Annotated in this window: 44 protein-coding genes; 17 read left to right on the forward strand and 27 right to left on the reverse strand. The window is 38.9% G+C overall.

Annotated elements, in window-relative coordinates:
• Positions 1–865: tRNA 2-selenouridine(34) synthase MnmH (gene mnmH / locus JF53_RS05190; protein ID WP_157052464.1), on the forward strand; the 865-nt coding region annotated here is incomplete at its 5' end.
• A 223-nt stretch (positions 866–1,088) separates the two neighbouring features.
• Here the strand turns inward: mnmH and JF53_RS05195 are convergent.
• Positions 1,089–2,030 (reverse strand): MBL fold metallo-hydrolase, encoded by a 942-nt coding sequence (locus JF53_RS05195; protein ID WP_047981525.1) that lies wholly within the window; start codon positions 2,028–2,030, stop codon positions 1,089–1,091.
• Positions 2,031–2,263: 233 nt separating this feature from the next.
• Here JF53_RS05195 and JF53_RS05200 point away from each other — a divergent pair, with 233 nt between their 5' ends.
• Positions 2,264–2,881: a spore coat protein gene (locus JF53_RS05200; protein WP_047981524.1), complete on the forward strand. Its 618-nt coding sequence runs from the start codon at positions 2,264–2,266 to the stop codon at positions 2,879–2,881.
• Between the two features lie 51 nt (positions 2,882–2,932).
• Here the strand turns inward: JF53_RS05200 and JF53_RS17680 are convergent, their stop codons facing one another.
• Both JF53_RS17680 and JF53_RS05205 read right to left on the reverse strand, forming a co-directional pair.
• Positions 2,933–3,097: a hypothetical protein gene (locus JF53_RS17680; protein ID WP_169750781.1), complete on the reverse strand. Its 165-nt coding sequence runs from the start codon at positions 3,095–3,097 to the stop codon at positions 2,933–2,935.
• A gap of 26 nt (positions 3,098–3,123) precedes the next feature.
• Positions 3,124–5,076 (reverse strand): aconitate hydratase, encoded by a 1,953-nt coding sequence (locus tag JF53_RS05205; protein ID WP_047981523.1) that lies wholly within the window; start codon positions 5,074–5,076, stop codon positions 3,124–3,126.
• Between the two features lie 157 nt (positions 5,077–5,233).
• Between JF53_RS05205 and JF53_RS05210 the strand changes: the two genes are divergently transcribed.
• The gene (locus tag JF53_RS05210) at positions 5,234–6,028 is read left to right on the forward strand and encodes a TIGR00266 family protein (RefSeq protein ID WP_047981522.1); all 795 of its coding nucleotides are present in this window, start codon (positions 5,234–5,236) and stop codon (positions 6,026–6,028) included.
• A 42-nt stretch (positions 6,029–6,070) separates the two neighbouring features.
• Here JF53_RS05210 and JF53_RS05215 read toward each other — a convergent pair whose 3' ends face one another.
• Positions 6,071–6,934, reverse strand: a complete 864-nt coding sequence (locus JF53_RS05215) for a YitT family protein (RefSeq protein WP_047981521.1) — start codon at positions 6,932–6,934, stop codon at positions 6,071–6,073.
• A gap of 243 nt (positions 6,935–7,177) precedes the next feature.
• On the opposite strand from JF53_RS05215, the gene JF53_RS05220 reads away from it, so the two are divergent.
• Positions 7,178–9,208 carry an LTA synthase family protein gene (locus JF53_RS05220; RefSeq protein WP_047981520.1) on the forward strand — a complete coding sequence of 677 codons (2,031 nt, stop codon included), beginning with the start codon at positions 7,178–7,180 and terminating at the stop codon, positions 9,206–9,208.
• Between the two features lie 113 nt (positions 9,209–9,321).
• Positions 9,322–9,495 carry a YfhD family protein gene (locus tag JF53_RS17060; RefSeq protein ID WP_064965377.1) on the forward strand — a complete coding sequence of 58 codons (174 nt, stop codon included), beginning with the start codon at positions 9,322–9,324 and terminating at the stop codon, positions 9,493–9,495.
• A 35-nt stretch (positions 9,496–9,530) separates the two neighbouring features.
• Here JF53_RS17060 and JF53_RS05225 read toward each other — a convergent pair whose 3' ends face one another.
• On the reverse strand, positions 9,531–10,172 hold the full coding sequence (locus JF53_RS05225; protein WP_083443552.1) for a lysoplasmalogenase: 642 nt from the start codon (positions 10,170–10,172) through the stop codon (positions 9,531–9,533).
• A 119-nt stretch (positions 10,173–10,291) separates the two neighbouring features.
• Here JF53_RS05225 and JF53_RS05230 point away from each other — a divergent pair, with 119 nt between their 5' ends.
• The 4 genes from JF53_RS05230 to JF53_RS05245 all read left to right on the forward strand — a co-directional run bounded on the left by JF53_RS05230 (position 10,292) and on the right by JF53_RS05245 (position 13,955).
• Positions 10,292–10,741 carry a YueI family protein gene (locus JF53_RS05230; RefSeq protein WP_047981518.1) on the forward strand — a complete coding sequence of 150 codons (450 nt, stop codon included), beginning with the start codon at positions 10,292–10,294 and terminating at the stop codon, positions 10,739–10,741.
• A 92-nt stretch (positions 10,742–10,833) separates the two neighbouring features.
• Complete coding sequence (locus JF53_RS05235; RefSeq protein WP_047981517.1) at positions 10,834–11,079, forward strand: hypothetical protein; 246 nt, start codon at positions 10,834–10,836, stop codon at positions 11,077–11,079.
• Positions 11,080–11,211: 132 nt separating this feature from the next.
• Positions 11,212–11,736 (forward strand): type 1 glutamine amidotransferase domain-containing protein, encoded by a 525-nt coding sequence (locus JF53_RS05240; protein ID WP_047981516.1) that lies wholly within the window; start codon positions 11,212–11,214, stop codon positions 11,734–11,736.
• Positions 11,737–11,966: 230 nt separating this feature from the next.
• Complete coding sequence (locus JF53_RS05245; protein WP_047981515.1) at positions 11,967–13,955, forward strand: acetoacetate--CoA ligase; 1,989 nt, start codon at positions 11,967–11,969, stop codon at positions 13,953–13,955.
• Positions 13,956–14,012: 57 nt separating this feature from the next.
• Here JF53_RS05245 and JF53_RS05250 read toward each other — a convergent pair whose 3' ends face one another.
• The 4 genes from JF53_RS05250 to JF53_RS05265 all read right to left on the reverse strand — a co-directional run bounded on the left by JF53_RS05250 (position 14,013) and on the right by JF53_RS05265 (position 17,414).
• The gene (locus JF53_RS05250; protein WP_047981514.1) at positions 14,013–15,083 is read right to left on the reverse strand and encodes a DUF4097 family beta strand repeat-containing protein; all 1,071 of its coding nucleotides are present in this window, start codon (positions 15,081–15,083) and stop codon (positions 14,013–14,015) included.
• 107 nt (positions 15,084–15,190) lie between these two features.
• Positions 15,191–15,583 carry a thiol-disulfide oxidoreductase DCC family protein gene (locus JF53_RS05255; RefSeq protein ID WP_047981513.1) on the reverse strand — a complete coding sequence of 131 codons (393 nt, stop codon included), beginning with the start codon at positions 15,581–15,583 and terminating at the stop codon, positions 15,191–15,193.
• A gap of 101 nt (positions 15,584–15,684) precedes the next feature.
• Entirely contained in the window at positions 15,685–17,136 is a 1,452-nt protein-coding gene (gene panF, locus JF53_RS05260; protein WP_047981512.1) for a sodium/pantothenate symporter, read from the reverse strand.
• A complete protein-coding gene (locus JF53_RS05265) occupies positions 17,133–17,414 on the reverse strand; it encodes a YhdT family protein (RefSeq protein ID WP_047981511.1) in 282 nt (93 codons plus the stop codon). Before JF53_RS05265 ends, panF begins: the two co-directional genes overlap by 4 nt.
• A 244-nt stretch (positions 17,415–17,658) precedes the next feature.
• Here JF53_RS05265 and JF53_RS05270 point away from each other — a divergent pair, with 244 nt between their 5' ends.
• Entirely contained in the window at positions 17,659–18,531 is an 873-nt protein-coding gene (locus tag JF53_RS05270; protein WP_047981510.1) for a YitT family protein, read from the forward strand.
• A 166-nt stretch (positions 18,532–18,697) separates the two neighbouring features.
• On the opposite strand, the gene JF53_RS05275 is transcribed toward JF53_RS05270, so the two are convergent.
• The 7 genes from JF53_RS05275 to JF53_RS05305 form a co-directional block, all read right to left on the reverse strand.
• Entirely contained in the window at positions 18,698–22,399 is a 3,702-nt protein-coding gene (locus tag JF53_RS05275; RefSeq protein ID WP_047981509.1) for a 5'-nucleotidase C-terminal domain-containing protein, read from the reverse strand.
• A 354-nt stretch (positions 22,400–22,753) separates the two neighbouring features.
• A complete protein-coding gene (nagZ, locus tag JF53_RS05280) occupies positions 22,754–24,442 on the reverse strand; it encodes a beta-N-acetylhexosaminidase (RefSeq protein WP_236686913.1) in 1,689 nt (562 codons plus the stop codon).
• A 155-nt stretch (positions 24,443–24,597) separates the two neighbouring features.
• Complete coding sequence (locus JF53_RS05285) at positions 24,598–25,530, reverse strand: DUF2268 domain-containing putative Zn-dependent protease (protein ID WP_236686914.1); 933 nt, start codon at positions 25,528–25,530, stop codon at positions 24,598–24,600.
• Between the two features lie 87 nt (positions 25,531–25,617).
• Complete coding sequence (locus tag JF53_RS05290; protein WP_047981507.1) at positions 25,618–26,790, reverse strand: hypothetical protein; 1,173 nt, start codon at positions 26,788–26,790, stop codon at positions 25,618–25,620.
• A gap of 560 nt (positions 26,791–27,350) precedes the next feature.
• Positions 27,351–27,743 carry a hypothetical protein gene (locus tag JF53_RS05295; RefSeq protein ID WP_047981506.1) on the reverse strand — a complete coding sequence of 131 codons (393 nt, stop codon included), beginning with the start codon at positions 27,741–27,743 and terminating at the stop codon, positions 27,351–27,353.
• Positions 27,744–27,824: 81 nt separating this feature from the next.
• Positions 27,825–28,154 (reverse strand): DUF4870 domain-containing protein, encoded by a 330-nt coding sequence (locus JF53_RS05300; RefSeq protein ID WP_047981505.1) that lies wholly within the window; start codon positions 28,152–28,154, stop codon positions 27,825–27,827.
• 57 nt (positions 28,155–28,211) lie between these two features.
• On the reverse strand, positions 28,212–28,655 hold the full coding sequence (locus JF53_RS05305; protein ID WP_047981504.1) for a DUF4064 domain-containing protein: 444 nt from the start codon (positions 28,653–28,655) through the stop codon (positions 28,212–28,214).
• Positions 28,656–28,858: 203 nt separating this feature from the next.
• On the opposite strand from JF53_RS05305, the gene JF53_RS05310 reads away from it, so the two are divergent.
• Positions 28,859–30,880, forward strand: coding sequence for a prolyl oligopeptidase family serine peptidase (locus tag JF53_RS05310; protein WP_047981503.1), 2,022 nt, complete (start codon positions 28,859–28,861; stop codon positions 30,878–30,880).
• A 52-nt stretch (positions 30,881–30,932) separates the two neighbouring features.
• On the opposite strand, the gene JF53_RS05315 is transcribed toward JF53_RS05310, so the two are convergent.
• The 3 genes from JF53_RS05315 to JF53_RS05325 all read right to left on the reverse strand — a co-directional run bounded on the left by JF53_RS05315 (position 30,933) and on the right by JF53_RS05325 (position 33,641).
• The gene (locus tag JF53_RS05315) at positions 30,933–31,643 is read right to left on the reverse strand and encodes an ABC transporter permease (RefSeq protein ID WP_047981502.1); all 711 of its coding nucleotides are present in this window, start codon (positions 31,641–31,643) and stop codon (positions 30,933–30,935) included.
• Positions 31,640–32,488 (reverse strand): ABC transporter ATP-binding protein, encoded by an 849-nt coding sequence (locus tag JF53_RS05320; protein WP_047981501.1) that lies wholly within the window; start codon positions 32,486–32,488, stop codon positions 31,640–31,642. The genes JF53_RS05315 and JF53_RS05320 overlap by 4 nt, the downstream gene beginning before the upstream one ends.
• Positions 32,489–32,600: 112 nt before the next feature.
• Positions 32,601–33,641, reverse strand: a complete 1,041-nt coding sequence (locus tag JF53_RS05325; RefSeq protein ID WP_047981500.1) for a LytTR family transcriptional regulator DNA-binding domain-containing protein — start codon at positions 33,639–33,641, stop codon at positions 32,601–32,603.
• A gap of 357 nt (positions 33,642–33,998) precedes the next feature.
• Between JF53_RS05325 and JF53_RS05330 the strand changes: the two genes are divergently transcribed.
• The 3 genes from JF53_RS05330 to JF53_RS05340 all read left to right on the forward strand — a co-directional run bounded on the left by JF53_RS05330 (position 33,999) and on the right by JF53_RS05340 (position 35,156).
• A complete protein-coding gene (locus JF53_RS05330) occupies positions 33,999–34,523 on the forward strand; it encodes a hypothetical protein (protein ID WP_053071925.1) in 525 nt (174 codons plus the stop codon).
• A 104-nt stretch (positions 34,524–34,627) separates the two neighbouring features.
• Entirely contained in the window at positions 34,628–34,828 is a 201-nt protein-coding gene (locus tag JF53_RS05335) for a hypothetical protein (RefSeq protein ID WP_047981499.1), read from the forward strand.
• A 112-nt stretch (positions 34,829–34,940) separates the two neighbouring features.
• On the forward strand, positions 34,941–35,156 hold the full coding sequence (locus JF53_RS05340; RefSeq protein WP_047981498.1) for a DUF6199 family natural product biosynthesis protein: 216 nt from the start codon (positions 34,941–34,943) through the stop codon (positions 35,154–35,156).
• 118 nt (positions 35,157–35,274) lie between these two features.
• Here JF53_RS05340 and JF53_RS05345 read toward each other — a convergent pair whose 3' ends face one another.
• Complete coding sequence (locus tag JF53_RS05345) at positions 35,275–36,096, reverse strand: squalene/phytoene synthase family protein (protein ID WP_047981497.1); 822 nt, start codon at positions 36,094–36,096, stop codon at positions 35,275–35,277.
• Between the two features lie 578 nt (positions 36,097–36,674).
• Here JF53_RS05345 and JF53_RS05355 point away from each other — a divergent pair.
• Positions 36,675–37,829: an AI-2E family transporter gene (locus tag JF53_RS05355; protein ID WP_047981495.1), complete on the forward strand. Its 1,155-nt coding sequence runs from the start codon at positions 36,675–36,677 to the stop codon at positions 37,827–37,829.
• 73 nt (positions 37,830–37,902) lie between these two features.
• Here the strand turns inward: JF53_RS05355 and JF53_RS17420 are convergent, their stop codons facing one another.
• The 6 genes from JF53_RS17420 to JF53_RS05380 form a co-directional block, all read right to left on the reverse strand.
• The gene (locus JF53_RS17420) at positions 37,903–38,052 is read right to left on the reverse strand and encodes a hypothetical protein (protein WP_157052465.1); all 150 of its coding nucleotides are present in this window, start codon (positions 38,050–38,052) and stop codon (positions 37,903–37,905) included.
• Between the two features lie 111 nt (positions 38,053–38,163).
• Positions 38,164–38,667, reverse strand: coding sequence for a GNAT family N-acetyltransferase (locus JF53_RS05360; RefSeq protein WP_047981494.1), 504 nt, complete (start codon positions 38,665–38,667; stop codon positions 38,164–38,166).
• 18 nt (positions 38,668–38,685) lie between these two features.
• Positions 38,686–39,147 (reverse strand): GNAT family N-acetyltransferase, encoded by a 462-nt coding sequence (locus JF53_RS05365; RefSeq protein WP_047981493.1) that lies wholly within the window; start codon positions 39,145–39,147, stop codon positions 38,686–38,688.
• Complete coding sequence (locus JF53_RS05370; protein WP_047981492.1) at positions 39,134–39,664, reverse strand: GNAT family N-acetyltransferase; 531 nt, start codon at positions 39,662–39,664, stop codon at positions 39,134–39,136. The genes JF53_RS05365 and JF53_RS05370 overlap by 14 nt, the downstream gene beginning before the upstream one ends.
• A gap of 83 nt (positions 39,665–39,747) precedes the next feature.
• Positions 39,748–40,755 (reverse strand): HAAS signaling domain-containing protein, encoded by a 1,008-nt coding sequence (locus tag JF53_RS05375; RefSeq protein WP_047981491.1) that lies wholly within the window; start codon positions 40,753–40,755, stop codon positions 39,748–39,750.
• Positions 40,742–41,101, reverse strand: coding sequence for a PadR family transcriptional regulator (locus JF53_RS05380; protein WP_047981490.1), 360 nt, complete (start codon positions 41,099–41,101; stop codon positions 40,742–40,744). The genes JF53_RS05375 and JF53_RS05380 overlap by 14 nt, the downstream gene beginning before the upstream one ends.
• Before the next feature lie 178 nt (positions 41,102–41,279).
• On the opposite strand from JF53_RS05380, the gene JF53_RS05385 reads away from it, so the two are divergent.
• Both JF53_RS05385 and JF53_RS05390 read left to right on the forward strand, forming a co-directional pair.
• A complete protein-coding gene (locus JF53_RS05385) occupies positions 41,280–41,792 on the forward strand; it encodes a hypothetical protein (RefSeq protein ID WP_047981489.1) in 513 nt (170 codons plus the stop codon).
• A gap of 79 nt (positions 41,793–41,871) precedes the next feature.
• A complete protein-coding gene (locus JF53_RS05390) occupies positions 41,872–42,318 on the forward strand; it encodes a YaiI/YqxD family protein (RefSeq protein ID WP_047981488.1) in 447 nt (148 codons plus the stop codon).
• Positions 42,319–42,374: 56 nt separating this feature from the next.
• Here JF53_RS05390 and JF53_RS05395 read toward each other — a convergent pair whose 3' ends face one another.
• Entirely contained in the window at positions 42,375–43,703 is a 1,329-nt protein-coding gene (locus tag JF53_RS05395) for an IS3 family transposase (RefSeq protein WP_047982140.1), read from the reverse strand.
• Positions 43,704–43,803: the final 100 nt, after the last annotated feature.

Here is a 43,803-nt window from a genome sequence, read left to right on the forward strand (position 1 = left end):
ACCTGGGGATGAATTCGATTTAAGTGCGTTAAAAAATATTAGCTCAACTGGTTCACCGCTCCCGCCAGAAGGCGCCATATCGGTATTTTGCTGGCGTGGCGGGATGCGTAGCCGAACAGCCGCAACCGTTCTTGATCTAATGGGAATCCATGCAACAAGACTTGCAGGTGGTATTCGGACTTACCGCCATTTTGTCGTGGACGTATTAGAGAAGAAGCAATTCAAACCAGAATTCATAGTGTTGAATGGCTTTACCGGAACCGGAAAAACCGCTATTTTAAAGAAACTCGCAGACAACGGGTTTCCGGTTATCGACTTTGAACAAATGGCTAACCATCGTGGGTCCATTTTCGGCCACATTGGATTAAACCCAAGTAACCAAAAACGGTTTGAATCACTATTAGTAGAAAAAATGCTGAAATACGAGCAAGAAAACTTTGTTTTTGTAGAAGGTGAAAGCAAACGGATCGGAAAGGTTACGATTCCTGACTTTCTATACCAAAAGAAGGAAAACGGGCTACAGCTAGTCATTCAACTACCAGTAGAAGAACGAGTACGGACGATTTTGGACGATTACCAACCCTGGAATAATCCCGAGAAGTTCAAGGAGGCATTTCAAATTATCCAAAAGCGAATTCATACTCCCGTTGCCAAGGATATCGATGACGCACTACAAGCCGGCGACTTCGCCGAAGCAACAAAGCTTTTATTAACACATTATTATGACCCTAAATATCAATATACCGCTAGCGATTCTCAAGGGGAGCGAATTGTGATAGAGGCAGATAATGTGGAAGATGCTTATTTGAAGGTGCTTGGTGTGGTGAAATCGAAGGGATTATTTAAACAGCTTGTTGGATTGTAGATATAAGACAGGTATACAGCTTAGTTTATGAGCTGTATACCTGTTTTTTGATTAATGTTGTGTGGATCTATGACGTCACGTCTATGCTTTCGTTTCTCTGAGTAACTTTTGACTGAAATCCTCGCAGTACTTCCTTAGAGACCGCTTCTCTGAGTAACTTCTGCACGAAATCCGCTCACTTTAGTACCAGAGCCTGCTGTAGCCACACCAACAACTCCACCCATCACTGCTTCAACTTCTGCAAATAATCAATAATCCCTAGCGAACTCACCTGCATATCCAAATTAATCAACACGTAGACAGGATGTTCATCGGGAAAGTGTAGTTGTCTTAGATGATCTTTGACACGATTAAACAAGCGGTCTGCTAGGACATCGTAGCTTTTTCCTTCTGAGAAGACTTGTTGACCCTCTTCTACGAAAATTTCCAGCCATTCCAAAACATGATGTAAAGCGATGGTTGTTTTTTCGGTCATTCCGAAATGCCCGTAATAGATATAATCTAAATTCATTTCAAGCATTCGTTCAATGGACTCCTGCATAGCAGTTGGGTCAAAATGGTTTGGTGATGTTGTTGGCAAAAACAAATCGATGCCTTCTCGCGTTAGCTGTTCATAACGAATTCCAACTGTATCACCCGTAAACATTCCATTAGTTACTGGATCATAAATACTAAAATGGTGCTTCGCATGTCCTGGTGTATTCAAAAAACGAAGCACACAGTCAGGACCAATCGCAAGGGTATCTCCTTCGCTCTTTTCAACTAACCTATCTTCCGGGATAGGAACAATCGGATCGAAAAAATCGGAAAAGCTCTCGCCATAGATTGCTCTTGCTCCGGCAGCTAGTTTTCTTGGCTCAATCAGATGCCGCTTTCCTCTTGGATGGACGATAATAGTTGCATTCGGGCAATCTTTTAGTAAAAAGCCTGCTCCTCCAGCATGGTCGAGATGAATGTGGGTAACAATGATGTATTTTACTTGATCTAATGTATAGCCTAATTCCTCTAGTCCAGCTTTCACATATTGAATCGATGGACTTGGTCCAGTCTCAATAATTGTTAATTCCTTTTCCGCTAAGACATAGGTTCCTGTACGTACTGGAATTCCCATATCAAAACCATCTATTACGTATCTGCGATCATGTAGTTGGATTGGTTCTTTCATGGCACGATTCTCCCTCCACCTCTTTTACATTCATCGTAGCACTTCTCAGTCCATTTTTCATCGGTAAAAAGGGATATTTGCCATTATTTTATCCTTTGCACAGGTGAAATAAGCACACCAAAGATTGGCAACTCACACGATCCAACAACATTCAAATTAACTATTTTCTGGGTGGGATATTCATTTCAAAACGGTGGATAATAATCACGATTCTTTCATAAGGAGGCAATAAAATGAATTTGAATCAACAACCGAATCAACAATTAAAGGGTACCTCACAAATGCCTGCAACTATAAGCCATGGTGGCCATGAGATAATGGATGCTCATGAAGCTATTGATGGTTTAGTTGGTGGTATGGAACAATATGTTATTTATGAGCAATATGTTCAAGATCCGCAGCTAAAAACCATCATGCAGCAGCATAAAGCATTTTTAACACAAACGTATAATACCGTTATTGAAACACTGAAAACGGGTAATGAACCTAGTGTTAAAACGCAAACGTATAATATGTCCACTGGTAATGATGTTATTTATGGGATGACACCATCACAGCCGAAGCAACCTGCGCAATCAGTATCTGAAATCAATGATAAATGTATCACTGGTTTTATGATGGGTGTGCTAAAATCGAATGCGTCTGCTTTTACGCTAGCAGCATTAGAAGCAACAAACCCGGTGATGCGCAGAGTGTTTGCTGATAGCATTCCAAACATCATTGAAATGGCTTATGAAGTCTTCTTGTATCAAAATAAACATCAATATTACCAAGTACCGCAGTTAAAGCAAGAAGATATGCAGATTTATATGAATGGTCATGCACCAATTCAAGGTACAATGCCTCACTAATGAAGAAGAGAATCAAGGAGGGTGTTCGAAAAACTCGAATACCCTCCTTTCCTAATCCAACAATCGATTATTTTCATCAACAGACATGACCTTTGCCTCTGTCTGTGAATAGATGCCATCGCCATTACATACTGGACATCGATATTGCCAGCCTTCATCATCAGCTAACATTCCTACACCTTCACAAGCCTTACATTGTTGATTGCGATCCACCATAAAAAAACTCCGCTCCTTCCTGAATGTTATGCCGTTACATTACGTGCCTTCACCCAATTGATAATACCGCCTTTAAGCATAATTTCAATCTGACGTTCTGACAGTGTATGTCTTACTTTAATTTCTTGATTCTTACCTTTAACCTGCAAACTAAATTCGTTCCCTTGCTTAATTTTTGCTCGCAACCCGCTCCCTACCAATACATCGCCCTGTTCTAATTTGTCATAATCCGCTTCATCCACGAAGGTTAACGGTAGCACACCAAAATTCACTAAGTTTTGCCAATGAATTCTAGCAAAGTCCTTTACTAAGGCAATGCGTAAACCTAAATATCTTGGAGCCAATGCCGCATGCTCACGAGATGAGCCCTGCCCATAGTTAAAGCCTCCAACAACTGCATGACCACCTTTGCCAACCGTCTCTTTTCCACGCTTATAGTATGTTTCATCAATAATTTCAAAGGTGAATTTACTGATTTCTGGTAAATTACTACGGAATGGTAGGACACGTGCTCCACCAGCAAGGATTTCATCGGTGGAAATGTTATCCCCCATTTTCAGTAAAATAGGAATCGCCACTTCATCCGGCATTTCATCCATGTCTGGAATAGAGGCAATGTTTGGCCCCTTTTGTAGCTCCACCTTTTTCGCCTCTTCTAATGGCAATGGCGTATCCAATAAATTCACATCGATAGTCGGTTTCTTTGGCCCAGTTACTTTTGGATAATCCATGTCTAATGTCCTTGGATCCGTAATCTCACCCTTTAATGCAGATGCTGCTGCGGTTTCCGGACTGCAAAGGAACACACTATCCTCTCGTGTTCCAGATCTACCAGGGAAATTTCTTGGGGTTGTACGCAAGCTATTTCGCCCAGTTGCTGGTGCTTGTCCCATCCCAATACAGCCATTGCAGCCTGCTTGATGAAGCCTTGCACCTGCTTGCAAGAGACTAGCAATATGACTTTCTTTTACGAGATCGGTTAGCATTTGTCTGGAGGTTGGATTAATATCAAAAGACACGCCATCTGCGATATGGTTTCCTTTGACAATTTCCGCTGCTATCGCAAAGTCTCGGAACCCTGGATTAGCAGATGAGCCCACATACGATTGATAAATCGGAGTTCCAGCTACTTCTTTAACGGCAACTACATTTCCAGGACTAGATGGTTTAGCAATCAATGGCTCCATTTCCGACAGATTGATTTCCTCATTAATATCGTAGGTTGCTCCTTTATCGGCAACTAATTCAATCCAATCTTCTTCCCTTCCCTGTTCCTTTAAAAATCGTTTAATTTCCTTATCCGACGGGAATACCGTTCCTGTTGCACCGAGCTCTGCTCCCATATTGGCAATGACATGTCTGTCCATTGCACTTAGCGACTCTAATCCCGGTCCATAATATTCAATAACCTTTCCTACTCCCCCTTTTACATCATGCCGGCGAAGAAGTTCGAGAATAACATCTTTAGCACTTACCCAATCGGGTAGCTCTCCTGTTAATTTTATTCCCCACACTTGTGGCATCTTCACATAAAAAGGCTCACCTGCAATAGCTAACGCAACATCAATTCCTCCTGCTCCCATCGCAAGCATCCCCATACACCCATTGGCACAGGTATGGCTGTCTGATCCTAATAATGTTTTACCCGGCTTTGCTAACCGTTGCATATGGACAGGATGGCTTACCCCATTACCAGGTCTACTGTAATAAAGACCAAAGCGTCTCGTTGCACTATGTAAAAATAAATGGTCGTCCGGGTTCTTGCTATCGACTTGGATAAGATTATGATCCACATACTGGGCTGAAGCCTCTGTTTTCGCTCGTTCTAATTTCATCGCTTCTAGCTCTAACATGACAAGCGTACCTGTCGCATCTTGGGTTAGTGTTTGATCAATTTTTAACCCGATTTCTGTTCCAGGTACCATTTCACCAGATACAAGATGATCCTGAATTAACTTTTGTGTAATCGTTAATGGCATCTAACGTTCTTCCTCCTACATTTTCCATTTATTCTCTCATTGATAGTTTATGGAAATTGGTAAAGAATTATTTATATAGACGATTAAATAATGAATCTAATCCGATTTTCATACGTATTATGGACTAAAAGTGCTATTACGAGAGAGGATGTCTTACATGAATAACCATGATGTTGATTACAAATTATATGGTGATGACATGCAATTTGTTGAGGTAGAATTAGACCCACAGGAAACGGTAATTGCAGAAGCAGGAAGTTTAATGATGATGGATGACCAAATCCGCATGGAAACAATTTTTGGCGATGGAGGTTCTAGTCAAAGTGGCTTAATGGGAAAATTACTTGGAGCTGGAAAGCGTGTCTTAACAGGTGAAAGCTTATTTATGACCGCATTTACCAATGAAGGTATTGGCAAGAAGCATGTTTCATTCGCCTCCCCATATCCTGGAAAAATCATTCCAATGGACCTAAGTGAAGTGAGTGGGAAATTAATATGCCAAAAGGATGCTTTTTTAGCTGCTGCCAAAGGGGTCGCGGTTGGCATTGAATTTCAACGTAAAATTGGAACAGGCTTCTTCGGTGGAGAAGGATTCATCATGCAAAAACTAGAAGGAGATGGCATGGCATTTGTACATGCCGGCGGGACTATCCATAAACGCGAATTACAACCGGGGGAATCAATTCGGGTAGATACAGGCTGTTTAGTAGCGATGACTGGTGACGTTGATTACAATATTGAATTTGTAGGTGGGATTAAAACCGCCTTATTTGGTGGTGAAGGATTGTTCTTCGCTACGTTAAGAGGACCTGGAACCGTTTGGATTCAATCCCTACCATTTTCTAGACTAGCAAGTAGAATATTTGCTGCCGCACCACAGCGTGGAGGATCAAAAGGCGAGGGAAGTATCGCCGGAGGATTGTTTGATATTCTAGGTGGAGATAGAAAATAACAGAAAGCGCACCCTTCCATCGAAAGGTGCGCTTTCTATTTTTTATAACTTTTGCCCATAATACTTATCTAATGAAAAACCCCGTCCGAGAATTTCGGAAGCATTTAGGAAAATAACAAAGGCAGTTGGTATCTCTTGCAAAAGCAATCCTTTTAACTTAACAGCTTCTTGCTGTTCCGCAACACAGAAGATTAGTGTCTTATCCGTATTCGAATAACCTCCGACCGATTTTACCTTGGTTAAGCCGCGATCAATGCCATCACGAATTAACCCCTGTACCTTCTCTTCCTCTTCTGTAATAATAACTATTAATTTGGAAGCTGATGTACGAAGCTGAACAAAGTCAATCGTCTTACTCGAAATATAAATCGCGATTAAAGCAAATAATGTTAGTTCTAGACTAAACACAATAATAGAAGAAATAACAACGATTCCATCGACAATTAATTGCGAATAACCACTTGATATCCCGGTAAACTTTTTAACAATCTGAGCAATCGAAGCCGTACCACCAGTTGATCCTTTACCCTTATAGACAATCCCGAGGCCAATTCCGAGCACGATCCCACCGTATAATGCCCCTAACAGTGGATTCGTTACAGTAATTGGCGTATGAGCTGTTAACCCAATCATCAGCGGCACCCAAAACGTTCCTACTAATGTCTTCCCACCAAAGTCCTTGCCTAGCGTAAGCCAACCAATAATAAATATTGGAATGTTAATGACCAGCTGTGTGAGCGCCGGGCTAAGTCCAAACATTTCAAATAAAACTGTACTTACCCCAGAAATACCACCTGCAGCTAATTTTGATGGAAGTAAAAATATATTATAAGAAGCCGCTACTAATGTTGCGCCAATGATAACTAGCAAATATTCTTTCAATAGTACTCTACGTTGTGAAGTCATCTTCTATGTTCCTTTCTATATCCAAACAAGCAAATATTATTCTATCATAGCTTTGTATTTTAATGAATACACTCATGTTACGGCATCAAAATAGTAGGACTGGCCGTTAACCAGACTTTCCCAATAGAAATTTTTTACAATTTACTTGATTACTAGAAAGATTTGCGTTAAAATCAAACCTTGACGACTTTCTTGTTTAAGAGAGGAATCATGTTGTAACAGAAAAAAGATGGGGTGAATACGATGAAAAATATTTTTCGTTCAAAAATGTCCTTCTTTTTTGTAGCCGTAATTTTACTCTGGTTAAAATCGTATCTGATATATGTAAATGAATTTAATTTAGACGTCCAAAATGACACCCAAGCATTTTTACTTTTCTTTAATTCACTTAGCTCTGCACTAATTTTTCTAGGTATTGGGCTATTTGCTAAAGGAAAACGAGCTGGGATTTGGGTAATTATTATTGATTCTCTAATGAGCATACTTTTATACGCGAATGTTGTTTATTATCGTTTCAATAATGACTACATTACACTACCAACAATGACTCAAACCGATAACTTTGGTAGCTTAGGCGGAAGTATTGCTAGTCTTACACAATGGACAGATATTTTCTATGCATTAGACATCATTGTTCTAATTGCACTATATATCTGGTTTAAAAAAGACTGGAGTACAGAAAGAATTAGCCGCAGAAAACCAATTCTTGTGTTCATTATTGGTTTAATTGCATTTTCATTGAACTTGAGCTTAGCAGAAGCGGATAGACCAGAGCTACTCAAAAGGACATTTGACCGTAATTATATTGTGAAGTATTTAGGAATATATAATTTCGCAATATATGATGCCATACAAAACGTTAAATCATCATCACAACGTGTACTAGCTGACAGTGATGATATTACAGAAGTAGAGAACTATACGAAGAACAAATTCGCAGAACCAAATCCAGAATTATTTGGGATTGCAGAAGGTAAGAATATTATTAAAATCCATTTAGAGTCATTCCAATCGTTCTTGATTAATTATGAATTACATGGCGAAGAGGTAACTCCTTTCCTAAATTCATTAGTCAATGACCCGAACCAGGATTTTACGTACTATGATAATTTCTTCCATCAAACCGAACAAGGTAAAACTGCTGATGCAGAATTGATTATGGATAATTCCTTATACGGATTACCACAAGGATCTGCGTTTGTGACACGAGGTACAAATACGTACCAAGCACTACCAGCTATTTTACATCAACATCAGAATTATCATACCGCTGTATTCCACGGTGATTACAAATCATTCTGGAACCGTGATGAGATTTACAAGCAATTCGGTGTTGATACGTATTTCGATGCAAGTTATTATGACATGAGCGAAGAAAATGTTATCAACTATGGCTTAAAAGACAAGCCATTCTTTGAAGAATCCATGCCGTTACTTGAATCATTAGATCAACCATTCTATGCGCACTTAATGACGCTTACCCACCACCATCCTTATTTAGTTGGTGAGGAAGATGCAACAATTGCTCCTGCTGAAACTGGCGATAAATCTGTTGACACGTACTTCCAAACAGCACGTTATTTAGATGAAGCACTAGAACAATTCTTTAATGATTTAAAAGAAGCTGGATTATATGAGGATTCTGTTATCCTGCTATATGGTGACCACTATGGTATATCTGAAAACCATAACCGAGCAATGAAAGAAATCATTGGTGAAGAAATTACACCATTTATGAATGCACAGCTACAACGTGTTCCATTATTAATCAAAGTACCTGGCATGGAAGGAAAAGGTACTGTCCATGAGTATTCCGGTCAAATGGATGTTATGCCTACACTACTTCACTTGTTAGGTATAAATGCACAGGATTATATCCAATTCGGAACGGATCTATTCTCAGAAGGACATAAAGAGTTTGTACCTTTCCGTAGAGGGGATTACGTTACACCTGAATATACAGTTGTATCAGGTATCTACTACGATAATGCAACAGGTGAAGAAATCGAGCCGACGGAAGAAATGCTTAAATTAAAAGATGAAGTTCTACATGAGCTTGAGCTTTCTGATAAGCTTCTAAACGGTGATTTACTTCGTTTCTATTCACCAAATGACGATTGGACTCCAGTAGATCCATCTATATACCGTTATGGTAATGAATCTGGTGTAGTACCTTCTAAACAAGAGGAAGAAGAGTCTGTAACCGAAGAAAACGAAGATGGCGAAGTGGAAGAAGAACAACCAGAAGCCACTAACCCTGAAATACAAGAATAACCATTACGTAATCCAGAGGAAAATTTTCCTTTGGATTACTTTTTTTTATACTAATGAAATTGCTTACTTGGCCTATACTAAATGTTGAATACTCCAGAAATGAGGTGGAAGTTATGGGACGCGGAGACCATAATCGTTCAAAAGGAACCAATTTTCTTGCTCAAACTCCTAAGCATCAGGTAAGTGATGGAATTGATGTAGAGTATTCAGAGGAACTAGCTGATCACGATGATGTGGTAGCTAGAGAACGCAGTAAAGCCGCAGATAGACGAGCAAAACAGAAATAACTGTTTCGTATAGGTGCCTTTCTCAATAAGTGCACCTATACACTTATACTTAACGCAAATAATAGCTGCGCTGCAAAATACGTACTCATCACAAGATGCTCTGCCCATTTAAACGGTTGTTTAAATCGATCTAGAGCCAAAATAGCATCCGAGATAAAAAATAATAAGGCAGCTAGGATCAGTATTGTTACATTTGTTAAGACAGCAAGCCACACCATAGTAGCAATGACGATAATATAGACCGCAACAGCCAATACAAGTATATGCCCACCCGTTTGCTTCACAGAAGGATAAAGTACATAGAAAAAAAGTACCGATACGAGCAAAAGCAAGACACCAGCAACACGTTCCTCTCCCCCAATGGTTAGCGTAAACGATGCCATAATTCCTATACTATACAAGAGATGTGCTAATAAAAAACTAACTAAACCTGCTAAAAACCACTTTTCATGAAACATCAGAAATACATCACCAACGCAAGAAAAAATTAAGGCAATCACTACCCAGTGGCTGAAGGTTGATTCAAATTCTGAACCAAAGATAGCAAGTAAGATGATAAGTAGTATCGTACCTGGTTTCAACAGGTATCGAATGAATCGATTATTTTGTTGGATAGCCCAGCGATGATAAATAATTGCCGATAGGATAATCACACTAGTAAGAACGATCATCATCATTTTCCCCCCCTCTTTCCATACGTATTCGATAAGCTTTTCATAAAAACCTCTTTCTTTGCTTAAAATAGACCAACTCCTATACAATAAAAATACATAAACGACTAAAGCGAGGAATTCAGATGAGCAAGAAAAACGTGGAAGACTATCTTACAGAAGGCATATATGGAACCCGTTTACCGAAACAAGAGGAACGGGATTATTTTCTTGGTACATTGCGGGAACGAATTGTAATCGCCTTAACCATTGGGCAGGTTATGACGGATAAAGGACTGCAAAAATTAGAAGAAACCATGAAAGAGCACCGAAAGGCAACATTGCTTTTTAATGGAAAAATTGCTTCTAAATTCCTTACTGCTGAAAAAGAATTAGCGAAGAAATACAATATCCCCTACACAGTAATTAGTAACGAAGAGGTGGACACTGACATAGGCGCTGTATTGACCTATAACTACGCAATCGACAAAGAAACTATATTCGTAGAAGATGAAAAGCAAGAGCCGGACACCCCAGCTAAAGAGGAAAATAATTCACCAGGCATACTTTCTAAACTTAAAAAGTTCTTCCGATAAAGGGTGAGGTATTAATACGAGCATAGGTAATATACGTAGACTACTGCATAAACAAAGAAAACAAACGAATACTACTAGCGGAGGTGTTTATCATGCCGCAAAAATACCGATGCCCAAATTGTAAAACAAATCGTTCACGCTTTAATATTATTGAACAAACCGCAAAACCAGTTAAATTAGATCCACAAACTGGTGACGTTTTAAACGATTATTCCAATAGTGAATTAGAGCCTTTCCACACAGCGTATAATGGTCCAAAATATCGCGTGCAATGTGGCTCATGCGGACTAGTCGAGGACGAAAACACATTTATTAAATTTGCAGAGCTTCCATCTTAAACCACAGGGACACTGTGGTTTTTACTATTCATTCAAGTGATATTAATTCATATTGTATCTCATTTTCTGATACACTTAGTAAAAGGAAAACACTATTAAGTGAGTCCCATAGCAAGATTAATGGAGGTTATTATGCGATTAAAAGATAAAAAAGTAATTGCCCTTGTAGAACATGATTTCGAAGATCTTGAGCTTTGGTACCCTATCTTACGTTTACAAGAAGAAGGTGCTACCGTTCATTTAGTAGGAAAAGAAGCGAAGAAAAAATATATCGGGAAATACGGCGTGCCCGCTGAGTCAGATTATGCCTTTGACGCTATTAAGACGGAAGACTATGATGCCATATTAGTGCCTGGTGGATGGGCACCGGATAAATTAAGACGCTATCCAGAGGTATTACAGTTCATTAAAGAAATGGATGCAGCGAAAAAGCCAATCGGACAAATTTGCCATGCTGGCTGGGTATTAATTTCAGCCAATATACTCCAAGGTAAAAAAGTTACCAGCACACCTGGGATTAAGGATGACATGACCAATGCTGGTGCAACTTGGTATGATGAGCCTGTAACCGTTGATGGGCATATTATTTCGAGCCGCCGCCCACCAGATTTACCTCCATATGTGAAAGCATTCGCGGACATATTGGCAGAAAACTAAATTAAACATCACTCGAGGCTGGGTCATAGGTACTTTTGACAAGATAAAATCCGAATTTGCGCGTAATACCCGCTTCGGGATTAGTGCATTGTTCATAATTTTATCTTTTCATTTTACTTATTTCCTAGCCTCTTTCTTATAATACGATGGGAATGCTTGACCATTCTTTACACATAGAAACCGTTTTCATATAATAAGAATAATGATACGGATGGGGGGAGGAATAAATAATGAAACCAATAAAAGAGGGCGCCTTACTTTGGAAACCAAGTCCTGATCGAATTGAAAAATCCAATCTAGTTGCCTATATGAATTGGCTTGCGGAAACAAAAGGCATTCAATTTACCGACTATCCCGCTCTTTGGGAATGGTCTGTTACCGATTTGGAGGACTTTTGGGAAAGCATTTGGGAATACTTTAACATACAGTCATCTCAGCCCTATCAAACCGTTCTATCTTCCCATCAAATGCCTGGAGCTAAATGGTTTGAAGGGGCAAAAATAAATTATACGGAGCATATTTTTAAACATTATATATCGGATAAGACTGCAATAATCCACTCCTCCGAGCTTCGTTCTACTACCGAGGTTACTTGGAAACAGCTGTATAACGATACTTCTGCACTACAACATACATTAAAAAACCTAGGTGTTACCAAAGGCGATCGGGTTGTTGCTTATATCCCAAACATTTATGAAGCTATCGTTGCTTTTCTGGCTACTGCCAGTCTAGGAGCTATTTGGTCCAGCGCCTCACCAGATTTCGGGAAACAAAGTGTGATAGACCGCTTCAAGCAAATTGAACCAAAGGTCCTAATTACTGTGGATGGCTATCGGTACGGTGGTAAGGCATTTAATCGAACGGACGTTGTCAAGGATATTCAAGCTTCCTTACCGACACTAGAGGCGACCATTGGAATTCCATACTTGGATACCACATACACATTTACCGAGCTTAATCATGTCACACTATGGTCACATGCCCTAACAAACCAACATGCAGCGCTTACCTATGAACAGGTAGATTTTAATGATCCACTTTGGGTTCTATTTTCATCTGGCACAACTGGGAAACCAAAGCCTATTGTACAGAGTCAAGGTGGCATACTTCTTGAGCATTTGAAGGCGTTAACCTTCCATACTGATTTACAAGCGGATGATCGATTCTTTTGGTTTACGACAACAGGCTGGATGATGTGGAATTTTCTTGTTAGTGGATTACTTACCGGAAGTGCTATTATCTTATATGATGGAAATCCTGCATATCCAACCAAGCAGAAGCTATGGAAGCTTGCAGAAAGCACGAAGATGACCGTACTTGGAACATCCGCAAGCTATATAACTGCTTGCATGAAAGATACCATTTCACCTGGGGATGAATTCGATTTAAGTGCGTTAAAAAATATTAGCTCAACTGGTTCACCGCTACCGCCAGAAGGCTTTAAATGGTGCTATGACAATGTTAAGCGTGATCTGTGGATTGCTTCTGTAAGTGGTGGGACCGATGTCTGTACTGCCTTTATCTTAGGTTCACCAGTACTTCCTGTCTATGCTGGTGAGCTACAATGCAGAGGTCTAGGTGCTAAAATCGAAAGCTTTGATGTGCACGGAAAACCACTGGTAGAAGAAGTCGGTGAGCTTGTATTAACAGAGCCCTTCCCGTCGATGCCAATTTATTTTTGGAACGATTCAGATGGCAGTCGGATGCATGAGAGCTACTTCGATATGTACCGTGGTGTTTGGCGTCATGGCGATTATTTAAAAGTCACCAATCGTAGTACCTGTGTTATCTACGGCAGATCTGATGCTACCATTAATCGCGGAGGAATTCGAATTGGCACCAGTGAAATCTATCGCGCAGTTGATCAGATAAAGGAAATTAATGATAGTTTAATAGTTGATATTCCGTTAGAAAATGGCGATTCCTTTGTACCACTCTTTGTCGTGATGAATGACGACAAGGAATTGACCGAAGACGTGAAGCAGGCTATTCATACACAAATAAAAACACAATGTTCACCAAGACATGTACCGAGCGAAATCATTCCCGTCCAAGACTTACCGAGGACTTTAAATGGGAAAAAATTAGAAGTACCTGTAAAAAAAATACTTATGGGGCAATCCGTAGAGAAGGTCGTCAACAGAGGATCCTTAAGTAATCCAAGTTCACTGCACTACTTTGAGACATTTGCCAAAGAAGTGATTCGAACAAAATCTTAATAGAACAACATTAAAAGCAGGAAGAGTTTTCGGCTCTCTCCTGCTTTATTATTTTCATTAATTAACGATCGCAGACTTTGTAGTATCCATCACTACTTTTCCAGAGGTGGTCCTTAGTCTAATTAGATGATCACCCTCACCAGCTTTTCCGCGAAGACTTCCCTTTTGCCTGTCTTCTATCTGCATTGGTATATTCGTAACAATATTGCCTGAACTTGTTTGAATATCAAATGCTGTATTTAATTCGTATTCTTTAAATTCTACATAAATATTGCCACTACCAGTACTTAGGTCTACCGTTGTATTGTCTTCCAAGTTAAGCGTAATATTTCCAGAGGACGCTCGCCCCTTAAGAGCGCCGTGTACATCAGTAAGTTTTATATTACCAGACGAAACGATGGTCCGTACTGCATCTGCGTGGAGCCGTTGTAAATCAATACGACCTGAGCTCGAACTTACTTCCACATTTTCCATGTAACTGTCTTGCAAATAAATTTTTCCAGAGCCGGTTTTTAGTTCTAAGTTCTGCCCTTTTACATTCGCAATATTTATCTTACCTGAGAGCACTTCTCCTTCGATATCTCCGTATACGGAAGCGATATCCACGTTCCCAGATGTAACGTCGAAGTTGAGCTGTTCAACCTTCACATCTCTAATTTTCAGCTTGCCAGAAGTGGCATGTATCGTAAGCCTTCCTGCACTAGACTCGGATAAGGCAATGCTGCCTGATACGGCACGTAATCGTATGGTTTGTGCAAGTATCTGTGCAGTAGTTATTTTTCCAGATGTCGTCGAAACATCCCAATGTTCCGCAATCTCTTTCGGTACATTGATTACCAAATGACATTTTGGCATATTGCCAAACATGACTATGGTCATCTTCCCTTCTTTTTTAGCGTTAATGATTAACGAATCTTCCGTTTGCTCGGTCTTTAATTCTGGTCCACCTTCATAGGTTTTGAATAAAATATCAACTCTAGGGTGCTCATGAACAACTATTTCTAATTCTACACTGGTTGCTGATACAATCAGATGTTTTAATTTCTCAACTTCAATAGATTTTTCCTGGACGATTGTTTCTCGTGAACGATTGATAAAGCGCGCTAGGATTCCTTGCTTGCTTCCCATATGACCAACTCCCCTGTATTCTTTAACTATCTCTAGTTTACAATATTAAGAATCTATCACAACATACTACTGAAGGAGGAGCTCTCCGTCTATAGACTGAATTTTAATTAATCAAGGAAGCGACTACGTAATTCCGGAGATGGTAGCATACAACTATCTCGCTTCCCAAACCACTTATAACGATTTCGAGCAACCCATTCATATACCAAATCTCTTACCGGTCTAGGGATGATAATACACACATACGCTAGTTTCCATAGGCCACCAAGCCGCCTGCAAACCTTTAGTGCCGCAGTCGACTTACTATAAACCTTCTCGTTCTCTATATAAATAAAACTATCCAATGTTGGCGGAATACGATTTTCTTGCAATAGCTGTTGACCAATTTCGCTTTGCAATGATGTAAATTTATACCGTGCTGTCGGATCCCGTTTAATAATGAATTGGACACTTGCATTGCAGAGGTTGCATTCTCCATCAAATATGATAATTCGTTGCATCATGATTCCCTCTTTTCCATACCGTTTCTCTATCTTTATTGTATCGTATTTAGTTATTGCTGAATACAGGAAAAGCGCTCATCCAAGAGCGCTTTTTCCGATTAGTATATTGGTTTTAATTCATTTGGGATTAATTTTTTTGTTGCATAGCTTATCACTACATATGCAATTAACGAAGCAACAACCGGCAAGACAACCGCATGCATGCCAAATGGTTGCGGGAATAAGTTAAAGTCAGATAATACATATAACCCAACCCCAACAATCATGGACGCTAACGCACCGTATTTGTTTCCATTTCGCCAATATAGCCCTAGAACAACTGGCCAGATAAACGCGGCTTCAAGTCCACCGAACGCAAACAAATTCAACCAGATAATTAGGTCCGGCGGATTCAGCGCGAGTACAAAGACAATCGCACCTAGAACGGCTGTAATCGTAATACTTAACTTCTTAATTTGGTTATGAGAAGCTTCTGGTCGCACGTAGTTGATGTACACATCCTTAATAATAGTTGAGCTCACTAAAATTAGTAATGAATCAACCGTGGACATAATTGCTGCCATCGGTGCAGCCAGAACGATTCCAGCTAGCCAATTAGGCATTACCTCAAGGGCTAATAGTGGCATCACCTTATCGCCAACTTCAATACCTGGTAAAATCGGTCTTGCAAACACACCAATTAAATGCATATTTAACATAATAAAGCCAACCACGATTGTACCGATGATCAAGGCACGATGCATTGACCTAGCATTTTTATAACTCATGGCACGTACGGCAATTTGCGGCAGCGCAACAACCCCGACCCCAACCAGAATCCAAAATGAGGATACATAGGCAGGTGTTAATGTGCCCTCCGCTCCAAATGGCGTGATTAAGTTCGGATTCTCCGCACTTAAGTCAGCAATAATATTAGAGATACCGCCACCAGCAATAATCGTAGCGATAAGAAGGATTAGTGTCCCAAGTAACATAACACTACCTTGAATGGCATCTGTTAATGCTACCGCACGGAATCCACCAACCGTAACATAGACAAGTACGGAAAGCGCAAAGATAAACAATGCGGTTGTATATTCCATTCCTGTCAAGGATTCAATAAGTCGAGCGCCACCAATCCACTGAGCAGCCATCGCTGAAAATAAAAAGACAATAATACTAATGGCAGAAAGCACAACTACTGGTGTGGATTTATAACGTTCCTTCAAAAAATCAACCATTGTAATTGCCTTATACTTCCGTGTCACAATGGCGAACTTTTTACCTAATATCATCAATACAAAATACCCAGTAGCTACTTGTGACATCGCAAGCAGTACCCAACCAAGCCCTTGGGTATAGGCCGTTCCAGGACCACCTAGAAAGCTACTGGCACTGCCATAGGTTGCCGTCATCGTCATAGCAAGTACGAATCCACCTAGGCTTCGTTCGCCTAAAAAGTATTCCTGTATAAATGATTTAGAGGTCTGAACATACCGACCTGCATACAACCCGACGATAAATATAATAATAAGGAAAATAATTAATGGAATTAGTGCTGTTATATTCACGATTGTTCCTCCCCTTCTTCGTCATCATCAAAGGGAACTTCAACGAAAAACACTTTTACAACAAAAGCAACCAATATCACCATGACAATAAACCCAAGTACACAGCTATAGAAAAACCAATCTGGTAAGCCAAAAATAGATTTATATTCTTCTGGATCCTTGCTTCCTAACCCATAGGCAAAAGCATACCACCAAATAAAATTAATAATCACTAATCCAACACCGATTAATGCTTCACGGTTAGCTATTTTATTTCGGAAATCTTTATTGTCTTGCATTGTAGACCCCCTCCTTTATATGTACAAACACAATAATACTATATTGTAACGATATGACAAAAGAAATGATTACATACGCGAATTTATAACTCTGAAGCTTATTATAACAGTAATATAATTATTGTGTAAAAATTTAAACAATTATCAAAGATCCTTTACGCTCCTGCAAAATAAAGGATAGTATACCAAGGCTAATGTTATAATAAATGTAAAGATGTAAATTAGTAAGAATTGAGGAATGTTGATGGGAACAACCAAGAGCAAGAATTCTAGTAAATTGAAATGGTTTTTACGAGCAATATTAATTATTATTGGGGGCTTTATTACCGCATATGGATTAGAAACCGTGTTGATTCCAAACAATGTATCAGATGGTGGAATAACTGGTCTAAGTATTACAGCCTCCCAATTAACCAATCTACCTCTAGGTATCCTAATTGCTATCTTAAATATACCTTTTATATTTTTAGGTTATAAACAAATTGGTAAAAGCTTTGCTATCTATTCTGTTATCGGTATCGTATCGTTATCAGCGGGTACAGTACTCATGCACCACATACCAGCGATTTTAGAAGGAGATACGTTACTAATAACTGTCGTAGGTGGTATTATTATCGGGTTTGGAATGGGACTAGCCTTACGTAATGGTGGTGCTTTAGATGGTATTGATATGCTTGCAGTATTACTAGCACGCAAGTTACCATTTGGGACTAGTGATTTAATCCTTTTCTTAAATATTTTCGTATTTATTATTGTTTCAACCGTATTCGGTCTAAAGGGAGCGATTCTTTCAGGTATTGCTTATTATATTGCTTCGAAGGTGATATACATCGTGGAAACTGGTTTTAGTGGTTCTAAATCCTATACTATAATCACGAGTGAACCGGACGAAATGGTGGATACAATCCGTGATCGTTTAGGGAGAAGTGCAACCTATAAACTTGTTCAAGGTGCTTATTCAAATGAGAAATTTAAGGAGATTACTTGTGTTATTAACCGATTAGAGGAAACGAAAATGAAAGAAATTATATATGAGATTGATAAGAGTGCGTTTGTTATTGTATACGATGTGTCAGAGGTTAAAGGCGGTAATTTTAAAAAGCATGATATTCATTAGTATTACTGCTTTTTAAAATAATAAAGGTTTTGGTGGTATAATCCGCTCTGGGAATAGTGCATTGCTTATTTTATTTTATTTTGTCCCCCCTCACTTTAAAAAAGAAAAAATAATGGGCAAAATCATCTTTGGATGACTTCGCCCACTATTTTTATTGTTAATATAGTTAATCCTCTAAGTTTACCTTCAGTACTTTATCCTTCACCTCTACCATTTCAAATGTTTTGGATGTTGTTCCGTTGGTAACGACTAGGGTCACTTCTTTTGCTTTTAATAGGTCAACTTGTTGTTTGTTTAATAGTAGCTGTCTAGGCTTTTTCTCGTTGTAAATATTGATAACTACTTGTACACCATGTTCCAGTGCTTCTAGATCCTTCGTATGGACTGTTGCTGTACCATTGTTTTTCTTCGGTTTTATTTCGACAACTGGACGCTCTTCCTCTTCACCTGGAACTTCATCTGTCACCGCTATTCTTCCATCTGGTTCATACACAATAGGGGCTGCTTCTGTGCTATTAAGGCTTCTTACATAGTCAACCGTTGCCTCAATATCCTCTGGTCCCATAATAGGATTTTTCCCTAATTCTTTAATCGGACCATCTGATGTACCCATATAATTGTTTACAGTTAATGTATAAACAGCTTCCTCATCAATCGGAGTTCCATCTGGCAAGGTAACATCTACTACCTGTTGCAATTCCGGATTATACGTGTAATGGAAGCCAGCTATACTATAATCTGAGCCATAACTAGAAAGCTGTTCCTCCAAAATCGGATACAGATCTGCACCAGTTATTTCAACCGTCATGAGTGTATTACCAAATGGCTGGATGTTATAAAGATTCCCCCATGTAATTGGCCCTGCAAGCAAGCTATCACGGATTCCGCCACCATTCATCATGGCAAAATCACTATCCATTGCCCAGTTCATCCCATCGGCTATTAGATTACCAAGACCATGGTCACTACCATTCGTATAGCTACCTGTTAGATCCTCCGCATTATAGCCAACCACTTCATTTACAATCGGACCAATGACATCCGCATAGTAAGCCAATGTTTCTGCAACTTCTGCATCTGGCGTATAATCACTTTGTTTTACAAAAACGATCTCCGCTTCTTTGGCCACAATATCACCAGTAGTTCGATCGATTTGTAAATCAACATCGGCAAATGCTTTTCCATATTCATTCGCTTGTACGATTAACTTATTATCAACTACCGCATTATTAACCACATGATTATGTGCAGCAAAGATAATGTCAACCTCATCATTTACTGTATTCGCTAAATCAGCTGCGGCACCTGTTGCACTTGCGCCAGATTGATCAGCTGGCATATGAGCTAATACTACAATTGCTTTGACACCTTGTTCGGTTAACTCCGCTACAGCATGATCAACCGCTTCTGCTTCATCGGTAAATGCTATTCCTTCTAGAGAAGAAGGCATTACCATATTGACCGTTTCCGTAGTATTAACACCGATAAACCCAATCTTTTCCCCATCTACTTCTGACACATAATATGGATCAAGGAAGGTCTCACCAGTGTCCTCCAATACACAGTTTGCACAAAGCACAGGGAAGTTCATACCATCATAGCCAGCTGTTCCTTTGCCTTCAGGGTGCTCGCCACCATTTACCATTCGTAGTAGCTCCGCTAATCCTTCATCAAACTCATGATTTCCAACTGTCCCGACATCAAAGCCGATTTCTTCCATAATTTCCACTGCTGGTTCATCTTGCAAGAGACCAGAAACCGGTGAACTGCCACCAATCATATCCCCTGCATGAACAATTAATGTATTTGGACTTTCAGCCTCGCGTTCTTTAATGGCTGCTGCTGTATAATCCATCCGTCCATACATATCTTCTGTTCCATCACCATCTGGATCAAGTAGATATTCCTGGTCAATTTTCCCATGAAGGTCATTCATACTTAATAGTTGTACGTTTAATAGATTCGGATTTTCACTGCCACCGTCCTCAGCAGGAGAATACCCATAGGCTTCCGCTTCTTCAGGACTTGTGAAGAATACACGCTTATCTACTGGAACCGATGCCCACTCATCAGGGACTACATACTGCATCGAATCCGAGTTACCAACATAGCGTAATAATCCTTTTTGATCATCGAATGCACGAAATACAAATGGTAGTTCTAACAATGGATTTTCTGGATTCCAAATTCCAAGCTCGGCATCCTTCGCTTCTCTTACTGCCGCTTGATAAACTGGATATGCCTCTTCATCAAATGGAGCAATAAAATAAGTAGATGCATAGCCCGCTTCTACCATTTCTAAGTTAATATTGACATTATCTTCTTTCCGGATAACTTCTGCCAAAATTCTTCCATAATCATCTGTTGGCTCATCACCTATTTTTAAGTATATTTCATCACCTGGCTGCAATAATTCATTCATATAGGATTTCGCTAATTCCCCGTAATAATTTTGATTTTCATTGATCTCCGCTCTCGCCGGATCATCATTATGGGCAGCATAGGTCTCTGCTGTATCCATATTTATGAACCGAACCCTCGTCTCTCCGAAAACAGGTGTCTCCACTCGAATCGTATCGCCATCGGTAATACTTGCAACCGTAGTTTCATAGAGTCCCGCTGCTGACGGTGGTTCTGGCTGTTCTGCTGCCACTTGTAAATCAGCTTGCTCCGTAGCCATTAACTGATAATCATTATATTGGCTAACAATTGCCGTAATATCGTACCACATTCCCGGCTCAACCATCGTGATATCCAAGGCATTTTCCATTACACGTAAAGTCGTTCCATTAAAATCTGCATCCACCAGTGGGACATTATATCCCCCACCAGCAGGACTATCAGGCACCGTACTAATATAGCCGTTCACCTGTACCAATTGTCCTTCATAAGACTCTGCAACAGCAGGATCCTGTAATTGTTCAAGCGTAAGGCTTTTCGGTTCTGGTAATGCTTGATTTTGTTCGATAACTTCAATGGAGGTAGGAACAATTTCCTTTAGCCCATTATAGCTGTCCAGTTCTCCAACAACTTGAATACGATCACCCTTTACTACTGCTGGAAGCGCTCCTTGTTCATAGGCAAATAAGTTAATACCAGCGGATTCATCTTGAATATAAGTAGTAAACTGGGTTCCATTGCTAAGTGCTGAACTATCAGCAATTACTACTCCTTCTACTTTAACAACTGTTCCGTCCGCTAATCCGCGCACATCACCTATTGGCGTTAGTTCTGTTCCTGGATCAGGTTCCCCCGGCTCACCTGGTTCACCTGGTTCCACACCATCCATGACATGGTATCCTAAATAAGCAAACGTGTTTTGCCCATATTCAGTCCATTGATCTGGAATATAGCTGGAACTAGGTGCTGTCACCGAAGCATTTCTGACCAATGTTACATCCTTCGCAAAATCGCTATCTGTACCAATCTCTCCAAGCACATCTATTAAACTACCATTATGACTTAATGCAACAACATCATCACCATTAAAATTAACAACGGCTCCATTCGTTACATCTGCCACAGCTACTATTTCCGCAGCTGCACTAGGATGTGCTACTACCAATACATCCCCATGCTCTAATGTTCCAGATAGTGCTAGTGATTGGCTTGCCGATTGGGAGCCATTACTATAGAGCTCAACTTCATAGTTTGCTAGATTTACAGGCTCCCCTGTTCCATTAAAAATCTCAATAGCCTTATTATACGAGCTACCTTCCATGTATTCGGAGAGAAATAAATCCTCCGCTAACAACTCTTCGTCATTCGGTTCTACTAAACTACTTGCAAAGACATTTGTGGTATTCATCAATACTAGTGCAAAAACAAGAACTACATGTAGCAACTTTTTGATGGATGCTTTTTTCATTTGTACCCTCCGTTATATTACTAGATTTCAGATGCAATATAGCATCTAACAATCCATTAATACCACATCCACCGAACCGTTTCTATTAACTATTTGTAAAGATATAGAATATTCCATACCATTTACCTATAAAATCGAAAAAACGATTCCTTCTTCCTACTCGAGTTTGCATCTAGCAGATCTAATGAACTAGAAACAAAAAGCAAGCCCTCTTAAATTCTAACGAGCTATGGAAATCATCGAGACAACCGGGGCCATCCGAGGCGATACCGATTGCCATTGAGGTTCCACTATTACTATTGGTTTTTGAGTCTCCTACACTAAATAAACAGGACTGCATAGCAACCCTGTTTATTATTCGCCTATATTTTTAATGGTTTCATTTAACTTCTGTAAATCTTGATACGAAGTCTCTTCATCAGTTAGCTGATATTTCTGCTTTAACTTTAGAATTCTACTCACGCTCTCATTGAGTCTATCTTCGGTTATCTCTCCAGTTTCAACCGCTTGCTTCAAAGCATCAAAACCACTAACAATATCAGCATATTCTTTACTGATTAGCACAATATCACTTCCAGCCTTAATCGACTGAACTGCAGCATTCCCCACTTCATAATGGCTCTTAATCGCGTCCATATATATATCATCCGTTATCACAACACCATCAAAATTCAATTCATCCCGAAGTAAATCGGTAATGATCGGCTTTGACATGGAAGAAGGGTACTCGGTATCTAGCTGTGGAAATAAGATATGTGCAACCATCACCACATCTACGCCTTCTTGAATGGCATTGGTAAAGGGAATTAACTCCAACTCCCGAAGTTCTTGTAAGCTTTTATCAATTCTTGGTAGCTCTAAATGGGAATCAACTGCCGTATCCCCATGCCCCGGAAAATGCTTAATCACAGGAATGATATTTTCCGCTTCCATTCCTTTCATCGTTTGAATCCCAAGTTCACTGACAAGAGCTGGGTTATCACCAAAGGACCGGTCGCCAATCACGGGATTGTCTGGATTACTATTCACATCCATCACCGGTACATAATTAAGGTTCATACCAAATGCCTTTAATTCCTGCCCGAGAATTCCACCTATTTGATAGGAAAGGTCCGGATCATTTCGTAAGCCGATTTCTTTATTAGTCGGGAGGTCCTGTACCCCAGGCAATCGCTGTACAAGTCCGCCTTCTTGGTCAACCGATAAAAACAATGGAACTTTATTCGAGGCGTTTGCCCTTTTTATCCCATTTACCAAATCAAGCGATTGTCCAACATCGATAAGATTTTTACTGAAGAAAATAATACCACCAAGCTTATAATCCTCAATTAGGTTGATAGTCTCTGGTGTAGGTGTCGTACCATCTATTCCACCCATTATCATTTGCCCGATTTTCTCATTAAGACTCATCGAATCAACTAGACTCGGAATATCCATATCTAGCTTTGTAATATCGGTATAAACCGAGATATGATGGACCGTTGGATTTGGCACAGCATCTGTTGGTCGTGGTAGAATCCACTTCAGCTGGTAGTTCTCATTCATTTGGTAAACAAGGATAATTTGATCTACTTGTTCATCTTTATAATAGCGTTGCTCATCCGGTTCTCCCTTTGCATCAATGATGTCCTGATAATGTATTTCCTTTAGAGCATCTGTAAATGAGCGTACGTCAAATACGTTATTTCCGGAATAGCCAACCGTTAGCTGACTAGTTGAATAGTCAATATAAGTCCCCGCCTCTGTCGTGGTCTCGCTTGTAGGCTCTCCCCACTCCGTCATTACCTCATCAAGCTCTGAATGTCCAGCAACAATCGATACATCTGGGACTTTTCCCTCTGCCGCCAGTTGGAATACCTCGTCAATAAGCGCTCCTGTGGAGTCAATTATTGGTTCATCTTTATCATCTGGATTATGTTCTATATCATGAGCTTCATTAGCATCATTCGTTTCTGAGTTGTCCTGCCTATCCCATATTAGAAAAACTCCTATAATTACGAGAAGGACTAACAAGATTCCAGAAATCATTAGTGACTTTTTCAAATGTGTTCGCCTCTCTCCTCTAATATTCCCGTAGTTAGTTAGACGATATGATTGCGAAGTATGTTTCATTGATTTTGATGGTTGAATAGATTAAGTAAAAATTACCATTCTTATTAAATAATAAGTAAGTGGGTCTATATATTTATTATATAAAGTTAGAATGATGGTGGAAATTCTATCTCATCATAAATCTCTTCAGCATCAATTCCAATCCATTCAGCAGGAGTTAAATCAGGATGTAAATCAAGATAGGATTTTACCATTTTGTAACCAACCTGGTAACCGTAATTCAGTGGCAATTCTCCACCACCATTTAATATTTCCACGGATAGTTCCAGGTCCTGTTTATGTAATAACGGTTTAAATTTTTCCCATTGGCTAGAACTATAATATGGAAGGATAGAAATAATCGATTTTCCAGGATAAACTAGATTTTCAAACATCACAGCTTTTCCTTCAAAAATCAAATTATCTAGCAACGTAACTCCATTTTGTCTTTGCAAAAACTTCTCGGTCCAAACACTATGATGGTACTCATGAGCAATAGTTGTTTTAATAATATCCTCTGTATATCCTTCTTGATAAAGTGCAATAATTTTGCCCGCCCCAACAGTGACCATGCTGTTTCCTTCTTCTAATGTCGGGAATACACATACTGTCGTCTCGCCCTTACTAGGTAACAGATTAGAAGATTTTATTAATGAATCTTTAATAAATTTATTTACACTGTCTATATCTATATTCTCGATTAATTTGCTTAGTTCCGATTCATTAGTAGGTGCATGATTTAATAAATCATTTACCATGTATAAATATTTGCCTTCCGCAAAACATTGATCATATACACGATCAATAATTTTAGTTTTATATAACTCATTTATGTCTTTTGGCTGATTTTCTTTTGAAGATTCATCAAAGAAGTCCTTATAAAGTTTATATACATTAACGATTTCGAAGAGTTGTCCAGTTTCAGGGTTTTCAAAAGAAACAACTATACTGTCTTCCTTTTGGCTTTCACACCCACTCATAATTAAAATTGTAATAAGGAGTATTAGTAAAAGTTTTATCGGTTTTTTTAAAAGGATCACAACTTTCCCCCTTTTTGTTACGAATCCATTATTGCTCTCTTTTCTAGCTTCGGAATACTACACTTATATTCAAGAAATATATCCATACTAAAGTCTATAAGATCTCAGTATCAGATTTAATTCTTTTCTAAGGTCTTCTACTTCTTCAGCACTTACATCGATGTTGCCATACCTAATTTTTTGATATGCCTCAAAACTTTTATGTATTCCAATTCTCGGCAACCATTCCTCTAGCGTTTCAAATTGCTTTCTACCATAATTATTCTTTTTGGCAGCTTTTTCAAAATCGTAAACTATCTTCCTTACTGGATGCCTTTTTAATTTCAAAAATCGTTTTAATCTATTTTTTACCGAGTTATTACTATTCAGTCCATTAATCACAAGATTAGATTCATTTTTCAACTGGGCATTAAATTCATCTGGTGGACTGTCGTCTTTTTTGAGCACGAAATACACCGTTACTATTCCCAACATAATAAGGACAACACTTATGAAAAGATAAATCCCAGCGAACATTGCAATCGTATCAAAAACAACGTTTGATTTTTCCATATCTTCTGCTCTATTACTTAATGATAGATTTTGTTGCCCTCTTTGAAATTCAAATTCATCAATAGATTGGAAAACATTCAGTACTCTTCCAACAATTGAGAAGGTTGTATAGATAATCTTGTCCCATAGATTAAACAGGAATGGGTGTGTAACAATCCCATAACTTACGAAACCTCCTAATGATACTAACATTATAAAATAGACAACTAGCTTATAATTTAATAGTGATTTACTACCTTTCTCTATTACAGCAATATGACTAAGGATAGATCCAAAATCAAGTACAATCAATTGAAATAATAGATAAAGTAATGTTACAGGCTCTCTTGTAATTAAATACATAATAAATGAGACAAGGACTGTTGCTAATAGGTATTTTATTTCCTTATTTGTAACTAATTCATTTCTAATGTGCAGATATCTCCGTATGAATAATACAGAAAAAAGCGCTCCTAGAAATAACGGGTAATCAAAAATAAAAAATAATAAAAGAAGAATAGGAAACAAACAATAAAAATGTATATTCTTCACGGTTCTCTTGACTAATAGAGAAAACAAAACGCAAGAAAATCCTACTAGGAATAAATAACTGTAAAACGGAATCCAGTCATAATAAAAATGCATGATTGGAAGCAGTAAGATAAAAGCTAAAATCATTTCGCTAATAAAGTGATAAGAGTAAGAAATTTCCCGGTGTTTTTCCTTCATCTCTTCTCAATCTCCATTCGTATGAATCATTTTAACCTAATATATTTTATGATCTAATAATTGCAAATAATCCCTTTACTATTATCATAAAGGGATTATTTACGTACCGTGTGCAATTTTACATATTAGGGTCGATTATTACTGGAATACAGGGTCCATAAGGAATTGTAGGACAAACATTGATAGTTACGTCTGAAGATGCCGAAGCGGGTGTGCCCGAAAAAGAAATTAGTAATCCCAATGCTAGTATGGTAGAAACAACCTTTTTCTTCATATTCACTCCACTCTCCTTTCTAAATATCAATGATTTTTAGTCTATATAAATCATATCACGGAGATGGGTTTTTTTGTATTGGGAAAATTCACATAATAAAGTAATGTTTATAATCGATTTTTTACAAATTTGAGGAAAGTTTTCCTATTTTAAGCAATAAAACTCAATTTTTTTGAAAAACGTAAATAAAATTATAGCCTAAAGCATCCTTACAAATGGTTTGTACACTTAATATTTCGATAACCTATAACCAACTTAATTAAAAGAAAATATATCGCAAATCATCTTACCTCTTACCTTTCACCAAATACCCTAACAACAAATACAACAACCCAACCACCAAAAGGAAAAGCTCATTCTTCCAACCCAACGCACCAAACGCAATAAAAGCGTAGATAACCGTACCGATCCCAATTATTAAACAACAGCTAAAATAAACACTTCGCCACACCCGATTCTCTAATTTCATTGCCCCGATTGCCGTAACTAAACCAATAACAAGGAGAGTAATTATCACAAACATAACAAAATTTTCATCCGATGAATTGGATTGCCCGTCATCCCACGCATTCGATAATCCTAGCGCAATGAAAGCAAGGAACCCATATCCAATTGCAATCACAACGGTTAATACCCCTACAGTAATACCCAATAACTTTGTTAGTTTAAATTCTTTCATCGTTCCACCTCTATAGTAATAATTTCTAAAAAAACATAAAAAATGCCCAAGCTATCTTGCTGCTTGAACATTCTTGTCTGCTTAGTTCTTTATAAATTGGATAACAAGAGGAAATTTAAAAGGTACGCCTTGGTACGCTTTTACTGCTGCAATAATCGTCAGCACAAATGCAGCAATTCCCACAATAGCAATTAAGACAAATCCAATTAGTAGAATCATTAATATATAGCTCGCAATCGTGTAGATTGTAAATGAAATAAAGAAATTAAAGTATTCTTTTCCATGATAATCAACAAAGTCCGAACCTTCCCGCTTCAATAGCCAAATTACTAATGGTCCTAATATCGGAAACGGAAAGCTAAGTAAATACAAAAGCATCGAAAACAAACGATCATCTTCTGTCGTTGCCATTCGTAATCCCCCTTACAATATATCTAGTTTCATTGTACCGTTATTCTCCTACAACGTCTACACCACATCTGTATTGCTATAAGGATTTTTCTTCGAAGAATTTTTGTACAAGCACATAATACCTGCGATGACATAAAACAAACCCGCTATTGCGAAAACACCAAAGCTTACTGCCGTACTCAAAAAAGCAGTAACAAGAAACAATACCCCAGCAATCGAGCCTCCTTTGTTACCTTTTATCAAAAACAGACAAACAATTCCTAGCACGATTGAAATGACAGACACACCAATTAATACCCAGCCCCCACCACTTAAAACACCTACTAATTCGTTTATCGGAATCGTATCCTCTTGCCAAGCTGTTTGAAACACTTCATCAAAAATACCTTCCAGTACATCATAATGATTCAAAACCCATACCCAAAACACGCTAGCGGCCATAAAAAAAACATATAATAAAATACCGATAACCCCAAGAATAATCTCACTCATACGATTCATGTCCTACCTCCTCATGAATTATGATGCTTCTTACCAGGATACGCCTTGCGATTTTTCATCATATGTCGTGAACTAGCAAAATATTAACCTACCTGAATATCGTTAGCAATTTGTAATTTGAGAACATTTTTTCCGACAGAGAAAGGATTTGGCTACCTTATTCACGAATAGTATAAGGTAATACGTAAAAAGGGGATGGCATAATGACTACGATAAAAAAAGACACAATTGTAGAGGACTACCACGGCACAAAAGTGCGTGACCCCTATCGCTGGTTAGAGGATCCAGATTCAGACCAATCCATCGAGTGGGGTAACTGGATGAAGCAGCGTAGTGATACATACTTTTCGGAAACAACGACGCGTGATACCGATCGGAAGCGATTAGAGGAGCTTTGGAACTTCCCGAAATACTTTGTCCTAAAGCAGATTAATGATCTACTTTACTATCAAAAAAATGATGGATTACAAAACCAAGCCATTCTATTCCAGAAAGATGGCGATACCGAAACCGTTGTCCTTGACCCAAATACGTTAAGTGAAGACGGCACTGTTGCCATGACGAACTTTTCCTTTAGTAAGGACGGAAAATATCTAGCCTACGCCACTTCTACGCATGGAAGTGATTGGCAAGAAATTCGTGTGCGAGACTTAGAAACTAGTCAGGATTTAGAAGATCATATTCAATACGTGAAATTCACCAGTATCACATGGGCCCCTGATAGCTCTGGATTTTTCTATAGCCGCTTTCCCGAGCCAGGAACGGTGCTGCCAGAAGATGAGAGCAACTTTAACAAAGTATTTTTCCATCAACTTGGTGCTATACAAGATGCGGATCAATTGATTCATGAACAGCCAGAAGACAAGGAATTGATGTTTTCAACGTTTTTGAGTGATGACGATAAGTATCTATGTCTCTACGTGTTTTTAGGTACGGCGACGGAAAATCGCTTTTATATAAGACCGATTAATTCTAATGCGCCATTTACACGCCTGCTTAATCAGGCAGATGCTGAATACCTATATGTCACCAATAAAGATGACGTCTTTTATTTCAAGACAGACCTTAACACACCGAACGGAAAAATTATTGCAATTGATTTAGCTAATCCTGATTCATCTAATTGGAAAGAAGTAATCCCTGAGCAAGCTGATGTTATTGACTTTGTGCTTTTTTTACAGGATAAATTGGTAATCGCATTACTTCATGATGCCCATCACCAATTACATGTCTATGATATAGATGGTGCTTATTCCCATCCAATCAAGTTACCAATCCTTGGCTCCATAACCGATATGACGCGTTCAAAAGAAACGAATGAGATTTATTTTGGTGTCACATCTTTCCTAAGTCCAACCATTGTCTTCAACTATAAGATGGAATCAAAGGAATTACAGGTGTTTGCAGAATCGGAAATACCATTTGATACATCGTTATACGTAACCGAGCAAGTCTTCTATACTTCCAAAGATGGTACCAGAGTTCCAATGTTCGTGACGCATCGCAAAGGACTTACATTACATGGTGAAAATCCCGTTATTTTGTATGGTTATGGCGGGTTCAATGTGAACATGACACCTTCCTTCAACCCCGCAGTGCTTCGTTGGATTGAAAAAGGTGGCATTTACGCCGTTGCTGTCCTGCGTGGTGGAACAGAATACGGGGAAGAATGGCATCGTGCAGGCATGCTAGAAAACAAACAAAATGTTTTTGACGATTTTATCGCTGCAGGTGAGTGGTTAATATCCAATAACTACACGAAAAAAGAAAAACTATCCATCATGGGTGGTTCAAACGGAGGGTTATTAGTTGCAGCTTGTATGGTCCAACGCCCTGATTTATATGGTGCTGTAATATGCCGTGTACCTGTAATCGATATGCTGCGCTATCATAAATTTACGATAGGACGGTACTGGATTCCAGAATACGGAAGTGCTGATAATCCAGCACAGTTTCCGTTTCTATATGCGTACTCACCACTCCACAATATTCAAGAAGGTGTAAAATATCCACCTGTCCTAATCGCAACAGCTGAAAGTGATGATCGTGTTGTCCCCGCCCACGCGAAGAAATTCGCAGCTACCTTAATGGAAAAAGCGGATAAAGCGTCAACTATTGTCCTAAGACTTGAAGCAAAAGCCGGACACGGTCTTGGCAAACCGACCGCAAAGGTAATTGAAGAATGGGTTGATTTCTACGCGTTTTTGGAGAAGGAATTGGATTAAAAACACAGAAAAAGGAGTGTCCAATTTATCCTGGACACTCCTTTCCAATTTCCTATTCATCCATTTCGCGTTTTTTATAAACAACGGCTGTTAAAATTCCCATTACGACTGTCCAAGCCACTATAATGGCAATGTGACTCCACCAATCTCCAAATCCCGCCCCCGCTTCAACCTTGTAAGCAATCTCTACTAATTGAATATTGGGTAGGTATTCGATAAACGATAGAGCAGGATATTTTTCTGCTAACATCATTAGCATCGAACCAAAACCAAACAAGAAAATTACGGGTAGAATAATAACAGATGCTTCTAATACAGTACGAGATAATAATCCAAGAATCGTACCGATTGCAAGATAAAACAATACCGAAACCAGAATCGCGATACCTATTACTGCTGTATTAGCTGGTTCGTATCCTGTAATCATCATACAAACGATAAGCGTTATAATTGTAAAGACAAAACTTACGAGGCTCTTACCTGTTAATATTTCGGTTAAAGAAGCCGGAGAAAGCATCAGTCCCCTCAACGTATGCTTTTCTTTCTCTTCTGCAATTACAGCACATTGGATAAATGCAGTAACCGTAGCCATTGTTAAATTAATAATCATGTAATGAATATCTAGCGTTATGCCATCAAATCTTGAATAGAGAAACGCCATAACAATTGGAAGAATTAGCATCGACGTTACGTATAAGTTCTTTGATAAGTCCTTCAAATCCTTTTGAAATATCGCATTTATTCGTTTAAATGATGATGTCATATTAATTCCCTCCCAGTAATCTCTACAAAAATATCCCCTAAGGTCGGCTCATTCGAATGGATGGATACCACTTGATCTGTGGACATGTAGCTGTACACCGTATCGGCACCTTCTGATCCACCAGGCACTTTAATCGTGCGGCCATCCTTTAACTCAATCGTTACACTACCATCTGCAAACTGTCTACGAAGCGCTTGTGGTTCATCAAGCAATTGAATTTTACCTTTATGCAGGAATGCCACACGGTCACAAAGCGTTTCTGCCTCGCTCATATCATGCGTTGTTAGAAAGATCGTTGTACCTTTTTCATTTAATCTTCGCAATCCCTCATGTATTTGCTTCGAATTAACAGGATCAAGTGCAGAAGTTGGTTCATCTAAAAATAATAGTTCTGGCTCATGGAGTAGGGTTCTCGCTAATAGCACTCGTTGTAACATCCCTTTTGATAACTTCGATACAATCTTTTTCCCTTCATCAGAAAGATTTACTAATGCCAATACTTCATCGATCCGTTTCCTAGGCACATCATATAAATCACAATAAAGCTTTAAATTATCTTCAACGGAAAGTCTTTGGTATAACCCACTGTTATCGGTTAGTACTCCGATTTTTCTCCGGTACGTCCCGTTTGTTAAACCAGCACCTTTTAAACCAAATACAGCTGCCTCACCAGTAGTTTGCTGCAGTTGTCCAGTTAAGATTTTAATCGTTGTGGTTTTTCCAGAACCACTTGGACCTAAAAATCCAAAGGTCTCCCCTTTTTTCACATTAAAGTTTACATCTTCTAACGCGGTTTGATTACCAAATACTTTGGCTAAATTTTTCACATCGATAATGTTTTCCATTTTACTCCTCCGTGATGAACATTATTTTTCTTAACAACCTTAGAATAGGTTAAAATATAGGTTTCATCAGCATATTTTCCATCAAAAGAGTAAATTTAAGGTTGAATGGAGCTTATTTTAGTCCCAACATTTCCTTTAATTGACTCATTTTCGTCTTCGATAGGGGAATAGTTGACTTTGTTTTATCATCCAGCACCAAGCTATAGCTATTCCTTGTCCACGTAATTACTTCTCTTACTTTTTGAAGATTGACGATATAAGATCTGTGACATCGGAAAAATCCGAATGGAAGTAGTCGCTCCTCTAATTCATTTAAAGTAAATACACTTGGAAAAGCTTCCCCTTTAATATAAACGTTTGATTGACCTTCATGGCTTTCAATGTAATCAATCTCTGGTGGGTCAAACAAAATAATTTTCTCATTTACTTTTGTCGGTATCTTATTAAAGTTAAAAGTAGTCGGGATTACTTCCTCCGTCTCCACCGCTTCTGAATTCGTTCCCGGAAGCAATTCCGCTTCCATTTCAATCTTATGTAGTCCATCTTCATTCAGGCGATACACATTATCCGACATGGTAATCGCATGTTCCATGTTGCCTGTTAGGATTAGTACAGCCTTCTGTTCCTTCTTTAGCTGCTCGAGAATAGATAAGAAGACACGTTTTGTTTCCATATCGACGTTTAAATCTGGCTCCTCGAAAATATATAATGTCGGGTTCTGATAGAGAATTTGGGCAAAATGGAGTCTTCTTTTTTCAGAAAACGTTAAATCCCTAACCTTTCTATGTTTTAGGCTTGTTAATTGCGTACTTGTAAGTATGGAATCAAATGTTTGATCAGAGCCATATAATTTTTTATGCAATTTCAAATGATCTAGTACTGTCAACCGATCGTATAATCCTTGCTCAAAGAAGCATATTCCAATCTGCAAGTCATATAATTTCTTCTCCTTAGAAACCACTTGTCCAAGAACCTTAATGTCACCGTTTAAAATAGGTGCCTTCCCAAGCAACATCTCAAGCAAGGAAACTCGAATATTCAAATTAGAATGTAGTGCTACAACTTCATTTTCTTCTACATCTAAATTAAAAGCCGGGAATAAAAGAACATGTTTATCTTGTTTTTCTAAATTATGTATCGATAACACACTCATGAAATCACTAACTCCTATGTACAATATTTATTATCGTTTTCTACTACTATAATCGAATATTCTCGAGCAAAAGGGGCAGTTAATATTTTTTCATTATTTGCCTATTTTGCAGGAAATAATTCGATTATAGAAAAAATAAGACATTTTTGAAACTATGGTTTAATCCTACCGTGAATACATCATATTTACTAGACCAAGATTTAAACAGACGAAAAAAAGATGACAATGACAGCTTTCCATTTTTTTGCAGAGCCATGTGGAATTAATTTTCCGCGCCCATTCTTTACTAAAAACCTCCCACCCTAGTCATATTTCCCATATAGTAAATGGAAGACATTTTAAGGGAGGAAATACGACTTGAATAATTATGGACCACCATATGATGAAGAAAGGCAAAACAATATACCCGGAAATCTTTTAGGACAATTTTTTGGTAACCAAGGAGGGTTCCCCGGCGGCGGATTCCCTGGTGGCGGTGGCCAAGTCCCGGGATTCCCTGGTGGCGGTGGCCAAGTCCCGGGATTCCCTGGTGGCGGCGGCCAAGGTCCTGGGTTCCCTGGCGGTGGCGGCCAAGTCCCGGGGTTCCCTGGTGGTGGCGGCCAAGTCCCGGGGTTCCCTGGTGGTGGCGGGCAAAACCCACCAACATCACCACCCCCAACCTTTACTCCACAGCAACCACAGTACCAATTGTACGCAATTGATCCAGGAGGAATTAGAGGATGCTTGTATCGCTTTACCTATATCTGGCTAAACAGAGACTCCTTCTGGTTCTATCCTATCTATGTCGGCAGAAACTCTATTGCTGGATTTAGATGGCGAGGAAACCGATGGGTCTATTATGGCGTTGACCTAGACCGTGTTGAATCATTCCAATGCTATTAATCAATTGAATTAGCCCAACTCACAAATAATCCGCCTAAAATAAGCAATCTGTAAAAACACAATCTCTCCTCTTAACATACATTAGTAGAAGAGGAGGGATAACTATGGAAAGACTTGTGACTTTATACTTGGCTTCTATCCTGGCAGGGTTTGCTTTGACCTTAGTTCCTACTTCCGCAATTATTACAGCTCAAGTTGCCGACTTCTTAAATATTATCGGCGGAATTGTAATTGTTGTATTCGCAGTAGCCCTGTTACATTTAGGATTAAAAGCATTATTTACCAGACATTTAAATAATAATTAAGTTACCTCGTTTTTGTAATCATTTTATCCGGAAAGAGACCCATGTGGTCTCTTTTGCTATTATTATACTAGAAACCACTGGTTGATCCGTGTGTATAAAAGGAGGATATATAATGGAATACATAATTGTTGTCCTATTAATTTCCACTGGCGCTATCTCCTTGTTAAAGCCTAACCTAGTCTGGAGGCTTTCAGAAAGATGGAAGACAAAAGAGGCAGAAGAACCATCAGAAACATTTCTCATTCGGGAACGGCTGGTAGGAATCTGGAGTATATTACTCGGTATTGGCGCTTTTGTCGGGATTTTACTAGGTAAATATTATTTCTAATTAATGGGTAAATCGCGAGGGAATTAGCCTTAACGATATAAAAAAATGGCTAACCAATTTCCCGGTTAACCATTTTCTCGCTATCTTGCGCTTAATCTAGCAATAAATTAAACGACCACTAGCCATTTATAATTTCATCAACGGTTGATTCAACCTCTTTACGCGTCATTTTTATGTTTCCTCGTTTTAATGCATTTAATGTTTTATGCGCCAAAGCTAATGGGATTTTACAAAACAAGATGATATTATGCGTTTTAATGGATTTTATATATTCGTCTGCTTTGGATAGATTTTCTTCCGCATATTGGAACATATCCGCTCGAGTCCAGTTATCCGGGAAGAACTTTACGCCACGCTCGGCGTCCTCATCCTGATTACGCAATACATTAACCGCTTGTAACCCTCTACCATATCCAATTGCTAAATCTGGATCGGTTTCCGTGTTGTCATACCATAGCCAAATATCAGACAGCATTACGCCTACAAGTCCCGCCACGTAATATGTATAATCATCCAAATCCTCTTTGGTACTTATTTGCCAATCCTTTTCAACCCAATCCGCCATTCCACTCGCCATAATGCTAGTAGAATCACGCACTTGGTCAACAATACCATCTGGACAGAATTGAATCCAATCTGCTAATCGTAATGTCACTTCCGGCAGCATTTCTTCATACGGTTGCAACAGCTGCTGATACTCTTCAGCACTGAAATGTTTCTGTTTTAATAGTTCACTAGTCGCACGTAATAGCTGTAGTTTAACGTCCGAATCCAACTGTTCATGATCCTCTATTTCATCAATAGCCCGCATACATAAATAGGCAGATGCAACCGTTTTGCGTAATTTTGGTTTTAAAAGCTTAATTGGAATATAAAAGGTTCTACTCGTAAGCTTCAGCGTATGCATCGCTTCTTTTTCTAATTTAACTAAGTCACTCAAGCTAGTATATCCTCCTTTAGAAAATCGTTACACAAAGGTAATAGTTATCTGTGTGAAAGGGACTCCTCGAAAGTAACGCTTACCTTCTTAGAATCCCTTTTTCTATAATTTTTATCATACGCTCATGCTTCATATTATTTCCCTTATTAAAGTATATCAAACTTTTAAGCTGAATACCTAACGGAAGTGCGTTTAGGATGGGCATAATATGGTGTAGTTCCTTTTCCGGTGATGTTTTGGCGTATTGAGCGATATTATTGGGTTTTGAGCGATACTCCGGGGTTTCGAGCGATACTCTCGCATTTCGAGCGATACTCTCGCATTTCGGGCGATATTTCGGTATTTCGAGCGATGCTCCGGAGTTTCGAGCGATACTTTCGCATTTCGAGCGATACCTTCCCCTTTTCGAGCGATGCTCCGGAGTTTCGAGCGATACCCTCGCATTTTGGGCGATACCTTCCCCTTTTCGAGCGATATGACTGAATGAGCTACTAATACTCCACTCTTTTCCGCTAATTGAAAATGGAATAATTACCCTGTATGCACTATAATGAAAAGAAAAAAGGAGTACCAACTTAATGAATTCTGATAATCGTTTCATTAAATTTATCGGTGGGCGTAATCTAGTTTTTAGCTTGATTGTATTAATGTTGATTGGGATTACATTATATATTTATAATAAGATCTCATTTATTTTTAACCCGTTGATTGTTATTCTATCGACGCTTACGCCACCAATCATTCTAGCGTTTATCGCCTATTATTTATTAAATCCAATTGTTGATCTACTCGAGCGCTGGAAAATAAAACGAATCTGGGGAATCGTGATTATTATTTTAGGAATTAGTGGCTTATTAGTTGGCGTTGTATTATTAACCGCGCCTTCGATAGAATCACAGATTAAAGAATTGTTCCGTAATTTCCCGACTTATGTTCAGCATTTTTGGACAAGTGTAACGGAATGGATGCAAGACTCTTTCCTAGGGCCGTATTATGATAATGCGTATAATTGGGTCGTTACCAATTTTAGTGATATACCGGGTGTCATAGGTTCGTATATTGGCAATGCTTTTGAAGGGGTACGGAATGTTGCCAATACCGTTACCAACCTTGTTCTTGTCATTGTGACCTTCCCGATTATTCTCTTCTTCCTACTTAAGGACGGGGATCGGTTTAAGGAATATTGTTTACGATTATTGCCACCTAAGTTCCGAAAAGACGTTAATCAAATCCTTAGTAATATGGATGCGCAAGTTGGTTCCTATATCCAAGGGCAAATTATTGTCGCATCTTGTATCGGGATACTCTTATACATTGGCTATCTGATTATTGGATTAGATTACGCAATTACCTTAGCAATTATCGCAGCCGTAACGAGTGTTGTACCGTACCTTGGTCCAACATTATCCATCATTCCTGCTGCAATTATTGCGATTGTTGATTCACCATTCATGCTGTTGAAGTTAGCAATTGTTTGGGCCATTGTGCAATTCCTAGAAGGAAATTTCATTTCACCGAACATTATGGGAAAAACAATGAAAATTCATCCGCTTACCATCATTATCGTATTACTTGTTGCGGGTAATCTCTTTGGAATCATTGGCGTTATCCTCGGTATTCCTGGCTATGCCATTTTAAAAGTACTCGTCACGTACTTTTATCAAAAATTCAAGGATCGCTATAACAATTTTTATGGTGAAGAATATGGCACTTACTCAGATAATGAAAAATAAAAAAGCTAAAAAAGTTCGTAGGGTTGTTCCTACGAACTTTTTCCATGCATTTACTAATTTTTTCTAAAATGTATTATTTTTCTTTGCGCAAAACGAGTATCGATAACATTCCTAGGCCGAATCCGATCGTACCACCAGCCTCTAAGTTATCGAAAAATAGTCCAATCCCCGTACCCAATAATAAAAATCCAATAAAAGCTAGACCGCTCCTTACATAGTTCATTCGTTGGACCTCCAAATAATAATGTCAATGACAGTATATTCGGTAGCCCTAGATTGGTTAACTTCAAAAAACCTAGTCATGAATACTACAGATAAATATAATGCCTTCTTATTAATCCAGCCCTACTACCGTACTTCTCCGCTCCAAAAATACAACATCTCGCCAAATTCCATGTAATTTCCCAACACGTTTTCTAGTGCCGATTGTTTCAAAGCCATATCGATTATGTAATTTCAGGCTTGCTGTATTCTCTGGGAAAATTAGTGCTTGTAGTGTCCAAAACCCATGCTGTTCACTTGCCTCAATCAATGCTTCTAGCAGAATTGATCCAATCCCCTTACCAGCACTTGCACTACTTACATAGATACTCACCTCAGCAACACCATGGTATGCTTCCTTATGAGCCGATTGACTAAGTGCAGCCCAACCGACCACTTGGTTATTTAATCGGGCAACAAATCTGCATTCCGCTAGATGCCCCGTATCCCATTCCGCCCATGTCGGGGGTTCTGTATCAAACGTGGCATTTCTCGTGTTAATTCCCTCGATATAAATAACACGAACTTGCTCCCAATCTTCTTTTTTCATCTTATCTATCGTAATTACATTCTCCATCGCATTCTCACCCTTACCTTATACTGTTAGCTTCATTACATCCTCACCAGCAAATACTTGCCCTGTCGGAACAAAACCGTGACGTTCATATAGTGTTTTTGCAACTTGATTCTGCTGGAAAACGGTTAAATGTATTATTTGGCACTGGCCAAACTGATTCTTTATCCACGTTATCATTTCCCCAAGAGCCGCTTTTCCGTAGCCCTTTCCTTGGTAGCTCGCATCGATCAAAAATCCGTTGATCCAATACATATCGTTTGTTTCTTCCACGTAGGCATGCATGATAAACCCTACCATCTTATCGTCATCATAGATTCCAAAAGGTATGTACTCCACGTTTTCTCCATCAGGCTTTATATAGACTTTAGCTAAAGAGACTGCTGGAGTTGGTACAAAGCTCTCTTGTGACTTTGCTACCTTAAGTGCCAAGGCATCCTCCCAGTTGTCTCTTGTGATACGCTTCAATTCAACTTCTGGCATCGTTATCTCCTCCATTGCCAAGAGCTATCCAGAAGCGTCTCGTTACCTTTTCATCTGTGTTTAGTTCTGGCTTATCTTCTATTCCACCATTAGCTAAAATCACCTTGGCTGATCCAATATTATCTTCATCGCAGGTTACTAATACTTTTTCAATACCTAATTCCTTACACTTTTCTAACGCCATCGCCAAGATTAATGTCGCATAGCCCTTCTTTCGTTCTGAAGGGCGCACACCGTAGCCGATGTGTCCACCTACTCGGTACAAGTGATCATTTAGTTCATGACGAATATCTACCATTGCTACTATCCGTTTTCTATCGTTTACTAGAAAATAATTCGTGCACGGAAGCCATTGTCCAGTGCCACTTTCTCGCTTTCCTAACTCCACTAAATAGGCATCATAGCTATCAAAACCCGCAAGGCTAAAACTACTCGGCACCATGCGATCGGGTCCCCATTCTTCAACATATGCCTTATGTTCTCTCTCCCACTCTTCAGATGGTCTCACTAGCCTCATAGAACTTTCCCCCTTTACACAAAAAAAGCAACAAATTGATTATTCTAATCATAATCAATTCGTTGCTAGATGGAAAGATTTTTTTAGTTTCGCTTCACCTTTACGAGTCCGTCGATAAAGTCCCAAACTAGACTGATAATAAAGATAATAACGGTCCACCTTGTAGCGTTCTGCCATATCGATTCCGCGACATTATAGCCGTCGGAACCATGCGTTGCAATACCCGCCTGAGCTAATTCTTCCATAAAGTTAGGATTCCAGAATGCTTGCCCCGTCATGATGAAATACACAACAACAAGCGCAATTGCATTGGCAATAGCGGTGAAAGCAACTAGCTTCATTGTCCATTTACCGGAAATAAGCTTCAAACATTCCTTCACTATAAAGATAGCTAGTAGAATCAATAGGAATGGTAGATAATGATGGAAGCTTGCTTCATTTAAAAATGGCACTACCGCTTGAAAGTCCCCGTCATGAAATACATATACCCCAAAGAATTCACTAGAAAATGTGAACCATACCATAACTAACACCAAAACCACAATTGCAAAAATCGATTCCCCCCGCTTGATTTGCTTTTTGGGATGTGGAATAGGCTGCAGCTTTTTAGGTGTCCAGTCTTTATCAATCTTTAAATCGTCTGCTTTTACTCCGCCAAAATGATCGACTAAGGCAAAAATGAGTGTTACCCAACCAAATGCATGTGGGATTACCATCGTTACTAACGACACTATTAAATCAATGAAGTAATCAAGTATTTCTACCGGATTGATAACCGTTTTAACAGCAAAAACACCAATCATCGATAGTACCGAGGAGATCAAGACGATTTTTAATACAATTATAAAAGAATCATAGAGCTCTGGACCAATTAAAAACCGTTTGGAACCCCGGTACTTTTGTGCCATTTCCCTTGGACTTCCAAGTTCCAATAACACCTCTTCTGCTACTTCTTCAGTAGCCTCCGCACCATTCAATCGTTCTTCCATCATATCCTCAATTAGCCCTCGTAGCTCCACTGCAATATCTTCTCGTTGTGCTTGAGGCAGCTTTTGTGTAACGGCATAAATATAACGTTCAATCATCTGCATCTTCACGTTCTCCTTTCTTAAAAATTAATCCATCTAAACTTCTTACAATACCTTCCCATTCGACACACAGCTGTTCGAAAACAGTACGACCCATTTCACTAAGGACATAATATTTTCTCGGTCGCGTCTCATTTGTATCCCAGCTACTCTCCAGTAGACCTTGTTTTTCCAGTCTTCTTAGCAGCGGATACAATGTACCAGGCTCCACATGAACTCCTTTTTCATCGAGTGAGGTTACAAGTGAATAACCATACTGCGGATCCGAAAGCTGGCTGAGGACGCCGATCGTGATGGTGCCACGTCGTAATTCCAACATTAATTTATCAAGATGTTCTTCCACATTCATATCAGATCAACTCCTTCTCACATTATACTGTATTATATACACTATTGTAAAGTGCACAATGATATAAATCAAAAAGGTTATATTGAAACCCATCACTAAAATTGTCAAAATAGTATTGAAATTATTGTGTATCGTGTTAAAATGATACTTAAATCTTTTTTACTGAAAGGAGAATGCAATGAAACATACACTATATAGGATCACGTTAATTTTTATTTTGCTTACCATTGTTATCGTTTCGTTTGATACCATCAATCGAAGCTCCTCATTTACCACACCTCTTGAAGCACTTGAAACGACCAGGAGTTCCTTATATGACGTTCAGGAAATTATTGAAACAGTCTATTTCGATGACTATGCCTATATTTTTTTCTATACGTCACTGCAGTCCCGGAAGGATTATGTAGCTGGTGCCAAAATAAGAAAAGGAAAATACGGATGGAAGCAGGTTAATATGTTCGGCGTGGGGTATATTGCGAATCAGCAGACCAATCAACCTAATACAGTACAGGAGGGCTATTCAGTTGGTTTCGCACCTACCATAGCGGCGTCTGTTTTAGTAAATGAGCAGTTAGCTACCCTAATTGAATTAGAAAATAGCCAAAAAAAATTATGGTTTGTCCATCACATAGACGCAACCAATGAGTTAAAAATAAATTTCCTCGATACCAATGGGAACCCAATTGATTGATCCTCGAGACATGCTTTGTTGACAAATTATCCGTAATCCGATTACATGAAGTTAAGACATAGTTAACAGGAGAGTCAAAATGAAGATTTATGTAGATGCAGATGCTAGCCCAGTTAAAGATATTGTCATTTCCGTTGCACATGACTTTGGTCTCCAGGTTGTCTTAGTCAAAAGCATTAGTCATTATTCTCATGACGAGGCAATGGACGGGGTAGAAACGGTATATGTTGATACTGGTGCTGACGCTGCCGATTACCGGATTATGAAACTAGCGGATAGATTGGATATTATCATTACTCAAGATTATGGACTGGCTTCTCTAGGGTTAGGCAAAGGATGCCTTGTCCTTCACCATAAAGGATTTGCTTATACGAATGAAAATATTGACCAACTCCTTCAGACCCGTCATTTAAGTGCCAAAGCAAGAAGGAGTGGTCATAAGACAAAAGGACCGAAGCCATTTACGGATGAGGATCGAAAAAAATTCCAGAACCTTTTACGCAGGACAATACAGGCAAATATATAAAGGGGCACTACATACTACACTGGCACCCGTGTCAAGGACACTTATAAAAAAAGAGGTTATGCAGATAATAGATGATTCCTATATTGAATAGGGGTCATCTTTTTTAGATTCCACTGATAACGGTAATTGTTATAGTAAGTCATGTAATGATTGATTTTCAATTTTAATTCCTTTAATGTTTTGGCTGATTTATAATCTACTTCATCCTTTAGGTGACCAAAAAATGATTCTTGAGGAGCGTTGTCCCAACAGTTACCCCTTCGTGACATAGACTGGCCTAAGCCATACTTCTTTAAAAGTTTTTGGTATCGTGGGCTTGTGTAATGGCTTCCCTGATCCGAGTGAATGAAGGCATCTGAATCAAGAGGGACCTTCTTATTGTTCATCAATTTATGGACCGTCTGGATTGCGATATCCAAAGTGATTCGGTCAGACACATGGTAAGCCAGGAGTTCATTGGTAGAACCATCTTTTATGGTTGACAAATAAGCCATACAATTACCGTTATATGGCAAGTAGGTGATATCCGTCAATAATACTTTTCCTGGGACTCCTTGCTTAAATTCCCTGTTTAATTTGTTTGGTACAACCTGGTGCTCCTTTGTCGCCTTTGCGATTTGTTTATAAGGATTCGCTTTCCTGTGAGGGCAGACAATTCCGTATTTCTTCATGATTCTCTGTATCTTTTTACGACTAAGAATAAGATCATACTCATTCTCTAGGATCATTTTAATGGAACGTGAACCTTTCTTATAACCTCTGCGGTTAAAAGCTTCTAGGATGATTTCCTTCACTTCTAAATCTAGCTGCTCTCTAGCCTCCCGAACGACAGATGCCTTCAAGCAACTATAATATCCAGAACGTGAAACACCTAAAAGATCACAAAAGTATCTAGTCATCCTTTTAAAACCATTTTGTTCAATTGTCTCTTGAATCAATTGATATGCTTTACTTGGGCTTAGATTTTCTCTTGTGTTTAGCAGCCTCCTTTCTATCACTTCTAGCTTTTTTAACAGCTCCACCTGTCCTTCCAAAAGCTTGATTCGTGCATTTTGCCTCTCGATCACTTCAGAAGGTGTAAGCTCCCGTTTCAGGGTTCTGCCAGATTCTGTTTTCCTTGTATCAGTAAGCCCTATTAACCCTTTCGTTTCATAAGCTTTCTTCCACCGGCATGCGGATTGTTCAATGCGTTTTATCCCAATTACTTCTTCATCAAATCCACTCTCCATAAAGATTTGTCGTGGGAGTTTACCAGTTAGATACTCATCCATAAACCTATTCTTGAAAGCATCCGTGTAAGTGATGGATTTCTCACTAACGCGTTGTACATTTGGATTCTTTTGAAGTGCTTTTATCTCTTTATCTGAAAATATTATTTTACTCATGATATCTCCTAGTCCCCGTATTGTGAAATTTAATTATATATAAAAATACCTGTAGATAAAACACTCTTTTTCAAGTGTCCTAACTACAGGTACCATTTTA

Origin of the sequence: Ornithinibacillus contaminans (genome assembly GCF_001038425.2) — a bacterium.
Taxonomy (GTDB): Bacteria; Bacillota; Bacilli; order Bacillales; family Amphibacillaceae; genus Ornithinibacillus; species Ornithinibacillus contaminans.

Bases quoted from the DNA above. Each gene is read 5' to 3' on its own strand.
- JF53_RS05195 (WP_047981525.1), bottom strand. From the start codon at position 2,030: ATGAAAGAACCAATCCAACTACATGATCGCAGATACGTAATAGATGGT.
- JF53_RS05200 (WP_047981524.1), top strand. From the start codon at position 2,264: ATGAATTTGAATCAACAACCGAATCAACAATTAAAGGGTACCTCACAA.
- JF53_RS17680 (WP_169750781.1), bottom strand. From the start codon at position 3,097: ATGGTGGATCGCAATCAACAATGTAAGGCTTGTGAAGGTGTAGGAATG.
- JF53_RS05205 (WP_047981523.1), bottom strand. From the start codon at position 5,076: ATGCCATTAACGATTACACAAAAGTTAATTCAGGATCATCTTGTATCT.
- JF53_RS05210 (WP_047981522.1), top strand. From the start codon at position 5,234: ATGAATAACCATGATGTTGATTACAAATTATATGGTGATGACATGCAA.
- JF53_RS05215 (WP_047981521.1), bottom strand. From the start codon at position 6,934: ATGACTTCACAACGTAGAGTACTATTGAAAGAATATTTGCTAGTTATC.
- JF53_RS05220 (WP_047981520.1), top strand. From the start codon at position 7,178: ATGAAAAATATTTTTCGTTCAAAAATGTCCTTCTTTTTTGTAGCCGTA.
- JF53_RS17060 (WP_064965377.1), top strand. From the start codon at position 9,322: ATGGGACGCGGAGACCATAATCGTTCAAAAGGAACCAATTTTCTTGCT.
- JF53_RS05225 (WP_083443552.1), bottom strand. From the start codon at position 10,172: ATGATGATGATCGTTCTTACTAGTGTGATTATCCTATCGGCAATTATT.
- JF53_RS05230 (WP_047981518.1), top strand. From the start codon at position 10,292: ATGAGCAAGAAAAACGTGGAAGACTATCTTACAGAAGGCATATATGGA.
- JF53_RS05235 (WP_047981517.1), top strand. From the start codon at position 10,834: ATGCCGCAAAAATACCGATGCCCAAATTGTAAAACAAATCGTTCACGC.
- JF53_RS05240 (WP_047981516.1), top strand. From the start codon at position 11,212: ATGCGATTAAAAGATAAAAAAGTAATTGCCCTTGTAGAACATGATTTC.
- JF53_RS05245 (WP_047981515.1), top strand. From the start codon at position 11,967: ATGAAACCAATAAAAGAGGGCGCCTTACTTTGGAAACCAAGTCCTGAT.
- JF53_RS05250 (WP_047981514.1), bottom strand. From the start codon at position 15,083: ATGGGAAGCAAGCAAGGAATCCTAGCGCGCTTTATCAATCGTTCACGA.
- JF53_RS05255 (WP_047981513.1), bottom strand. From the start codon at position 15,583: ATGCAACGAATTATCATATTTGATGGAGAATGCAACCTCTGCAATGCA.
- JF53_RS05265 (WP_047981511.1), bottom strand. From the start codon at position 17,414: ATGCAAGACAATAAAGATTTCCGAAATAAAATAGCTAACCGTGAAGCA.
- JF53_RS05270 (WP_047981510.1), top strand. From the start codon at position 17,659: ATGGGAACAACCAAGAGCAAGAATTCTAGTAAATTGAAATGGTTTTTA.
- JF53_RS05275 (WP_047981509.1), bottom strand. From the start codon at position 22,399: ATGAAAAAAGCATCCATCAAAAAGTTGCTACATGTAGTTCTTGTTTTT.
- JF53_RS05290 (WP_047981507.1), bottom strand. From the start codon at position 26,790: ATGAAGGAAAAACACCGGGAAATTTCTTACTCTTATCACTTTATTAGC.
- JF53_RS05295 (WP_047981506.1), bottom strand. From the start codon at position 27,743: ATGAAAGAATTTAAACTAACAAAGTTATTGGGTATTACTGTAGGGGTA.
- JF53_RS05300 (WP_047981505.1), bottom strand. From the start codon at position 28,154: ATGGCAACGACAGAAGATGATCGTTTGTTTTCGATGCTTTTGTATTTA.
- JF53_RS05305 (WP_047981504.1), bottom strand. From the start codon at position 28,655: ATGAATCGTATGAGTGAGATTATTCTTGGGGTTATCGGTATTTTATTA.
- JF53_RS05310 (WP_047981503.1), top strand. From the start codon at position 28,859: ATGACTACGATAAAAAAAGACACAATTGTAGAGGACTACCACGGCACA.
- JF53_RS05315 (WP_047981502.1), bottom strand. From the start codon at position 31,643: ATGACATCATCATTTAAACGAATAAATGCGATATTTCAAAAGGATTTG.
- JF53_RS05320 (WP_047981501.1), bottom strand. From the start codon at position 32,488: ATGGAAAACATTATCGATGTGAAAAATTTAGCCAAAGTATTTGGTAAT.
- JF53_RS05325 (WP_047981500.1), bottom strand. From the start codon at position 33,641: ATGAGTGTGTTATCGATACATAATTTAGAAAAACAAGATAAACATGTT.
- JF53_RS05335 (WP_047981499.1), top strand. From the start codon at position 34,628: ATGGAAAGACTTGTGACTTTATACTTGGCTTCTATCCTGGCAGGGTTT.
- JF53_RS05340 (WP_047981498.1), top strand. From the start codon at position 34,941: ATGGAATACATAATTGTTGTCCTATTAATTTCCACTGGCGCTATCTCC.
- JF53_RS05355 (WP_047981495.1), top strand. From the start codon at position 36,675: ATGAATTCTGATAATCGTTTCATTAAATTTATCGGTGGGCGTAATCTA.
- JF53_RS17420 (WP_157052465.1), bottom strand. From the start codon at position 38,052: ATGAACTATGTAAGGAGCGGTCTAGCTTTTATTGGATTTTTATTATTG.
- JF53_RS05360 (WP_047981494.1), bottom strand. From the start codon at position 38,667: ATGGAGAATGTAATTACGATAGATAAGATGAAAAAAGAAGATTGGGAG.
- JF53_RS05365 (WP_047981493.1), bottom strand. From the start codon at position 39,147: ATGCCAGAAGTTGAATTGAAGCGTATCACAAGAGACAACTGGGAGGAT.
- JF53_RS05370 (WP_047981492.1), bottom strand. From the start codon at position 39,664: ATGAGGCTAGTGAGACCATCTGAAGAGTGGGAGAGAGAACATAAGGCA.
- JF53_RS05375 (WP_047981491.1), bottom strand. From the start codon at position 40,755: ATGCAGATGATTGAACGTTATATTTATGCCGTTACACAAAAGCTGCCT.
- JF53_RS05380 (WP_047981490.1), bottom strand. From the start codon at position 41,101: ATGAATGTGGAAGAACATCTTGATAAATTAATGTTGGAATTACGACGT.
- JF53_RS05385 (WP_047981489.1), top strand. From the start codon at position 41,280: ATGAAACATACACTATATAGGATCACGTTAATTTTTATTTTGCTTACC.
- JF53_RS05390 (WP_047981488.1), top strand. From the start codon at position 41,872: ATGAAGATTTATGTAGATGCAGATGCTAGCCCAGTTAAAGATATTGTC.
- JF53_RS05395 (WP_047982140.1), bottom strand. From the start codon at position 43,703: ATGAGTAAAATAATATTTTCAGATAAAGAGATAAAAGCACTTCAAAAG.